This window comes from Bradyrhizobium diversitatis (assembly GCF_016031635.1).
GTDB classification, from domain to species: domain Bacteria; phylum Pseudomonadota; class Alphaproteobacteria; order Rhizobiales; family Xanthobacteraceae; genus Bradyrhizobium; species Bradyrhizobium diversitatis.
Window position 1 is genome coordinate 1 of record NZ_JACEGD010000001.1, and the last position, 57671, is coordinate 57671.

General features: G+C 61.7%; 52 protein-coding genes and 2 pseudogenes (1 of these 54 running past the window's edge). 45 read left to right on the forward strand and 9 right to left on the reverse strand.

The window, feature by feature from the left end; translation table 11 throughout:
* Positions 1-135: 135 nt before the first annotated feature.
* From H1B27_RS00005 to H1B27_RS00070, 14 genes are all read left to right on the forward strand, one after another.
* Positions 136-1899 carry a relaxase/mobilization nuclease domain-containing protein gene (locus tag H1B27_RS00005; RefSeq protein WP_197964493.1) on the forward strand — a complete coding sequence of 588 codons (1764 nt, stop codon included), beginning with the start codon at positions 136-138 and terminating at the stop codon, positions 1897-1899.
* Positions 1900-1935: 36 nt separating this feature from the next.
* Positions 1936-3924, forward strand: a complete 1989-nt coding sequence (locus tag H1B27_RS00010; RefSeq protein ID WP_197964494.1) for a conjugal transfer protein TraG — start codon at positions 1936-1938, stop codon at positions 3922-3924.
* 6 nt (positions 3925-3930) lie between these two features.
* A complete protein-coding gene (locus H1B27_RS00015) occupies positions 3931-4356 on the forward strand; it encodes a ribbon-helix-helix domain-containing protein (protein WP_197964495.1) in 426 nt (141 codons plus the stop codon).
* A 293-nt stretch (positions 4357-4649) separates the two neighbouring features.
* A complete protein-coding gene (gene trbB, locus H1B27_RS00020) occupies positions 4650-5564 on the forward strand; it encodes a P-type conjugative transfer ATPase TrbB (protein WP_197964496.1) in 915 nt (304 codons plus the stop codon).
* A gap of 52 nt (positions 5565-5616) precedes the next feature.
* Positions 5617-5889, forward strand: coding sequence for a TrbC/VirB2 family type IV secretion system protein (locus H1B27_RS00025; RefSeq protein WP_246515066.1), 273 nt, complete (start codon positions 5617-5619; stop codon positions 5887-5889).
* Positions 5889-6152: a VirB3 family type IV secretion system protein gene (locus H1B27_RS00030; RefSeq protein ID WP_197964498.1), complete on the forward strand. Its 264-nt coding sequence runs from the start codon at positions 5889-5891 to the stop codon at positions 6150-6152. The genes H1B27_RS00025 and H1B27_RS00030 overlap by 1 nt, the downstream gene beginning before the upstream one ends.
* A 10-nt stretch (positions 6153-6162) precedes the next feature.
* Positions 6163-8604 carry a conjugal transfer protein TrbE gene (gene trbE, locus H1B27_RS00035; protein ID WP_197964499.1) on the forward strand — a complete coding sequence of 814 codons (2442 nt, stop codon included), beginning with the start codon at positions 6163-6165 and terminating at the stop codon, positions 8602-8604.
* Positions 8601-9332, forward strand: coding sequence for a P-type conjugative transfer protein TrbJ (gene trbJ / locus H1B27_RS00040; protein ID WP_197964500.1), 732 nt, complete (start codon positions 8601-8603; stop codon positions 9330-9332). The genes trbE and trbJ overlap by 4 nt, the downstream gene beginning before the upstream one ends.
* Complete coding sequence (gene trbK-alt / locus H1B27_RS00045; protein WP_197964501.1) at positions 9332-9691, forward strand: putative entry exclusion protein TrbK-alt; 360 nt, start codon at positions 9332-9334, stop codon at positions 9689-9691. Before trbJ ends, trbK-alt begins: the two co-directional genes overlap by 1 nt.
* The gene (trbL, locus tag H1B27_RS00050; RefSeq protein WP_197964502.1) at positions 9688-10917 is read left to right on the forward strand and encodes a P-type conjugative transfer protein TrbL; all 1230 of its coding nucleotides are present in this window, start codon (positions 9688-9690) and stop codon (positions 10915-10917) included. Before trbK-alt ends, trbL begins: the two co-directional genes overlap by 4 nt.
* Positions 10918-11018: 101 nt before the next feature.
* Positions 11019-11702: a conjugal transfer protein TrbF gene (gene trbF, locus H1B27_RS00055; RefSeq protein ID WP_197964694.1), complete on the forward strand. Its 684-nt coding sequence runs from the start codon at positions 11019-11021 to the stop codon at positions 11700-11702.
* Positions 11699-12730, forward strand: a complete 1032-nt coding sequence (trbG, locus tag H1B27_RS00060) for a P-type conjugative transfer protein TrbG (protein ID WP_197964503.1) — start codon at positions 11699-11701, stop codon at positions 12728-12730. The genes trbF and trbG overlap by 4 nt, the downstream gene beginning before the upstream one ends.
* Positions 12727-13935 carry a TraB/TrbI/VirB10 family type IV secretion system protein gene (locus tag H1B27_RS00065; RefSeq protein WP_197964504.1) on the forward strand — a complete coding sequence of 403 codons (1209 nt, stop codon included), beginning with the start codon at positions 12727-12729 and terminating at the stop codon, positions 13933-13935. Before trbG ends, H1B27_RS00065 begins: the two co-directional genes overlap by 4 nt.
* Positions 13936-13938: 3 nt before the next feature.
* Positions 13939-14184, forward strand: coding sequence for a DUF2274 domain-containing protein (locus tag H1B27_RS00070; RefSeq protein WP_197964505.1), 246 nt, complete (start codon positions 13939-13941; stop codon positions 14182-14184).
* Here the strand turns inward: H1B27_RS00070 and H1B27_RS00075 are convergent.
* From H1B27_RS00075 to H1B27_RS00095, 5 genes and pseudogenes are all read right to left on the reverse strand, one after another.
* A complete protein-coding gene (locus H1B27_RS00075; protein WP_197964506.1) occupies positions 14151-15110 on the reverse strand; it encodes a LysR family transcriptional regulator in 960 nt (319 codons plus the stop codon). The genes H1B27_RS00070 and H1B27_RS00075 overlap by 34 nt on opposite strands.
* An 86-nt stretch (positions 15111-15196) precedes the next feature.
* On the reverse strand, positions 15197-15829 hold the full coding sequence (locus tag H1B27_RS00080; RefSeq protein ID WP_197964507.1) for an acyl-homoserine-lactone synthase: 633 nt from the start codon (positions 15827-15829) through the stop codon (positions 15197-15199).
* Positions 15830-15913: 84 nt separating this feature from the next.
* A complete protein-coding gene (locus H1B27_RS00085) occupies positions 15914-16642 on the reverse strand; it encodes a LuxR family transcriptional regulator (RefSeq protein WP_197964695.1) in 729 nt (242 codons plus the stop codon).
* 364 nt (positions 16643-17006) lie between these two features.
* Positions 17007-17222, reverse strand: a pseudogene (locus tag H1B27_RS00090) (3,4-dihydroxy-2-butanone-4-phosphate synthase); the annotation flags it as partial.
* Between the two features lie 142 nt (positions 17223-17364).
* A complete protein-coding gene (locus tag H1B27_RS00095) occupies positions 17365-17988 on the reverse strand; it encodes an Lrp/AsnC family transcriptional regulator (RefSeq protein ID WP_197964508.1) in 624 nt (207 codons plus the stop codon).
* Positions 17989-18623: 635 nt separating this feature from the next.
* On the opposite strand from H1B27_RS00095, the gene H1B27_RS00100 reads away from it, so the two are divergent.
* The 12 genes from H1B27_RS00100 (at position 18624) to H1B27_RS00155 (ending at position 29938) form a co-directional block, all read left to right on the forward strand.
* Positions 18624-18968, forward strand: a complete 345-nt coding sequence (locus H1B27_RS00100) for a VOC family protein (protein ID WP_311976902.1) — start codon at positions 18624-18626, stop codon at positions 18966-18968.
* Between the two features lie 90 nt (positions 18969-19058).
* Positions 19059-19583 carry a flavin reductase family protein gene (locus H1B27_RS00105; RefSeq protein WP_197964510.1) on the forward strand — a complete coding sequence of 175 codons (525 nt, stop codon included), beginning with the start codon at positions 19059-19061 and terminating at the stop codon, positions 19581-19583.
* Between the two features lie 114 nt (positions 19584-19697).
* On the forward strand, positions 19698-20567 hold the full coding sequence (locus tag H1B27_RS00110) for a branched-chain amino acid ABC transporter permease (protein ID WP_197964511.1): 870 nt from the start codon (positions 19698-19700) through the stop codon (positions 20565-20567).
* Positions 20551-21582, forward strand: coding sequence for a branched-chain amino acid ABC transporter permease (locus H1B27_RS00115; RefSeq protein ID WP_311976903.1), 1032 nt, complete (start codon positions 20551-20553; stop codon positions 21580-21582). Before H1B27_RS00110 ends, H1B27_RS00115 begins: the two co-directional genes overlap by 17 nt.
* Positions 21579-22304, forward strand: coding sequence for an ABC transporter ATP-binding protein (locus H1B27_RS00120; RefSeq protein WP_197964512.1), 726 nt, complete (start codon positions 21579-21581; stop codon positions 22302-22304). Before H1B27_RS00115 ends, H1B27_RS00120 begins: the two co-directional genes overlap by 4 nt.
* Positions 22297-23016, forward strand: a complete 720-nt coding sequence (locus tag H1B27_RS00125) for an ABC transporter ATP-binding protein (RefSeq protein WP_197964513.1) — start codon at positions 22297-22299, stop codon at positions 23014-23016. Before H1B27_RS00120 ends, H1B27_RS00125 begins: the two co-directional genes overlap by 8 nt.
* Positions 23017-23117: 101 nt before the next feature.
* Positions 23118-23882: an enoyl-CoA hydratase/isomerase family protein gene (locus tag H1B27_RS00130; RefSeq protein WP_197964697.1), complete on the forward strand. Its 765-nt coding sequence runs from the start codon at positions 23118-23120 to the stop codon at positions 23880-23882.
* Positions 23883-23886: 4 nt separating this feature from the next.
* Entirely contained in the window at positions 23887-24672 is a 786-nt protein-coding gene (locus H1B27_RS00135) for a creatininase family protein (RefSeq protein WP_197964514.1), read from the forward strand.
* 168 nt (positions 24673-24840) lie between these two features.
* Complete coding sequence (locus H1B27_RS00140) at positions 24841-25974, forward strand: LLM class flavin-dependent oxidoreductase (protein ID WP_197964515.1); 1134 nt, start codon at positions 24841-24843, stop codon at positions 25972-25974.
* A gap of 16 nt (positions 25975-25990) precedes the next feature.
* Positions 25991-26770, forward strand: a complete 780-nt coding sequence (locus H1B27_RS00145; protein ID WP_197964516.1) for an enoyl-CoA hydratase/isomerase family protein — start codon at positions 25991-25993, stop codon at positions 26768-26770.
* Between the two features lies 1 nt (position 26771).
* Positions 26772-28637 (forward strand): AMP-dependent synthetase/ligase, encoded by a 1866-nt coding sequence (locus H1B27_RS00150; RefSeq protein WP_197964517.1) that lies wholly within the window; start codon positions 26772-26774, stop codon positions 28635-28637.
* Positions 28638-28714: 77 nt separating this feature from the next.
* Positions 28715-29938 carry an ABC transporter substrate-binding protein gene (locus H1B27_RS00155; RefSeq protein WP_197964518.1) on the forward strand — a complete coding sequence of 408 codons (1224 nt, stop codon included), beginning with the start codon at positions 28715-28717 and terminating at the stop codon, positions 29936-29938.
* A 72-nt stretch (positions 29939-30010) separates the two neighbouring features.
* Here H1B27_RS00155 and H1B27_RS00160 read toward each other — a convergent pair whose 3' ends face one another.
* Positions 30011-30871: an AraC family transcriptional regulator gene (locus H1B27_RS00160; RefSeq protein WP_197964519.1), complete on the reverse strand. Its 861-nt coding sequence runs from the start codon at positions 30869-30871 to the stop codon at positions 30011-30013.
* 337 nt (positions 30872-31208) lie between these two features.
* Between H1B27_RS00160 and mdeB the strand changes: the two genes are divergently transcribed.
* The 9 genes and pseudogenes from mdeB to H1B27_RS00205 all read left to right on the forward strand — a co-directional run bounded on the left by mdeB (position 31209) and on the right by H1B27_RS00205 (position 44743).
* On the forward strand, positions 31209-33887 hold the full coding sequence (mdeB, locus tag H1B27_RS00165) for an alpha-ketoglutarate dehydrogenase (RefSeq protein ID WP_197964520.1): 2679 nt from the start codon (positions 31209-31211) through the stop codon (positions 33885-33887).
* A 17-nt stretch (positions 33888-33904) separates the two neighbouring features.
* Positions 33905-35185 (forward strand): 2-oxo acid dehydrogenase subunit E2, encoded by a 1281-nt coding sequence (locus tag H1B27_RS00170; RefSeq protein ID WP_197964521.1) that lies wholly within the window; start codon positions 33905-33907, stop codon positions 35183-35185.
* Positions 35186-35193: 8 nt separating this feature from the next.
* Positions 35194-36909 carry a dihydrolipoyl dehydrogenase gene (gene lpdA / locus H1B27_RS00175; protein ID WP_197964522.1) on the forward strand — a complete coding sequence of 572 codons (1716 nt, stop codon included), beginning with the start codon at positions 35194-35196 and terminating at the stop codon, positions 36907-36909.
* A gap of 17 nt (positions 36910-36926) precedes the next feature.
* Positions 36927-38060: pseudogene (locus tag H1B27_RS00180) on the forward strand (acyl-CoA carboxylase subunit beta); the annotation flags it as partial.
* Entirely contained in the window at positions 38055-38624 is a 570-nt protein-coding gene (locus tag H1B27_RS00185; protein ID WP_376708962.1) for a biotin/lipoyl-containing protein, read from the forward strand. The pseudogene H1B27_RS00180 and the gene H1B27_RS00185, both read left to right, overlap by 6 nt.
* A 110-nt stretch (positions 38625-38734) precedes the next feature.
* Positions 38735-40474, forward strand: a complete 1740-nt coding sequence (locus H1B27_RS00190) for a methylmalonyl-CoA mutase subunit beta (protein WP_246515070.1) — start codon at positions 38735-38737, stop codon at positions 40472-40474.
* Positions 40446-41579: an IS3 family transposase gene (locus tag H1B27_RS00195; protein WP_197964523.1), complete on the forward strand. Its 1134-nt coding sequence runs from the start codon at positions 40446-40448 to the stop codon at positions 41577-41579. Before H1B27_RS00190 ends, H1B27_RS00195 begins: the two co-directional genes overlap by 29 nt.
* A gap of 290 nt (positions 41580-41869) precedes the next feature.
* Positions 41870-44044 carry a methylmalonyl-CoA mutase gene (scpA, locus tag H1B27_RS00200; RefSeq protein WP_197964698.1) on the forward strand — a complete coding sequence of 725 codons (2175 nt, stop codon included), beginning with the start codon at positions 41870-41872 and terminating at the stop codon, positions 44042-44044.
* Between the two features lie 123 nt (positions 44045-44167).
* Positions 44168-44743, forward strand: coding sequence for an oxidoreductase dimerization domain-containing protein (locus H1B27_RS00205; RefSeq protein WP_311976904.1), 576 nt, complete (start codon positions 44168-44170; stop codon positions 44741-44743).
* Between the two features lie 1065 nt (positions 44744-45808).
* Here H1B27_RS00205 and H1B27_RS00210 read toward each other — a convergent pair.
* Positions 45809-46213: a MarR family winged helix-turn-helix transcriptional regulator gene (locus H1B27_RS00210; protein WP_246515020.1), complete on the reverse strand. Its 405-nt coding sequence runs from the start codon at positions 46211-46213 to the stop codon at positions 45809-45811.
* Between the two features lie 473 nt (positions 46214-46686).
* Here H1B27_RS00210 and H1B27_RS00215 point away from each other — a divergent pair, with 473 nt between their 5' ends.
* From H1B27_RS00215 to H1B27_RS00245, 7 genes are read left to right on the forward strand one after another with little or no spacing between them, the layout of a single operon-like run.
* Complete coding sequence (locus H1B27_RS00215; protein ID WP_197964525.1) at positions 46687-48948, forward strand: xanthine dehydrogenase family protein molybdopterin-binding subunit; 2262 nt, start codon at positions 46687-46689, stop codon at positions 48946-48948.
* Between the two features lie 16 nt (positions 48949-48964).
* On the forward strand, positions 48965-49402 hold the full coding sequence (locus H1B27_RS00220) for an SRPBCC family protein (protein WP_246515021.1): 438 nt from the start codon (positions 48965-48967) through the stop codon (positions 49400-49402).
* A gap of 2 nt (positions 49403-49404) precedes the next feature.
* Positions 49405-50277 (forward strand): FAD binding domain-containing protein, encoded by an 873-nt coding sequence (locus H1B27_RS00225; protein WP_197964527.1) that lies wholly within the window; start codon positions 49405-49407, stop codon positions 50275-50277.
* Positions 50274-50762 carry a (2Fe-2S)-binding protein gene (locus H1B27_RS00230; RefSeq protein ID WP_197964528.1) on the forward strand — a complete coding sequence of 163 codons (489 nt, stop codon included), beginning with the start codon at positions 50274-50276 and terminating at the stop codon, positions 50760-50762. Before H1B27_RS00225 ends, H1B27_RS00230 begins: the two co-directional genes overlap by 4 nt.
* Positions 50763-50783: 21 nt before the next feature.
* Entirely contained in the window at positions 50784-52010 is a 1227-nt protein-coding gene (locus H1B27_RS00235; protein WP_246515023.1) for an FAD-dependent monooxygenase, read from the forward strand.
* Positions 52011-52061: 51 nt separating this feature from the next.
* The gene (locus tag H1B27_RS00240; RefSeq protein ID WP_311976917.1) at positions 52062-52745 is read left to right on the forward strand and encodes an isochorismatase family protein; all 684 of its coding nucleotides are present in this window, start codon (positions 52062-52064) and stop codon (positions 52743-52745) included.
* Between the two features lies 1 nt (position 52746).
* On the forward strand, positions 52747-53568 hold the full coding sequence (locus H1B27_RS00245; protein WP_197964701.1) for an alpha/beta fold hydrolase: 822 nt from the start codon (positions 52747-52749) through the stop codon (positions 53566-53568).
* 13 nt (positions 53569-53581) lie between these two features.
* Here the strand turns inward: H1B27_RS00245 and H1B27_RS00250 are convergent, their stop codons facing one another.
* Together H1B27_RS00250 and H1B27_RS00255 are read right to left on the reverse strand one after the other, a co-directional pair.
* A complete protein-coding gene (locus H1B27_RS00250; RefSeq protein ID WP_197964529.1) occupies positions 53582-54007 on the reverse strand; it encodes a PaaI family thioesterase in 426 nt (141 codons plus the stop codon).
* A gap of 63 nt (positions 54008-54070) precedes the next feature.
* Positions 54071-54508 (reverse strand): MarR family winged helix-turn-helix transcriptional regulator, encoded by a 438-nt coding sequence (locus tag H1B27_RS00255; protein ID WP_225144454.1) that lies wholly within the window; start codon positions 54506-54508, stop codon positions 54071-54073.
* 632 nt (positions 54509-55140) lie between these two features.
* Here H1B27_RS00255 and H1B27_RS00260 point away from each other — a divergent pair.
* The 3 genes in view from H1B27_RS00260 to H1B27_RS00270 are tightly spaced (at most 49 nt apart) and all read left to right on the forward strand, a layout consistent with a single transcriptional unit that may run on beyond the window.
* Positions 55141-56193, forward strand: a complete 1053-nt coding sequence (locus H1B27_RS00260; RefSeq protein WP_197964531.1) for a 2,5-dihydroxypyridine 5,6-dioxygenase NicX family protein — start codon at positions 55141-55143, stop codon at positions 56191-56193.
* Between the two features lie 49 nt (positions 56194-56242).
* Positions 56243-57193, forward strand: coding sequence for a Bug family tripartite tricarboxylate transporter substrate binding protein (locus tag H1B27_RS00265; RefSeq protein ID WP_197964532.1), 951 nt, complete (start codon positions 56243-56245; stop codon positions 57191-57193).
* Between the two features lie 6 nt (positions 57194-57199).
* A protein-coding gene (locus H1B27_RS00270; RefSeq protein WP_246515072.1) for a tripartite tricarboxylate transporter TctB family protein crosses the window boundary here: on the forward strand, positions 57200-57671 show its 5' portion. It continues 26 nt past the right edge of the window; only the first 472 of its 498 coding nucleotides appear in the window; its start codon is at positions 57200-57202; the stop codon falls past the right edge of the window.

Here is a 57671-nt window from a genome sequence, read left to right on the forward strand (position 1 = left end):
ACCGCAAGCCATTGGCATGGCTTGGGTTCTGGCGTGCCAGTCGGTCGGGGCGCGTGCCGCGCCTTGCATTTTGATTAATGCAATCAAGGGCATTTTCGGCACCGTGTACGCTTTGGATCGTTGCGAGACCCTGCCGTGAGCGTGGGCGACAGCGATCTACGTATTCGGCCTGGACGCATCCGCACTACCCGCGCGCCGAAGCCGAAGAGCTTCATCAACCAGGTGCTGCGGGCGGCGAAGAAAGCGGGACACACCTCGGGGCACGCTGCGGCTGGCAGGTGTTCGGCGGCCTATGGGCGATCCACGTTTGGCCGCGGGCGCCTCGCCTTTAGCCGCAGCCGGTTGTTTAGCCAGACGCGGCGCGCCGTGGTGAAGGCGCGCGTGGTCCGGCACAAAGGGCGAGCCTTCCGTTCGGCGCCAATGACCGCCCACATCTCATATCTGAAGCGCGACGGCGTGACCCGGACTGGTGAGCGGGCCGAGATGTTCGATGCCGGGAGCGACCACGCCGACAGCGCGGCTTTCGCGGAACGGTGCAAGGACGACCGGCATCATTTCAGGTTCATCGTCTCGCCTGAGGATGCCAGCGACATGACCGATCTCAAGGCCTTCACCCGCGATCTCGCCAGGCAGATGGAGACCGATCTCGGCACGCGGCTCGATTGGGTGGCTGTCGATCATTGGAATACCGACAACCCTCACGTCCATCTTCTCGTTCGGGGAGTAGATGAGGAAGGGGCGGATCTCGTGATCTCCCGCGACTACATCAGCCAGGGCCTGCGCTCACGCGCCGAAGAACTGGTCGCCATTGAACTCGGTCCAAAGCCGGAGCACGAGATCCGCAATTCGCTGGAGAGGGAAGTCACGGCGGAACGATGGACGCGGCTCGATCGGGAAATCCGGCTCGTGGCAGATGAAACTGGCTCGATCGATCTTCGCCCGGAGAATCCCGGCAAGTCCGACCCCGAGATCCGGCGCCTGATGGTCGGTCGCCTTCAACACCTGGAGAAGATGGGCCTTGCCGCATCCGCCGCACCAGGGGAATGGATGGTCGGGCTCGAGGCCGAGCGCAGCTTGCGCGACCTCGGCATGCGCGGCGACATCATCAAGACCATGCACCGCGCCTTTAGCGAGCGTGGGGAAGCGCGCGGCGTTGCTGATTTCGTCATCGAGGGCGGCCAGCCGACATCTCAGCTTGTCGGACGACTGGTCGACCGGGGACTGCATGACGAACTGACCGGCGAGGCCTACGCTCTGATCGACGGAACAGACGGACGGGCGCACCATGTGCGCTTTCGAGGGCTCGAGGCTTTCGAACATGCTCCGCCGGCCGGCGGCATCGTCGAAGTCCGACGCTTCGCTCAAGCCAGCGATCCGCGGCCAACCATGGTGCTGGCGATCCGCTCCGATCTCGATCTTGCCGAGCAAGTCACCGCGAAGGGCGCGACTTGGCTCGATCACAGGCTGGTCGAACGCGACCCCATGCCGCTCGCCATAGGCGGCTTCGGCCGCGAGGCCCGCGACGCCATGGAAGCCCGAACCGAGCATCTGATCCAGGAGGGCCTGGCGCGGCGGCACGGCCAACGCATCATCCTGCAGCGCGATCTCCTGGACACGTTGCGCAGACGTGAACTGGACGAGGTGGCAGCAAAGGTCTCGGCTGACACCGGCCTGCCTCGCGTGAATGCCGTCTCCGGGGAGCACGTGGCCGGCACATATCGCCAGCGGCTGTCGCTGACCTCGGGTCGGTTTGCCGTGATCGACAACGGGCTCGGCTTCCAGCTCGTGCCCTGGTCGCGAGACCTCGAAAAGAGGTTCGGCCAACACGTCACCGGTGTCATGAAGGACGGCGGTGGCATCGAATGGAGTTTTGGTCGGAAGCGCGACCTCGGCCTCTAGTAATCTCGCCAATTCAGTTGCGGAAGGACGCTCGGAATGTCCGGAACCAAGATACTCTGGGGACAGGTGATCGTTGTCGGCCTGATCGTCTTGCTGGCCATCTGGGGAGCAACCGAGTGGACGGCGTGGCGGCTCGCCTATCAACCGGAGCTTGGGCGACCCTGGTTCGAACTGTTGGGCCTCAAGATCTATTATCCGCCGGTCTTCTTCTGGTGGTGGTTCGTCTACGATGCCTATGCGCCTCAGGTCTTTGTCGAGGGCGCCTTCATCGCGGCGTCCGGGACCTTCGTTTCGATCGCGGTGGCAATCGGCATGTCGGTGTGGCGCGCGCGTGAAGCCAAGAATGTCGAGACCTATGGTTCGGCGCGCTGGGCCGATCTTGGGGAGGTGAAGGCCGCCGGGCTTGTTGGTCCCGATGGGGTGGTGCTCGGCAAGCTCGACGGCGACTACCTTCGCCATGATGGACCGGAGCATGTGCTGTGTTTCGCGCCAACCCGGTCGGGCAAGGGTGTTGGGCTCGTTGTGCCCTCGCTGTTGGCTTGGCCAGGTTCAGCCATCGTCCACGACATCAAGGGCGAGAACTGGCAATTGACCGCTGGCTTTCGCTCGCGACATGGCCGGGTGCTGTTGTTCGACCCGACCAATCCGAAGTCTTCGGCCTATAACCCGCTGCTCGAGGTCCGGCGCGGGGAGTGGGAAGTCCGCGACGTCCAGAACGTGGCCGACGTCCTGGTCGATCCCGAAGGCTCGCTCGACAAGCGGAACCATTGGGAGAAGACCAGTCATTCGCTCCTGGTCGGCGCCATCCTCCACGTCCTCTATGCCGAGGCGGACAAGACCTTGGCGGGCGTGGCCGCCTTTCTGTCCGACCCGAAGCGGCCGATCGAGGCGGCGCTGAAGGCGATGATGACCACACCGCATCTCGGTGAACAGGGTGCTCATCCGGTGGTCGCCTCGACCGCGCGCGAACTTCTCAACAAGTCCGAGAATGAACGCTCCGGCGTCCTGTCCACGGCGATGTCGTTCCTCGGGCTCTACCGGGATCCCGTCGTGGCCCAGGTGACCCGACGCTGTGACTGGCGGATCGCCGACTTGATCGCAGATAGCCACCCTACGACGTTGTATCTTGTGGTGCCTCCCTCGGACATTTCACGGACGAAGCCGCTAATTCGTCTCGTGCTGAATCAGATTGGTCGTCGCTTAACCGAGGACCTGCACGCTGGCGACCGCCGGCATCGAGTCCTGATGATGCTTGACGAGTTCCCAGCACTCGGGCGGCTTGATTTCTTCGAGTCCGCGCTCGCCTTCATGGCGGGATACGGCATCAAGAGTTTTCTGATCGCTCAGTCGCTCAATCAGATCGAAAAGGCCTACGGGCCCAACAACGCCATCCTCGACAACTGTCACGTGCGCGTCAGCTTCGCGACCAACGACGAGAGAACGGCCAAGCGGGTGTCGGACGCGCTGGGCACGGCGACGGAAATGCGGGCGATGAAGAACTACGCGGGGCACAGGTTGAACCCCTGGCTAGGTCACCTCATGGTCTCACGCCAGGAGACGGCAAGGCCGCTGCTGACGCCCGGCGAGGTCATGCAGCTTCCACCGATGGACGAGATTGTCATGGTGGCGGGCGCGCCGCCGATCAGAGCCAAGAAAGCTCGCTACTACGAGGATCGGCGATTCACCGAGCGGGTACTGCCGCCGCCCGATCCGGCGAGCGCCGGCCGGTCATCGCGAACGGACGGATGGTCAGCGCTCGGACCGTTGAAGCTGACAGCAGGTCCAACTGACCGAGCCGCGGAGGTCAAGGAAGACACGGCGAACAGCGGGCTCCGTCGTGAGCCCGAGCTCCCCGATCACGTTGCGATCGCCAAGGAAACGACCGAACCAACGCCGGCCGAGGAATTTGCCGCCGTTCTTGACGACGACGAGGACGCGGTCCGCCAGTCCCGGCTCATACGCCAGCAGATGCGCGGTGTCGCCCGTCAGGCTGCCCTGGACCCGAATGACGGTATGGAGCTCTGAGGCGTTATGCGCGACCGGATGAACGTCTATTTTCCGCCAGAGCTGCTGAAACAGATCTCGGAGCTCGCCGATCGCAAGAAGCTTTCCCGGTCTGCGATTGTGGAAGCGGCTGTCGCCTCGTTTCTGTCGCCGGATGGTGCGGACAGGCGGGAGGCAGCGTTCACCCGTCGGCTTGATCGGCTGTCGCGCCAGATGCAGAGGTTGGAGCGCGACGTGGGCTTGACGGCCGAAACCTTGGCTCTCTTCATTCGCTTCTGGCTGACGATTACGCCGCCGCTGCCCAACGATGCGCAGGCGGCCGCGCAGGCAAAGGGCCGAGAGCGGTTTGAAGGATTTGTCGAGGCACTCGGGCGCCGGTTGCAAAAGGGGCAAAGCTTTCTCCGTGAGATCCCGGAAGATATCCGCCGTCAGGAACCGATCGACGAATCCTGACGGAACGTCCTGGATACATATGAGAATTCCTCGGGTCCTCAAACCCGCGGGTGATCATGCTGACTGGTGAGCACTAACTCGCTTTGCGATTGAGTAAGCCTCAGAGACCAGTTCTTTGTCTTTCTTTTTCTACGCTAATCTACGACGACTGAAAGCCATTGTTGCACCAAGTGCGTTGGTGCCTTTCTTAATCATCCCCATCTGAGGGCCCGTCTGTGGACGCTCTCAGTCGGTGGGGGCGGACGGTGGCAATTCATTCCATTCAATCGGAGGCGAGTTCGCGCGGTGCGCGAATGCTGCGTAGCGCGCTCGGCTCTGCGATTGCCGGCTACCTCGAAGACGAAGCGATCATCGAGGTGATGCTCAATCCCGATGGGCGGCTGTGGATCGACCGGTTGTCGAATGGCTTGATCGACACAGGCGAAACTCTGTCGGCCGCGGATGGCGAACGCATTGTTCGCCTGGTTGCGCATCATGTGGGCGCCGAGGTGCACGCCGGCGCACCACGGGTTTCAGCCGAACTGCCCGGGACAGGCGAGCGCTTTGAAGGTCTCTTGCCCCCGGTCGTTGCAGCACCGGCCTTTGCTATCCGCAAGCCCGCCGTGGCCGTGTTTACGCTCGACGACTACGTCGCCAGGCGCATCATGACCTCGGACGAGGCCAAGACCCTGCAGAACGCGGTCGCCGCCCGGAAGAACATCCTTGTCGCTGGCGGGACATCAACGGGCAAGACCACGTTGACGAACGCACTTCTGGCCGAGGTGGCGAAGACCTCCGATCGCGTCGTGCTGATCGAAGATGCGCGCGAGCTTCAGTGCAGGGCGCCCAATCTGGTTGCGCTGCGGACCAAGGATGGTGTGGCGACGCTGTCGGATCTCGTCCGCTCGTCCCTCCGACTGCGTCCTGACCGCATCCCGATCGGCGAGGTCCGAGGTGGCGAAGCACTCGATCTCCTCAAGGCCTGGGGCACCGGTCATCCCGGCGGCATCGGTACCATCCATGCTGGGACTGCGCTCGGCGCGCTGCGGCGGCTCGAGCAACTCATTCAGGAAGCCGTCATCACGGTTCCGCGCGCCCTGATCGCCGAGACCATTGACCTCGTCGCCGTGCTGGTGGGGCGCGGCGCTGACCGCCGCCTCGCTGAGCTCGCCGTCGTTTCAGGGCTGGGTGCCACCGGCGACTACAGCCTTTCAACAGCAGGAGACTGACATGCGTCAGCAATTTCGCTTTCTTCCCGGTACGTCGTTGGCCGTGTTCGCCATGGTTGTTTTGGGAGCGGCGCCGGCATGGGCAGCTGGCTCGAACATGCCGTGGGAGCAGCCGCTCAATCAGATCCTGCAATCGGTTGAAGGACCGGTCGCCAAGATCATCGCCGTTATCATCATCATCGTGACCGGGCTCACGCTCGCATTCGGGGATTCCTCCGGCGGTTTCCGCAGGCTGATCCAGATCGTGTTCGGTCTGTCGATCGCGTTTGCGGCCTCAAGCTTCTTCCTGTCGTTCTTCTCGTTCGGCGGCGGCGTGGTGATTTGATGGATGAACCTGTCACAGGCTTTGTCGTGCCCGTTCATCGCGCGCTCACCGAGCCCATCCTGATGGGTGGTGCGCCACGATCGGTTGCGATCGTCAACGGCACGCTTGCGGCAGCCCTGGGTCTGGGGCTGCGGCTCTGGATCGCGGGTCTGGTCCTCTGGCTGATCGGCCACATGGCCGCCGTCTGGGCCGCCAAGCGCGACCCCGCCTTTGTCGATGTGGTGCGCCGACATCTGCGCATCCCCGGTCATCTCAACAGCTGAGCTCTCGGTCATGATGAACCTTGCCGAATATCGCCATTCCAACGCGCGGCTCGCCGACTTCCTGCCTTGGGCAGCCCTGGTCGACGAGGGAATCATCCTGAACAAGGACGGCTCGTTCCAGCGGACGGCAAAGTTCCGGGGACCCGACCTCGACAGCGCCGTGCCGGCTGAACTCGTCGCCGTCGCCGGCCGCTTGAACAACGCCTTGCGTCGCCTGGGATCAGGCTGGGCCGTATTCGTCGAGGCGCAGCGTCATTTTGCAGGGACCTACCCGCCTAACTCCTTTCCGGATGTCGCGTCTGCGCTGGTTGACGCGGAACGCAGGGCTCAGTTTGAAGAGGCGGGCACCCACTATGAGTCGAGTTATTTCCTGACCTTCCTCTATTTGCCACCGGAGGAGGGGGCTGCCAAGGTAGAACGACTTCTCTATGAGGGCCGGGATCGCACCGTTGAAGCAGACGCACGTGAGGTTCTCCGCGGATTTATCGATCAGACCAACCGGGTGCTTCAACTCGTTGAAGGGTTCATGCCCGAATGCGTCTGGCTCGATGATCAGGACACGCTGACCTACCTGCACTCGACGATCTCGACCAAGCGTCATCGTGTTCGCGTGCCGGAAATTCCGATGTACATCGATGCGCTGTTGGCCGATCAGCCGCTGACCGGCGGGCTGGAGCCGGTGTTGGGCTCAGCCAACTTGAGGGTTCTGACGATCGTCGGCTTTCCGGGAGCGACGACGCCCGGGATTCTGGATGACCTCAATCGCCTGGCGTTTTCGTATCGATGGTCGACCCGTGCCATCATGCTCGACAAGACCGATGCCACCAAGCTGCTCACCAAGATTCGCCGGCAGTGGTTTGCCAAGCGTAAATCCATCGGCGCCATTCTCAAGGAGGTCATGACCAACGAGGCATCGACCCTGCTCGATACCGACGCCCACAACAAGGCGCTCGATGCCGACGCGGCGTTGCAGGAACTGGGGTCCGATCAGATCGGACAAGCCTTTGTCACTGCGACCATCACGGTCTGGGACCTTGATCCCAATGCCGCCGATGAAAAGCTCCGCCTCGTCGAGAAGGTCATTCAAGGCCGCGATTTCACCTGCATGATCGAGACGGTGAATGCCGTCGAAGCCTGGCTCGGTGGTTTGCCGGGCCATGTGTACGCCAATGTGCGGCAGCCACCGGTGTCGACCCTCAACCTCGCCCACATGATTCCGATGTCGGCCGTGTGGGCCGGCGAGGTGAGGGATTTGCACTTCAAGGGTCCGCCGCTCCTGTTTGGGAAGACCGAGGGATCGACCCCATTCCGATTCTCCCTCCACGTCGGCGACGTCGGCCACACGCTCGTGGTAGGGCCGACAGGTGCCGGCAAGTCGGTCCTGCTAGCTCTGATGGCGCTACAGTTCCGTCGTTACCCGAACTCGCAGGTCTTTGCGTTCGATTTCGGTGGTTCGATCCGCGCGGCCGCGCTCGCCATGGGCGGCGACTGGCATGATCTCGGCGGTGCGCTGTCTGACGGGGACGAGAACCCTGTCGCGCTGCAACCTTTGGCTTGGATCGACGATTCCGCCGAGCGCGGATGGGCCACGGAATGGATTGGCGCGATCCTGGCGCGGGAAAAGGTCGAGATCACGCCGGAGGTCAAGGATCATCTGTGGTCGGCGCTCACCTCTCTTGCTTCGGCGCCGAGGGAGGAGCGCACCCTCACGGGCCTCTCGGTCTTGCTGCAATCCAATTCCCTGAAAAGGGCCCTGCAACCCTATTGCCTGGGTGGTCCCTCTGGACGCTTGCTCGATGCAGAGTTCGAGCGCCTCGGCGAGGCGTCGGTCCAGGCATTTGAGACCGAAGGCTTGATCGGAACGAGCGCTGCCCCGGCCGTGCTGGCGTACCTCTTCCATCGTATCGGGGATCGTCTCGATGGTAGACCGACACTCCTCATTGTCGATGAAGGCTGGCTTGCCCTCGACGACGAGGACTTCGCCGGCCAGCTCCGGGAATGGCTGAAGACGCTTCGCAAGAAGAATGCGTCCGTCATATTTGCCACCCAATCGCTTTCGGATATAGACGGGTCCGTGATCGCGCCGGCGATCATCGAAAGCTGCCCAACTCGTCTGTTACTGCCAAACGAGCGGGCGATCGAACCGCAGATCACCGCCATCTACCGCCGGTTCGGACTCAACGATCGCCAAATCGAACTTCTGAGCCGGGCGACGCCAAAGCGCGACTACTACTGCCAGTCGAGCCGGGGCAACCGCATGTTCGAGCTTGGCCTTGGTGAGGTCGCGCTCGCATTCACTGCAGCCTCTTCCAAGATAGACCAGGCTGCCATAGCGCAACTCCTCGCCGAACATGGACCTGACGGCTTCGTGCCGGCCTGGCTACAGCACCGTGGCGTCGCCTGGGCCCTCGACCTGATCCCCAATCTCGTCAATCTGGAGAAATCGCTATGAGGCGTCTTGGCCTATTGGCGGCCGCTGGCGTGGTCGCGCTGACGCTCGACCTCACGGTGCCCGCGCGGGCGCAGTGGATTGTCTTCGATCCCAACAACTACGTCCAGAGCGTCCTGACTGCCGCCCGTGAGCTGCAGCAGATCAACAATCAGATCACGTCGTTGCAGAACGAGGCGCAGATGTTGATCAACCAGGCGAAGAATTTGGCGAGCTTGCCGTATTCATCGCTCCAGCAACTGCAATCGTCGATCCAACGAACACAGCAATTGCTGGCTCAGGCCCAGCGGATCGCCTACGACGTCCAGCAGATCGATCGCGCATTCTCGACCAGCTACGCGCCGGCTACAGGCAGCCAGTCCAACCAGGCGTTGGTCATAAACGCGCAGTCGAGATGGCAGAACTCGGTCGCCGCATTGCAGGACGCACTCCGCGTCCAAGCTGGCGTTGTCGGAAATATCGACACCAACCGCGTCCAGACGTCCGCATTGGTGACATCAAGCCAAGGCGCCAGTGGCGCTCTTCAGGCGACGCAAGCCGGCAACCAGATTCTCGCGCTCCAGGCACAGCAACTCGCCGATCTCACCGCTGCCGTGGCGGCACAGGGCAGGGCGCAGAGCCTTGAAGCGGCGCAGCGCGCCTCCGCCCAGGATCAGGGTCGGGAACAGCTCCGGCGTTTTTTGACGCCCGGACAAGGCTATCAATCCCAAGACGTGCGGATGTTCCATTGATGACCGACCTAAGGGCATTCAAGGCGCTGTCGCTGCTCTCGACTATTGGCGTCTTGGTCGCTACCGCCTGCACAATTCAGCTTCGTGGTGGGAACGACCCCGCGCCACAGAAGGCGGAGCAGACGACGGGCACAACCAGCGCTGAACTCGCGCGCTGCCGCAGCATCACTGCGGATGAAGCGGCAGGTTATCATCATTGCAAGGAGGTTTGGGCCGAAAGCCGGCGCCAGTTCTTTGGCAAGAAAGATGGTGTCACAGCTCCCGGCCACGGTGAATCCACCGCAGGCCTAGCGTCGGTCCCAAAGGATCAGAGCCGGATCCCGCAAGGATATCCAAAACCTGAGGCGAGCAAGCCATGACCGGTACAGGGATCATCGACCAGTTCCTGGAAACGTTCACGCGCTATATCGATAACGGCTTTGGGTTGCTAGGTGGCGATGTCGGCTATCTCGCAACGACCCTTGCAGCGATCGATATCACGCTCGCCGCGTTGTTCTGGATTTGGGGACCGGACGAGGACATCATCGCGCGCCTCGTTAAGAAGACGCTCTTCGTCGGCGTCTTTGCCTATCTGATTAGCAATTGGAATAGCCTTGCTCGGATCGTTTTCGAGAGCTTCGCCGGACTTGGGTTGAAAGCGTCCGGCACTAGCCTCTCCACGGCAGATTTCCTGCGGCCTGGCAGGATCGCTCAAGTCGGACTCGATGCCGGCCGACCGTTGCTTGATTCGATCTCCAACCTGATGGGGTACATCAGTTTCTTCGAGAACTTTGTTCAGATCGTCGTTCTCCTGTTCGCCTGGGTCGTGGTGCTGCTCGCCTTCTTCATCCTGGCGATCCAGCTCTTCGTTACCTTGATCGAATTTAAGCTGACGACGTTGGCCGGCTTCGTCCTCATTCCCTTTGGCTTGTTTGGCAAGACCGCCTTCGCGGCAGAGCGGGTTCTGGGCAATGTCATATCCTCCGGAATCAAGGTCCTGGTTCTGGCCGTGATCGTTGGTATTGGCTCGACCCTGTTCTCGCAGTTCACCTCCGGCTTTGCTGGCGGGCAGCCGACGATCGAAGACGCGATGACGTTGGTGCTTGCGGCGCTCTCTTTGCTGGGCCTCGGCATCTTCGGTCCCGGAATCGCAAACGGCCTGGTGTCCGGCGGACCACAACTCGGCGCTGGGGCGGCTGTCGGTACTGGACTCGCCGCTGGCGGAGTTGTGGCTGCCGGCGCGGGACTTGCCGCAGCTGGTGCTGGTCTCGCCGGCGGTGCCATTGCAGGCGCCGCGCGCGGCGGCGGCGCGGTCTTCAGTGGAGTGTCCGCCGCCTCCCGAACCGGAGGCCTTGCTGGCGTCGCGGAGACCGGGGGCTCGGCCGCCATGAGCCCTTTGCGCCGCGCGGCGGCTGCGCTCGGCAAAGGTGGGCATGCAGGCGAGCAGGCCGCAAGCCCTTCGGCCGAAGGGCAACCCAATTGGGCGCGGCGCATGAAACGTGCCGAGGCCATTCGGCACGGTGCATCGGCGGCCGGCCACGCGGTTCGGTCAGGCGATCACGGTGGCAGCGGTTCTTCCGTCGACTTGTCCGATGGAGAGCGCTGACACGCAGCCGCTTCGCTCTGGCCATTCGCCTCGCGGTAGCGCCTCAGACCCGCACACCGCGTGACTTGAAATCGATCACTGAATCTCAGGGGCAAATATTGATGTTTAAACGACCGTCAGTTCACTACGGACGAATGCCTGAGCCGACCACGCCTTACCAAAAGGCAGCTCAGGTTTGGGATGAACGCATTGGATCGGCGCGCGTGCAAGCGAAGAACTGGCGCCTGATGGCGTTTGGCTGCCTGTTGCTGTCCGCGGGTCTTGCGGGCGGACTTGTTTGGCTATCGAACCAAGGATCAATCACTCCCTGGGTGGTCGAGGTCGATCACCTCGGCCAAGCCCAAAGGGCTGCGCCCGCCAACTTCGACTATCAGCCCACTGATGCGCAGATCGCCTACCATCTGGCTCGGTTTATTGAAGACGTCAGAGGCTTGCCAGCGGACGGGATTGTCCTGCGCCAGAACTGGCTCCGGGCATACGATTTCACGACCGATCGTGGCGCCGCCGCGCTCAACGACTATGCGCGTAACAATGATCCCTTTGCCAAGTTGGGGAAGGCGCAGATTTCCGTCGAGGTCTCGAGCGTCATTCGGGCCTCCTCGGAGAGCTTTCGGGTCGCATGGACCCAGCGCACCTACGACAACGGCTCCTTGAGTTCGACCGAGCGTTGGACCGCAATTCTCACCGTCGTCATCGAGGCGCCGCACGACGCCGAGCGCCTGCGCAAAAATCCCCTTGGCGTCTATGTCCGCGCCATCAACTGGTCGAAGGAGTTGAGTCAGTGACCAAGACGCCGTCCGATGTTCGTTCGAAGGGTCCCATTCTGCACGTCGTGATCAATTCGGCTTTGTCTCACTTCGTGATCGCGAAACGAGCACTTCTGCCCGTTCTTATCTGTTCATCGGCCCTCGGTGGGTGCGCGACCTACATTCCGCCCGAGATCAGCTTCGACGCGGAAGTTCCTCCCTTGCCGTCGTCGCCGGTGCCGCTCGACAACAGATCGCGACCCCTACACGTTCCACCACTCTGGAAGCCGGCTCTCGGCGGCAAGTCGGGAGGAAAAGAAGAGCCTGAACCGGTGAGCCGGGTTGAGACGGCAAACAGCGCTGCCCGAGTCGAACCGCGCAAGCGGGGGTATTTCAACGCGGCGCAAATCTATGCCTACAGCCCAGGCGCGTTGTACCAGGTTTACGCTGCACCCGGACAGATCACGGACATTGCGCTCGAGGAAGGAGAACAGTTGACGGGATCAGGCCCCATCGCGGCCGGCGATACCGTCCGCTGGGTGGTTGGCGATACCGAGAGCGGGAGCGGTGATACCCGACGCGTGCATATCCTGGTCAAGCCGACGCGGGCTTCAATCGAGACGAATCTCGTCGTAAACACCGACCGTCGTACCTACCTGATCGAGCTCCGCTCCCGCGAGCGGCCCTACATGCCATCCGTTGCCTGGTACTATCCCGAAACTGTACGCGAACAATCGCGTTCAGCTGCGCTAAAGCCGGTTCTTCCAGATCCGGCGCAGCGTATCGCGCGCTATTCGATTGAAGGCGACAATCCTCCTTGGCGGCCGCTTGCCGCATATGACGATGGCCGCAAGGTCTATGTCGAATTCCCTAAGGGCATCGTGCAAGGCGAGATGCCTCCGCTCTTCGTCATTGGCCGAGACGGCAAGACCGAACTCGTCAACTATCGCGCTTACGGCAACTTGCTGATCGTCGATCGGCTCTTTGCGGCCGCCGAGCTTCGCCTCGGCGGAGAGCGCCAGCAGAAGGTCAGGATTGTCAGGACCGACGGGAGGTCCTCATCATGAACACCCTGAACGTAAATGATGAAGGGCATGCGGCTCCGGCAACACCCTCGGGCGAGCCAACCGAGCGATTTCGGCTGAGGGCTGAGCCTTCACGTGTGACGCGGCTGTCGCGGAAAGTCTTAGCTGGTGGAACTGCCTTCGCGTTGCTTGTCATCAGCGGAGCCGTGTTGTGGTCACTGCAGAGCGAGCATCCCCGATCACAGGCGGCGGACGAGCTCTATAGCACCGAGCATCACAACGTTGCCGATGGCATCACGACCCTGCCGAAGGACTACACCGGCGCTGCACGGCAATTCGTCCCGCAGCTGGGTCCGCCGCTTCCTGGCGACCTTGGCCGGCCCATCCTTGCAGCTCAAGGCCAGCTGGCACCGAGCGGCTCCGATCCGGACCAACAGCGACGAGACCAGGAAACTGAAGCTGCTCGTGTCAGCCATCTGTTCGCTTCGGCCAAGGGGCAAGATGCGCGCCCCCCTGCCACCACGGCTGTAGGGAGTGACCGCATCATGCCAGCGGGTCCTGGCAACAGCGACGATGGATTCACTCAGAATGGCCAGAACAGGAAGCTTGCCTTTGTGAACGCCTCTGTCGACCGTCGCACGGTCAGCCCTGACCGCATCACCAGGCCGGCTTCACCGTATATCGTGCAGGCTGGGACAGTTATTCCGGGCGCCCTGATCACCGGAATCCGGTCGGACCTGCCAGGCCAGATTACGGCCCAAGTAACCGAAAATGTTTTTGATACGCCGACCGGCCGATTTCTGCTTGTGCCTCAGGGAGCTCGTTTGATCGGCACATACGATAGCCAGGTCACCTTCGGCCAGTCTCGCGTCCTGCTTGTCTGGACCCGCCTCATAATGCCGAATGGCCGTTCTATCGTTCTCGAGCGACAGCCTGGCGCTGATGCTGCCGGGTATGCAGGCCTCGAAGATCAGATTGATAATCACTGGGGTGAGCTGTTCAAAGCTGCGGCACTATCGACGTTTCTGGCTGTCGGGACCGAACTGGGGGCTGGTTCGGACACCAACAGCAACGATAGCGCAATTATCCAAGCATTGCGACACGGGGCCTCGGATTCACTGAACCAGACTGGGCAGCAGGTAGTTCGGCGCAGCCTCAACATCCAGCCCACTCTGACGGTGCGACCCGGCTTCCCAGTCCGCGTTGTCGTCAATCGTGACCTCATACTTGCGCCTTACGGAGGATAAGGGATGCCAAAGCTTAAAATAGGAGCGCTACCTGACGAGAGGCCGGTGAAGGTGACTACAGAGCTTCCAGCATCGGTGCATCGGGATCTCGTCGCCTACGCAGAGGAGATGGCTCGCGAAAGCGGACAGCGGATCGATCCGGCAAAGCTGATCGCGCCCATGCTGGCCCGCTTCATGGCCACGGACCGCGGATTTGCAAAGGCAAGGCGAGCCGGTCATTCCCCGAGAGCCGGCGGGGGTGAGGGATAGCGCTCTGCCAGCAGATCAAGGAAACGCTTCAGAGCCGGATTCTCATTGTCGTCGCGCCAGTGCGCATGGAAGTCGACCCGGCTTGGTCCCGATCCGTCCTGCAACTCCCGATATACGAGGCCAGCGAAGCTTGCACCAATATCCGATTCCATTACGAGACTGAGCCCCATACCCATACTTGTCAGGCTCTTGATGATGCCACGGCTAACATCGTGGCGCTCCACCTTGGGACGGTCGTCGTGGCGTACGAGCTTCGAGATCAGAAGATCCTCGAGCTCTCGTCCTGGGTCATACTCGCTCAGGAGGATCTTCTCGTTACGCAAATCGGTCCAGTAGATGATCTCGCGTGCTGCCAGGCAATGATCCTGGGGCAGGCTAATCAGGACACGCTCACTCCATAGCAGTAGTGACCTGGTGTCCTTTGAAGGCAGACGTCCTGGACTGATGACAACATCGACGGTGCCGTTACGCAGTGCGATCATCAGACGGGAGCGAGAGCGTTCCATCGTTGCCAATTCAAGTTGCGGGAGTAACTTTTTGAGTTCAGCTATCGTAGCTCGCAGATTGCCAGTGGACATGGACGTGTAGAATCCAATGACAAGATGGCCCGTGTCGCCGCGACCACCGGATCTCCCGGTGTCAACGAGTACGTCTACCTGCTCAAGGATCAGCCGAGCAATTCGCAGAACCGCTTGGCCGGCAAGCGTAGGCCTGATTCCACCGCTTGAGCGCTCAAACAGTGAAGCGCCGATCAAATACTCAAGTTGACCAATAGAACGGCTGAGAACGTTGTGCTTGATCGAAAGCGCTTCTGCGGCCCGCCGAAAGCTGCCGCAGTCACAAGCGAAGACAGCGAGGCGAAGCTGCTGCAGGTCAATGGCTCTCGCTGCGCTCAGCCGATCGCTCCTGGTCCCGGTTTCTGTCATCTTCAAAGCTCGATAGCAAACCACAAGACGGGGGAACTCTCCGCTCGAGGCAGAGGGCCTTTATCTCACTCGGCGTGTGGGACTTCCTAGGCGGCGGCAAACATGACCGGCGTCCAGAGAACTGGCGTCGAAAGACCTCCGGCCTTGCGCAGCCCGGTTAGGATCTCGGTCGAGATCGCAAGGTAGCCCGCAACGGCCACGGTATTGCCAATCGTAGCGGGACTACCAATCCGTCGCAACGGCCAGCCGGCCCGCCGAAGGATTCTTTCCATCCGGACATCAGTGACGGTAACAATATCTGTGAGCTGCCGTGAAAGCCCGAACTCGACCATTCCGGCGAACAACTCGTATGCGGCTTGCGTGATGCCGTGATCTCCTTTGGGAGCATCGGCTGCAACATCGATTGCGAATCTGCTGCTTTCCCAGACAAGTGGCGTTGAGGGAGCAGGATGATTTTCAAGAAGGACCGGGAAAGTATCTCGAAGCATGGTCGGCCCGAGAGAGGGCAGGAGACGAACAGAGCCTTGCACGCGGCCGCTCTCGGAAACTTGCGTCAGGTAGAAGGGATGCAGTGCGTCGAAATCATCCATCTCCATATCGCCGCTGGTTTGAACGTCCCACGCCATTCGGAGCTTGAAAACACGATGCCGCAACCGATGCATTTCGACCAGAGTGCCGGAAAACTCCCCATATGCGTGTGGTGCGATCAGTTGAATCATAGTTCCTCCAAAAGTGTTCAGGAGCTCTTTTGAAGCGAAATTCTTGATTCGATTCACTACCTGTAGCTGCAGGGGGTGCAAGTCCTAATTTTGCTTTCTTTTGCTCGCAGCCGCTAGGAGCGTCGCCGCTTGCACTACAGTCCGAACACCCAGCTTTTCCTTCGCGTTCTCTAGATAGTATGCGACGGTGTTGCGCGAGATGCCGAGGATGCATCCAATCTCCCAAGCGCTTTTTCCTTGTGAGGCCCATTCCAGACATTCGAGTTCACGGGGCGACAAGAGCACCCCCGCGAATCGATGCTCACTTGTGAGTTTGCGACGAACGTGAGCATGGAAATACATGGCCATGAGCTGAAGTAAGCGTGACTGTGTATGGGTGAAAATCTCGAAGGCGTGACTGTGTTTGGCCGCCGCAAAAGTCAAAGCAGCGACGGGGCCATGACCGTCGTGAATAGGAACAGTAAAGCCGACCCGAATTCCGAACTCCGCCGCTTCATCGAGAAGCTGTTGTTGGACGGCGGATCTTCGGTTTGGTTGTATGTCAATGCCCCACTGGAACGGCTCGGCCGTCTGAAGAGCTTGAATGATGACAGGATCTACGAGCTCATACCTACTCCGGAGGTAATGAGAGGTCCATTTCTCTGGATATGTTGAAATCAGACGCGGCTTGCTCTGTACTTCGCTCGGAAGTGCCAAGTATGCGAAGCATGACAACTCAAGGCCAGTGGCAGCCACCGTCATGGCCTGCGCGAAGTCGACCGCGCTATCCGCGCTCGCAAGTAGATCGATGAAATTCTGAAATATGCGGTGCATCGCAAACAGTGTGACGGCTTCAGCCACCAGCTCTATGCTCCGGCAGCTGATCTGAACGACTGGTTCGTTGATTAGTTGAACCGGTTTCAGCAGGTTTCCTGAAACTCTTGAAATTTGCGGCCGTTACCGCGTGCCGAATATGGCTGAGGGGCGCATCGAAGTTGCACCGCCGGCGTGACCACAAAACGTTCTCTTTTCATGGCCGTAGTCCAGGAAGAGGACTGACGGGATAAGCAGACCCAACCTGGGCTCGATGTTCGTGCCCACAGATCGGCTCGGGGGAAATTGATACAATTTGGCCCCTGACAACATTGTTGATGCAGTTTAGCTCACCTTTACATCTAAATTGGACCATATCCTGGTCTATCGGGGCAAGCCGCAGGCGTCTCGTGCTTTCGCGGGCAATCGGAGCGCAGACGGTTCCCGATGTACAGCGGATGATGAAGGCCATCTGCTCAGCCGTACACCGTGAGGCGGAGACGACGAGGTCGCCTTCGCCCTCGCGATCGTCGTCGTCGGTGACCACAACGATTTCGCCGCCGGCGTACGCCTGCAGGGCCGCTTCGATCGATGTCGTCATCTCGGTCGCTCCGCTCGCTGGAGCTGACCTGTGCTGGCGTTGCGTCGTGTGCGGATTGTCAGGCTCGGAGCGCCGCTTGAGCACTGTGCCGATCTTGATTTCACCATTATTTCTAATCGGCCGGAGCCCATGACGGGGCGCCTCATAGTCTTTCCACGCTGTAGCTGGGACAATTGGTGTCGAGCCCGATCGGCGCGTTGGACGGCAAAGGACCAGCTGCGTCGTATCGGGGTCTTGAAGAGCGCTCCAGAAAACGCGAGGGGTTGGCGCAAGCCTTCACGGTGACCGGCCGATTGGTGTCGATCGGCAACACCGTCTTGTACGAAATGCGCTTGAGGGCCAGATTTGATCGAATGCTGCTGACACCGGGGATGCGGGATAGTTTGTTGACGATGAGGTCTTCGAGATCTTCGATGTCGGCCGCCATGACGCGGAGTATGTAGTCGCTCTCACCCGTCATCAGATAGCATTCCATCACCTGGGCCAGCCGGTCGATGGATCGGGTGAAACTCTCGAGTGACGTCTGGACCTGCTTTTCCAGCTTGATCTGGATGAAAGCCGTTACACCGATGCCGAGCACGGCGGGATCGAGAAGGGCGATCCGTCGATCGATCACGCCAAGTTTTTCTAGTGTTCTGACGCGAGCCAGACACGGCGACGGCGAGAGATTGACGCGTGAAGCGAGTTCGACATTGGTCAGGCTCGCATTCTGCTGGAGCTCGTTGAGGATCTTGATATCTATTCTGTCGAGAGAGGTTGTCGACATCGCGTGTCTCCCAAATCTGGCAGTCTTCTTGCGGCGCTTATCACCATCGTTTGCAGGGCGATGACAATCGCGTGGTAAACGCTAACCGCAATTCCGCTTGTGGGATTTCGACAAATCGCCGACTTGTATCTAAAAACCGTCAACCTTCGAATTGTGCATTGCGATCAGAGTGTTGGTTGCCTAATTTCGATACATTTTTTGCACATGCGATATGCAGGCCAATGTTGATCCAACGGATCAAACACGATGTAACGGCCGGCGCTTTCATCGAGTGGCTCCCCCTGTCACTTGAAGGGATGTGCAGCAAAGCTTCGGTGTCGAGCACCGCAACTCTGCGGCCCTGTTTCGTACGACCGCCTTTTGCCGTGTGTGGCCGTGGTCTAACGTCGCTGACCACGCCGCCGGCGTGGCGCGAAACAATTGGTTCGGCAGGAACGACAGCCCACCCTCCATGACCAGAAAATGGCAAAGATCGGCCGGACGCAGATCTGGATCACGCGACCCGACAAGTCGCTGCAGCATAAAATGCTGATGAAGCTTCTGTGACACGCGTTGTTCAACCAGTAATGCTGAGAGGCTCGAGCGACTATTCATCCACGATCGCACTAGGGCGGCGGACGGTTGGATTGTCGAGCGTGAAACTGAAGCAAGTCTATCTGACGGCGAACGATCCTGGGAGCCTGGCCCGGTTCTACGAAGGCTTGGGTCTGAAGGTGCGCTTCGCTGATCCCGGCAAGTGGATCCAGTTCGTGAGCGATGCGGCTGCGTTCTGCGTCGCCGACCCGATGCAGTCCGCGTCGGAACAACTCAAGGACGCGGTTCTCGTCTTCGATGTCGACAACCTCGAGGCCGCCATGGAGCGTGCCGCAGCCTTGGGCGCGCAAGTCGGCGCGGTTCGGGACATGGCCAGTCACGGCCGTGCGGTGAAGGTGCGGGATCCCGGTGGCAACGTCATCCAGTTCTATCAAGCAGCCGGATAGCTCAGGCGTTCACCGGTGCAGCGTTGCATGCCCGGACTCACAACCCGACAGAAAGGGCGCATCCATCCCATGAATCCAAGAGTCGTAGCCATGTCGTCCGCAACACCTCCGCTGCCCGAACCGAGCCCACTCGATGCCGCAGCATTCCGCGCTGCGATGCGCAACGTCCCGGGCACCGTGTCGATCGTCACGACAGGCCGGGCGCCGAACCGCCATGGTCTGACACTGACAGCGGGCTGCTCGCTGTCGACTGCTCCGCCCAGCGTGCTGGTTTGCGTCAATAGATCTGCCGGTGCGCACGACACCATTCTCAGCAGTGGATCGTTCTGTTGGAATATTCTGGGTGTCGAACATCGCGATCTGGCGCTCAAGTTTTCCGGGCAGGACGGCAGCAAGGGCGATATCCGCTTCGGCGACGGATTGTGGTGTGATCTCAAAACCGGAGCACCAAGTTTGGTCGGCGCGGTCTGCAGCTTCGATTGCTGCGTGGTGAATGCTTACAGCGACAGTAGTCACACCATCTTCACCGGAGAGGTGGTGGCTCAGGCGACGAGAGCCGGATGTGAGTCGCTCGTCTACATCGACGGATGCTTCGCCGCGCCAAAGGCAGTCTGAAACACAGGACGACGTCCGACGCCGCTACGTTTCCGCTACAGCCAAGATGGAACCGATCAGCATGCAAGGAAGACGAAGACTTTACATCGCGCATCCATCAGCGGTCGGTCGCTGATGCTGTCGCTCTGGCTCAATGTAATCGCCGGCGGGGTGCTCATCGGGCTGGTTTACGGGCTCGTCGCGCTCGGTCTCACGATCATCTTCGGCGTCATGCGCGTGGTCAATTTCGCTCATGGCGAGATGGTCGTGTTCGGGATCTACATCGGATACTGGACCGTTCGAATCTGGGACGTCCCGATCGCTTTAGCCGCCGCGATCGCCGCGGTCGTCATGTTCGTGTTCGGCTATCTGCTGGAGACGCTCGTCGTGAAGCGGTTCGTCAATCGGCCGCATCACTATCAGTTCATCGTCTTCATCGGCCTCTCACTGTTTTTCAGCGGCGTATTGCTGATGTCGTTCGGTCCGGATCCGCGACCGACGGCGTCTCAGCTGTCCTTCCAGACCGTGACCGTGGGACCGCTCACCTTGGATTGGGCCCGCATCCAGGCGGCCGCTACGGCCGGACTGCTAATCGCCGCACTGGGAGCCTATCTGAAGTACTCCGCATTCGGCCGATCGCTGCGGGGCGCCGCCAATAATCGACTGGGCGGACTGGTGGTCGGGCTGAATATCCCTCGGGTCTATGCGGTGACCTTCGGCATCGGAACGGCCTGCGCTGGCGTCGCCGGCGCATTGATCTCGCCGCTGTTCGATGCGCAGCCCTATCTCGCCGTCGACTTCACGCTGCTGGCCTTCGTGACGGTGATCGTCGGCGGTCTCGGCAGCTTCGGCGGCGCTCTTCTGGGTGGCCTGACGATCGGGGTCGCCGAAGCGATCGCGGCCTTGACGTTCACGCCGTCGATGAAAACAGCACTCCCTTACGCGCTCCTGATCATCATCCTGATTTTCCGTCCGAGGGGGTTTTTCGGTGCAAAGGACATCTGATCAAGCCAGCGACACCAAGCGTTGGGGCGCCGGCGCTCTGGTCTTCGCCGCCCTGGCCGTGGTGGGTGGCATGTCCAACGCCTACGTCATCTCGCTTCTGACGATCGTCCTGTTGTTCACCTTCATGGGACAATCGTGGAACCTGATGCTCGGGATCGGCGGGCAGCTCTCCATCGGTCACGCGCTGTTCGTTGGAATCGGTGCGTATGCGGTGGCGATCCTGAACATCAAATACGGCATCACCCCGTGGATCGGTCTGCTGCTGGGCGCGGTGATTGCGGGCTTCGTCGGCGCGGTGCTGGCGTGGCTGAGCTTCCGCTTCGAGGTTCGTGGCATCTATTTCGCACTGCTCACGATCGCAGCCGCCGAATTCGCCCGGATCATGTTCGGCGGGTGGGACTATGCCGGCGGCATGCAGGGCCTGTTCTATCAGGCGCCGAGCGGCGCGATGGACCTCGGGATGCTGCGCGGTGACGCGCGGTTCTACTACTTCGTCGCGCTCGCGCTTGCGGCCATCGGCGTCGCGGGAACGGAGCTGATCTCGCGGTCCTATTGGGGCTATGTCTGGCGGGCGATGCGGGATGACGACGAGGCCGCCCGCGCGCTGGGGGTGCGGACGTTTCGCCACAAGGTGCTGGTGGTCTCGATATCGGCCGCGACGGCCGCGGTCGGCGGCGGCGTGCTGGGCCTGGTGCAGGGCGCGATCTTTCCGGATTCGATCATGGGCATGGCGATCTCGGTCGACGTGCTGATCGGCCCCGTGGTCGGCGGATTGGGCACGGCGTTCGGCCCCCTGGTCGGCTCGATGGCCGCAATCCCGCTGCATCACGCCATGGGAGCTCTCGGCGATGCCCTGGGGCTTCCCGGACTGAACAGCGTCGCCTACGGGGCGGTGCTGATCCTGGTCGTGTGGTTTCTGCCCGACGGCATCTGGCCGTCGATGGTCCGGCTCTACGGGGCGGTCCAGCTGCCGGCGCGCGGCCGGATCCCACAACTGCGGAAGGTCGAGGAATGACCGCGCTGCTCGAAGTGAAGAACCTGACCAAGGCGTTCGTTGGATTGGTCGCGGTCAATGACGTCAGCTTCTCACTGCAGGCGGGCCGCATCACCGCCCTGATCGGACCGAACGGCGCCGGCAAGACCACTTGCTTCAATCTCGTCGCCGGGGCGCTGAGACCGACCGCCGGGCAGGTGCTGTTCGAGGGGCGTTCGCTCGAGCGCGAGCCGCCCGAAGCGGTGTGCCGCATGGGCATTGCGCGCACCTTCCAGATCGTCCGGCCGATGAAAGATATGTCGGTGCTCGAGAATGCCATGGTGGGCGCCTTCAGCTGGACGACGAACGTCAGGGAGGCGCGGGACAAGGCGCATGAGTCGCTCGAAAATGTCGGGCTCGCCGGCAAGGCGAATGCCCGGACGGATCAGTTGACGTTGCCCGATCGCAAGATGCTGGAGATGGCGAAGGCGCTCTCGACCCGCCCCAAGCTGCTGCTGCTCGACGAAGTGATGGCGGGGCTGCGTCCGACCGAAGCGGCCCGCGTTGTCGGCGTGCTGCACAGGCTCGTCGAGGGCGGACTGACGATCCTGCTGGTCGAGCACGTGATGCGGATCGTGATGGAGGTGGCGTCGACCGTGGTGGTGCTTCACCACGGCGCCAAGATCGCCGAGGGCAAGCCGTCAGAGGTGGTGGCGGATCCCGCGGTGCTGGAAAGTTATCTGGGAGCCGGCTTCCATGCCTGACGACGCGCTTCTCGCCATCGACGACCTGTGCGTGGCCTATGACGGCTCCAATGCGCTGAACGGCGTGTCGCTCCGCATCGGCAAGGGTGAACTGATCTGCGTGGTCGGCGCCAACGGCGCCGGCAAGACCTCTCTGATCCGATCAATCGCGGGGATCGTGCCGTCGTCGGGCGGTTCCGTCAGGATCAACGGAGTCGATATCTCCCGGCGACCGCCGTGGGACATCTGCGAAATGGGCATCGCTCAGGTCGCCGAGGGCCGCCAGATCTTCGGTGCGCTCTCTGTCGAGGACAATCTGCTGATCGGAGGCTCGCTGAAGCGGGCCAGGCACGACCGGGCAAACACGCTTGATTCCGTCTATCAGCTGTTCGGGCGACTTCGCGAGCGCCGCGACCAGCTCGCCGGCACGCTCTCCGGCGGCGAGCAACAGATGCTGGCGATCGGTCGGGCGATCATGTCGAGGCCAGAAATCGTGATGTTCGACGAGCCGTCGATCGGGCTTTCGCCGGCGCTGACCGACGTAATGTTCGGCGTCGTCAAATCCCTCAACGAGCAGGGCATCACGGTCCTTCTCGTCGAGCAGAATGTCGCCAAGTCGCTCGCGCTGAGCAGCCGCGGCTATGTGCTCGAGAACGGCTCCGTGGTGTTGCACGGATCGAGCCGCGATCTGCTCGAGAACCCCGATGTCCAGCGCGCCTATCTGGGATTGTGAGGTGCGCCGTCTCGGCGAGGCGTCGGGCGTTGCCGCTCTCGTCGCACCGCCGTTTGGTCCGCTCCCCGGCTGTTGCAGCCGCTCTCGCTTGGGTCTTACTTATGAACACTGCCACTTCTCTCCTGATCGAGCGTGATCAAGACCTGGTCACGATCACGATGAACCGGCCGCCGGCCAATGCGCTGAATGCGCAGCTCATCGTCGAGTTGCTGGAGGCGATCCGGCGCTTTGCCGACGACGAGAATCCGCCCGGCATCGTGCTCACCGGAGGCGGCGACCGCTTCTTCAGCGCAGGCGGCGACATCAAGGAAGTCGTCGGGATCGATGTCGCGAGGCCGCGCATCCGGTTCTTCCACGAACTCCTCGTGGCGATGGAGAACTATCCGGCCCCGATCGTCTGCGCTGTCCGCGGCTATGCGGTCGGAGGCGCCCTGGAGTTTTTGCTGCACGCGGACTACGTCGTGGCCGATGCGGCGTGCAAGATCGGGTTCCCGGAAATCAACCACGGCCTGCTGCCGGTGACCAAGGGCATGCGCCGGGCCGTTGAGAAGCTCGGCGTGCGGGCGGCACAAGAGCTGCTGTATTGGGGCGAGCTCGTCGGCGCGGAGCGCGCCGTGGCGATCGGCGCCGTCAACGAGATCGTCGCGACCGAGGAGGTCGCGTCCCGTGCGCGAGACGTGTGCGGCGCGTTGCGGCAGAAAGACCGCAAGCTGTTCCACGCCATCAAACGATCGCTCAATCTCACCGCGCAAATGAGCGATCAGACGCTCGAAGAAATGACCGTGGCCGACCTCGACGCCTATGTCACAACCGAGAGTTCAATTAACGTGCGTGCGAGGTTCTTGTCAAAGAACAGCAAGGGTTGAATCAATGGCGCGCGGATATCCCGATCAGATCTATCTGGAGCAGATGAGCCACGAGGAAGTCGCCGCGGCGCTGGCCGATGGGTGCACGACGGTGGTGATCCCGCTGGGGGCCGTCGAACAGCATGGACCGCATTTGTCTTTGGGCATGGATGCGGATCATGCCGATGCTCTGGCCGAGCGGATCGCGCGGAGCCGCGGCAACACGCTGGTGGCGCCGACCATCAGGGTCGGCTGCTCGTCTCACCATCTGCCATTCCCGGGTACGATCTCGCTACGGCCGGAGACGCTGGAAGCGATCTGTGTCGATTATTGCACAAGCCTGGCGCGGCACGGCTTCAAGCGCATCCTGATTCACTCGGGCCATATCGGCAATTTTCCGGTCCTGAAGGACATGCTCGGTCGCTTGCGCGAGGCCGTCCCCTCGGATGTTGCGATCCTGGCGTTCGTCGACTCGACGAAATGGATCGACACGTGGCGCGATGCGGTGCGCGAAGCCGGAGGAGACGTGTCGGCCGTCGGCGGCCACGCCGATATCGCCGAGACGTCGCTGATGATGGTCGTTCGGCCCGACAGCGTCAGACCGGACCGCTTCGAGGTGGGCCATCTTGGCGGCTTGTCGGAGGCTGATCTTGAGCTGATGTGGAAGAACGGCATCCGATCGGTTTCGCATAATGGCGTGATCGGAAGTCCGTTCGGCTCGAGCCACAACATCGGCGAAGCGTGCCTCACGGCGGTCGCCGAGTTGCTGATCAAGACCTTCGATAGCGAGGCCGGAGACGCCCGCCGTTGACGGTCAGCCCGTCCGCTGCACGGGCGAAGCCTTCCGCGGCGTCTGCCATGTTGCGAATACTGACAGCATAAAATTCGGAAAGCTTGACTACGCAAGGCGGCTTTCGGGCGAAAATATCGCCCCGCCTATGAAACCCTGTGCCATCTCGAAAGCTAAAAGGATTGAGACATGGCACTTACGTTTGGGTTCTGGTCCGAACAGGAAACCCAGGTCGGCCACAGTTACTCGCGCAGGCTTCACGAACTGGTCGACGAAGTCCGTCTGGCCGAGAAGGTCGGCTTCGACTGTGTCGCGCTCTCCGAGCAGCACGTGGCGCTGGGCGGGATCTCGAGCTCGGCGCCCGAAGTGGTGTTCGGCTATCTGGCCGCGGTGACGTCGCGCGTCAAGCTGCGCGCCGCGGTGACGCTGATGCCGCAGCGCATCAATCACGCCTTGCGCTCGGCCGAGCGGCTTGCGGTGACCGACATCCTGTCCAACGGCCGCATGGAATTCTACGGCGGCCGCGCCAACACCACCATCGCGATGCGGGCGTTCAACGTCGATCCGAACGAAACGCTGGCGCAGATGGAAGAAGGACTGGCGCTGCTGAAAACGGCGATGCGCCAGGACATCTTCACATTTGACGGCAAGTACTACCAGATCCCTCCGCGCCAGCTGGTTCCGAAGCCGCTGCAGAAGCCGCATCCGGTGATCGGGATCGCGGCGACCAGCGAGCGCAGTCACGTCTGGGCCGCCTCGCAGGGCTTCGCCGTGATGAGCAGCAACATCTATCAGGGCTGGGACGCTCAGCAGAAGCTGATCGACGCCTATAAAAAAAACTGGAAGCGCGACGAGGAGGGACCGCTGCAGCGTCCGCGTATCGGCATTCCGCTGTTCATCGGCATCGGGAAAACGGACGAGCAGGCCAAGGCGGATTATGCCGGCCCGCTGATGCACTATGCCAAGATCTCGACCGATGCCTATCCGCGTCTCGCGGCGATTGCCGACGACTACAAATACATGGGAGAGAGCGTGCCGTCGATGCAGCGTGCCGCCAACGACTGGGACTATCTGGTCAACGAGTCGGCCACGACGGTGTGCGGCAGCCCCGATACGGTCATTCGTCAGATCGAGAAGTTCGAGGCCATGGGGATCGACGAGGTGCTGCTGCACATGGACTCCGTCCCGCACGAAAAGATCATGGAGGCGATCGACATGGTCGGTCGCTACGTCATCCCGCATTTCAACGACAGAAACAACGTCGTGCGGCCGACCGAGGAGATCCTCGGGCAGATCCGGCTGATGCGGACCCAGAACAAGTAATGCAGCGGTGAAGTCAATGTCGCAATACGGCTACAAGTACCTGATCGTCGAACAACGCGCCACCGGCGTCGCGATCGTCACGATGAACCGCCCGGAGATCCTCAACGCGATCAACTGGGAGATGCACGAGGAGCTCGAAGACGTCTTCGTCAAGCTGGATCGCGACAGTTCTGTCAACGCGATCGTTCTCACCGGTGCAGGCCGCGGATTTTGCTCCGGAGGCGATCAGAAGTCGCTGGATAAGGGAACGCTGCCGTCCCCGACGCGCAGCGGTCGCCACCTCATTCGCAACATGCTGGAAGTCGAAGTGCCGATCGTCGCGGCCGTCAACGGTGTCGCGGTCGGCCTGGGTGCCACGCTCGCGCTGTTCTGCGACGTGATCTATGCGAGCTCGACAGCTCGTTTCGCCGACACGCACGTCAATGCCGGCGTCGTCGCGGGCGATGGCGGCGCGGTGATCTGGCCGCTGCTGATGGGGCCGGTGCGCGCGAAGCACTATCTGATGACCGGTGAATTCATCTCCGCCGAGAAGGCGGCTGCTATCGGCATGATCAACGAGGTGGTCGCGGACGGCAACGTTCTCGATGCCGCGATCGAATACGCCGAACTGCTGGCAAGCGGGCCGAAGGAATCGATCGTCTGGACCAAGTACAGCGTCAACAAGATCATCAAGCAGTACGCCCATTTGCTGCTCGACACCTCTGCCGCGCTGGAGATGTTGACCTTCAAGTCGCCCGAGCGGGCCGAGGCGGTTGCCGCCTTCGCGGCCAAGCGCAAGCGTTTCGCGGAGCGCTGAGATGAACGTCGCTGCGATTACATCCGGCGCCCAGTTGGCCGATACGACCGTCGCGCAGCTTTTGGCAGCGCGACTCGCGGAGCGGCCCGACAAGATCGCCTTGCAACAAAAGCGTCACGGCGCCTGGACCGCCATGACGTGGGGCGCCTATGCGCAGCGTGTCGTGAACCTGGCCAGCGCGCTGCGGCGTGCCGGTCTCGAGCGCGGCGATCGGGTCGCGATCATGGGCGATTCGTCCGAGGAATGGCTGATCGCCGACATGGCCACGATGTGCGCCGGCGGCGTCATGGTGGGCGTGTACTTCACCTCGTCACCCGAAGAAGTGGCTTACTGCTTCACGGATTCAGGCGCGAAGTTCGCGTTCGTCGGCGGGGAGCAGCAGCTTCGCATCGTGATCGCCTCCGGTCGGGCCGAGCTGCTCCGCGGCATCATCGTGCTCGACCCGGATTGGGCCGGCGAGGCCACGGCGTCGATCAGGTCGCTGGCCGACTTTGTCGGAGCACACCATGTCGATGCGCATGATTATCTGCAGAAGGAGAGCGCGACAGCAAAGGCGTCCGATGTCGTCAGCATCGGCTATACGTCCGGGACGACCGGAAACCCCAAGGGCGCCATGCTGACGCACCTCTCCATTCTCGCCGGCGCTCATTGCATCACGCTGTTCGGCCCCAGCATGCGCGAAGAGGAACACCGGGTGGTCGTGCATTTGCCGATGTCGCACACCGTCGCGCGCGGGCAGGCGACGACGTTGCCGCTGATCGCCGACGCCGTTCCTTATTTCGGCGAGACGACCGCGGACTTCGCCCAGACGATCAAAGAGGTGAAGCCGACCTACTACATGGCGCCGCCGCGGTTCTACCAGCGTTTTGCCACGCAAATTCTCAGCAAGGTGCATCCCCCCGGCGGTGCGGGAGATCAGAACTACGCGCTCGCCATGACGATCGCGCGCAGGGCGCTCGAAGACCGTCAGGGCGGCCACGAAGATGCCTTCGTCTCGAAACTGTTCGCGGCCTGCCGCGAGCAAGTGTTCCAGCCGCTGCTCGCGGAGGTCGGTTTCGACGAGCTGAAGGTCGCGTTCACCTCGTCGGCGGCGATGCCGTCCGAGCTGATGTCGCTGTGGCAGCTGTGGGGCTTGCAGCTCAAGGAGTGCTACGGCCAGACCGAATTGGTCGGTGCCAATCTGGTGCAGATGGCGGAGTGGCCGAAGGCCGGCAACGTCGGGGTCCCGTTGCCGGATCCGGCTTGGGAAACCGCCGTGCTCCCGGACGGCGAGATGATCGTCCGTGGACCGGGATTGTTCGCGGGCTATTGGAACAAGCCGGACGAGACGAAAGCGGCGCTCCGCGAGGGCTGGCTCTACACCGGCGACATCGTCGAAGTGTCGCCGGAAGGAATCTTCAAGCTGGTCGACCGGAAGAAGGAGATCATCAACACGTCGAACGGCAAATCGATCAGCCCAACTCAGATCGAAAACGAGCTGAGGCACAGCCCCTTCATCTCCGAGGCGGCGGTCATCGGCGAGGGGCGAAAATATCTCACCGCCCTGATCGAAGTGGATGCCACCGCCACAATGGACTGGGCGAAGTCGCGCGACGACAAGATCGCGAGTTACGCCGACCTGGCGGCCTCCGAGATCGTCAACCGGCTGGTCGAGGCGGAGATCGGCAAGGCCAACGGAAGGCTGGCGCGAGCCGAGCAGATCAAGGCGTTCCGCATTCTGCCGGAGGAGCTGTCGCTCGAGAACGGCGTGATGACGCCGACGCGGAAGAAGCGTCGCAAGCAGATCAACGAGCGCTATCAGTCGCTGATCGCGTCGCTCTACGACGAAACCGAGGAAAAGCTGATCAAGGCCGAGATGGGCCTTTGACGTCGGCGATCGGTCCCAAAACGTACGAAGCTACCAGTCGAGATAAGATTTCACTCCTTCAGCAACAGGACATCGAGATGATCAAGCGAAGCGGAATCACGCGGCGGACGATTGTCGGAAGCGGATTGGGAATTGCGGCAGGCCTGGTCTCACGGCCAGCGTTTGCGGCGAACAAGAAAGTGAAAGTCGGAGCGATCATGCCCAGCAGCGGCGTGCTGGCGTTTCCCGGTCAGGCTTGCGTGCGCGGCATCGATCTCGGCGCCAAATTCGCGCGTGAGAAGTTCGGCCTCGACATCGAGATCGTTCACGCCGATACGCAAAGCCGTCCGGAGAACGGCCGGATTGCCGCGGAGAGCCTGATCCGGCAGGGCTGCACCGTGCTGATCGGCGCGTGGGATTCCGGCGCCACCATTTCGGCGCTGCAGGCCTGCGAGGCCGCTAAGGTGCCGATGGTGGTCCACATCGCGAGCGCCACCCAGGTGACTTCGCAGGGCTTCACCCAAGTGTTCCGCTATTACCCCACGTCGCTGACCATCGTGCGGCAATCGCTGACCGAGCTGAAGTCCGTGCTTGGCACGCTGAAGGATCCGCCGAGCAGCGCCGTCGTTCTCCATCTCAACAACACGATGGGGCAGTCGACGGCGGCCAGCATCGATCAGGCGTGGAAGGAAGTGGGTGTTCCGCTCAAGATCGCGCAGTATGTTGCCTATGACGAGAAGGCCAAGGATCTGTCGGTAGAGGTCGCCAAGGCGAAAGCGTCGGGTGCCGATGCTTTGATCTCGGTCACGCGCGTCAACGACGCGATCATGATCGCGCGCGAATGCATCAAGCAGGGCTGGGATCCCAAGATGGTGTTTTCACCCAACTCCAACGGCGTGTCGGACAAGGCGTATCACGACGCACTCGGAAAGTATGGTGACGGTCCGGTTCTGTCGGCGTTGTGGCTCAATCCCAAGGGCGCCGAGACCGACAAGATCATGAAGATGTTCGCGGCCGAATACCCGAACGACTGGTTCGATGCCAATGCGGGCTGCGCGTTCGAGGCGGTGCAGATCGTCGCAGACGCCGTGACGCGGGCGGCGTCGCCGGAATCGCCGGCGATTCACGGCGCGCTCAAGACGACCGACATGAAGCCTTTCCTGATGTACGGCGACAACACCAAGTTCGACGAGACCGGCCAGAACATCCACTGTTCGATGGTGATGCTGCAGGGTTTGAAAGGCAGGCCGCGGGTGGTGGCTCCAAAGGCCATCGCGGAAGCGTCGCTCGAGTATCCGCTTGCGCCTTACAGCAAACGCTGACGTCGTTCCGTGCGGCCCCGCGAAGGCGTCGTGGGGCCGCGGTCGTCAAATGCCGAGGCAGGGACGTGCGAGCTAGGGCAAACTGTCCGAATTGATCAGGCGCGACCGCTCGGCAAGGAAGCGGCGGGGGCTCTGTCCCATCGTCTTCTTGAACATCGTGATGAACGCGCTGGGCGTTTCGTAGCCCAGTTCCAGCGACACGGCCTGGACCGAACTGCCCGCCGTGAGGCGTTGCATGGCGATCAGAATGTGGAGACGCTGGCGCCAGCGCCCGAAGGTCATCCCTGTTTCCTTGGCGATGAAGCGTGCGAACGTACTCTCGCTCATCGCGTAGCGCGAGGCGACTTCGTCCATCGTGCTGCGGTCGCCCGGATTATTCAACAAGGAGGTCGCGAGGTGTTGAAGACGGGCGTCGGGGGAGATCGGCAGATACATTTCATCCGTCGTCGGCATCTGCACGAGTTCGTCGAGCAAAACCCGGCCGAGACGGCTGGTCGGTCCTTCCAGCGGATAGAGCGGTGGGAACACCGAGAGGCGGTGGATCAATTCGCGCACCAGCGACGTGATCATCAGCGTGCAGCAGGTCCGCGGCAGCATGCTGACCTGCGGATCGATGAACACGGTGTAGAGTTTGCCGAAATCGGCCACGCAATTGCTGTGCTGCACGCCGGCCGGGATCCATACCGCGCCTTGCGGAGGCACGATCCACAAGCCGCCAGGCGCCCGGCACATCACCGAGCCATGAGATGCGACGACCAATTGGCCTTTGCGGTGTGAGTGCAGCGGCAGGTCGTCGTTGTCTTTGCTGGTTTCGAGACAGAATGAAGTGACGGGACGATCGAACTGGTCCGGATCGACCGGATCATAGTTGATCCGAAGATCGGGCAGATCCATTCGCGCAAAATCGCGATCGAACTCGGTCTCGGGCGGCATTTCAATCCTGCCAATTCGTCAAGTCAGTCAAGCCTTGATGCAGATCCTGCTGCTAACCGAGGTTAGCTGTTTTGAAAGGTCAGGTCACTAGTCGCGGCGAGCCGTCGAGTTCGCTGATCTGCGACAAGATGCCCGCTACTGCGGCGTGAGCGCCAAGCGCCTGTCAGGCGGCCCACGGCTCGATCACTTGCCTGATTAAACCAACAGCAGAGAATGCTGCGATGCGAACCTCGGCGTCCCTCCGGAGCCGGGCAATCCGTCGGAACGCGGCCGTATTCAGCAGCACGTGCCACAGCACCCGATGCTACCAAGCGCGGGCTTTCTGGGAGCCCGTCGCATGACCGCACACATCGATCCGCCACGCAAGGCCGTCAACGCCGATCAGGACGCGGTCGAGACCGCCGATTGGCTCGCATCGCTTGGATCGCTCCATCGCAGCGCCGGTGCCGAGCGCGTGCGATACATCCTGGCTGCGCTCGATCGGCGTGCGAAGGAGCTCGGCGTTCTGCCGGACTCTCCGCCGTTTTCGCCCTATCGCAATTCGATTCCGCTCGAGCAGCAGAAGCCCTACCCCGGCGACATCGCGATCGAGACCCGCCTGACGGCGATCATTCGCTGGAACGCGCTCGCGATGGTGGTCCGTGCCAACAAGGCCTATGGGGAACTTGGCGGGCACGTCGCCAGCTACGCCTCGGCCGCTGAGATTTTCGAGGTCGGTTTCAATCATTTCTTTCGCGCGTCAAGCTCCGAGTCGGAGGGGGACTTGGTGTACTTCCAGCCGCATTCGTCCCCCGGAGTCTATGCACGAGCGCATCTCGAAGGCCGGCTGTCGGACGAAAATCTGAAGCTGTATCGCCAGGAACTGAGCGGCCCCGGTCTGTCGTCCTATCCGCATCCCTGGCTGATGCCGGAGTTCTGGCAGGTGCCGTCGGCGTCGATGGGCCTCGGCCCGATCAGCGCAATCTACCAGGCGCGGTTCATGAAGTATCTGCAGCATCGCGGCCTGGTGCAGACGGCCGGTCGCCACGTCTGGGGTGTGTTCGGCGACGGCGAGATGGACGAGCCGGAATCGATCGCCGGGCTCGCCCTGGCGGCGCGGGAAAATCTCGACAACCTCACCTTCGTCGTCAATTGCAACCTGCAGCGCCTGGACGGGCCGGTCCGCGGCAACGGGCAGGTGATTCAGGAACTCGAATCTCTCTTCCAGGGCGCCGGCTGGAACGTCATCAAGGTGCTGTGGGGATCGGACTGGGACGATATCTTCGCGCGCGACAGCAAGCATGCGCTGCTGCGCAAATTCGCCGACACCGTCGATGGCAAATATCAGACGCTCGGCGCCAAGGATGGGGCCTACAACCTCGCCAACTTCTTCAGCGAGGACCCCGAGGTCCGGGCGCTGGTTGCGCACATGTCGGACGCGGATATCGACGGCCTGAAGCGCGGCGGCCACGACTTCAAGAAGCTGTTCGCGGCCTTTGCCGCCGCTAAGGACATGAAGGGTCGGCCGACCGTCATTCTGGCGAAGACCAAGAAGGGGTACGGCATGGGCGGCGCCGGCGAGTCGCGCATGACGTCGCACCAGGCCAAGAAGCTCGACGTCCACGCGCTGTATGCGTTCCGCGACCGGTTCGCTCTGCCGCTCAGCAACGAGCAAGTCGAGAATCTGGAATTCTTCAGGCCTGCGGAAGACAGCGCGGAAATTCAGTATCTGCGCGCCCGTCGCGCGGCACTCGGCGGCTACATGCCGGCGCGGCGACGCGCTTCGGCGGCGCTGCCGGTGCCGCCGCTGCAATCCTACGCGGAGTTCGCGCTGCGCGGCGACGGCAAGGAGACGTCGACCACGATGGCGATCGTGCGGCTGTTCACCAATTTGCTCAAGGACAAGACGCTCGGCCCGCGCATCGTTCCGATCGTCGCCGACGAAGCCCGCACCTTCGGAATGGCGAACCTGTTCAGGCAGGTCGGCATCTACTCGCCGGCGGGGCAGCTCTACGAGCCGGAAGATGCCGGCTCGATGCTGTACTACAAGGAAGCGATCGACGGTCAATTGCTGGAGGAAGGGATCACCGAGGCGGGGGCGATTTCGTCCTGGACCGCGGCGGCGACCTCCTACAGCATCCATAACTTCCCGTTGCTGCCGTTCTATATCTACTATTCGATGTTCGGCTTTCAGCGGGTCGGCGATCTGATCTGGGCGGCGGCGGACCAGCGCGCGCGTGGTTTTCTGATCGGGGCGACGGCCGGCCGGACGACGCTCGGCGGCGAAGGCTTGCAGCATCAGGACGGGTCCAGCCATCTGATGGCGGCGACCGTTCCGAACTGCCGGGCCTACGATCCGGCATTCTCCTACGAGGTGGCCGTCATCGTCGATCACGGCATGCGGTCGATGCTCGAGCAGGGCAACGACGAGTTCTATTACCTCACGGCGATGAACGAGAACTATGCGCAGCCCTCGATGCCCGACGATGCGCGCGACGGCATCATCAAGGGTCTCTATCGGGTGCTGCCGAGCGCTGACGGGCCGGCGAAGATCAGGCTGGTCGGCTCGGGCGCCATTCTTCCGGAGGCGCTCGCCGCCGCGGCGATGCTGCAAAGCGAATGGAAAGTGCCCAGTGAAGTCTGGTCGGCAACGAGCTTTTCCGAGCTGGCGCGGGAGGCGCGTGAGGTGGAGCGAACCAATCGGCTCTCGCCGCTGTCGCCCCCGGTCGAGAGCCACGTCGCACGATGCCTCGGCGGCAAGGTGCCGATCGTCGCGGCATCGGATTATGTCCGGGCGTATCCGCAACTGATCGGTTCTTACATCGAGGCGCCCTATACGGTGCTGGGCACCGACGGCTTCGGGCGCAGCGATACACGCGCCGCGCTGAGATCTTTCTTCGAGGTCGATCGCAAGCAGATCGTCGTTGCGGCGCTGTCGGCGCTGGCAAAATTGGGTGAAGTGGCGCGTGAGCAGGTCGCCGAGGCCATCGCCAGCTACGAATTGCCGACCGGCGTTGCATCGCCTTGGTCTCGCTGACAGAGGGCGGAGCGCGCATGTCTCATTCAATTGAAGTCGTTCTGCCGGATATTGGGGACTACAAGGATGTTCCGGTAGTCGAAATCAATGTGTCGGTCGGCGACGAGGTCACGATCGACATGCCGTTGCTGTCGATCGAGTCCGACAAGGCGACGATGGAGGTCCCATCCCCGGCCGCAGGCACGGTGGCCAAACTGATGATCGACGTCGGGGCGCGGGTTTCTCAAGGTTCGGTCCTGATGATCCTCGAAGGTCGCGGTGAATCCACCGCGCCGCCGCCGGCGGCTGCGTCGGCGCCACAGGTGGAGCGACGGTTCTCGCAGCAGGAGGCGCTGTCACAGCCGGCGCCCGCCGCTCGAGTCGATGGCTCGCGAGCACGGGCACAGCAGCCGCAGCCCAGCGGGGCTGCGCATGCGTCGCCGTCGGTCCGCGCCTTGGCGCGTGAGCTCGGCGTGGCGCTGGACTCTGTCATGCCCACCGGCCCCAAGGGCCGGATTCTGCGCGAGGATGTGGCGGCCTTCGTCAACGGACTGGTGCGATCGGGACCGGCGATGGCGCCTGCGTCGGACGCGCCGGTCGATTGGCCCAGGGTGGATTTCGGGAGGTACGGCGCGGTCGAGCGCCTGCCGCTGACGCGGATCCAGAAGCTGACCGGCGCGAACCTCTCGCGCAACTGGAACGTCATTCCCCATGTGACGAATTTCGACAAAGCGGATGTGACCGACGCCGAAGCCTTTCGTCAGCTCGCCAATGCCGAGGCCGCGAAGGACACGGCGAAGCTCACCATGGTGTCGCTGCTGATCAAGGCCACGGCCTTGGCGCTGCAGAAATACCCGCGCTTCAATTCGTCGCTCGATGGCGATGAGCTGATCCTCAAGCACTACGTCCACATCGGCTTCGCCGTCGACACGCCGAAAGGTCTGGTCGTGCCGGTGATCCGGGACTGCGATAAGAAGGGCCTTCGGCAGATCGCCGCGGAGATGCGCTCGCTCGCCGACAAGGCGCTCGCGGGGCAGCTTGCGTCGGGCGACATGCAGGGCGGCTGTTTCTCGGTGTCGTCTCTGGGAGGCGTCGGCGGTCAGGGATTTACGCCCGTCATCAACGCGCCCGAGGTGGCAATCCTCGGAGCCGGTCGTGCCGCCACCGAGGCAGTCTGGAATGGACGCGAATTCGAACCGCGGCTCGTCCTTCTCCTGAGTCTGTCGTGGGATCACCGGGTCGTCGACGGCGTGGCCGGGGCCCGGTTCCTGGGCTTCGTCGCGTCGGTTCTCTCCGATCTGCGGCGCTTCGCATTGTGAGGACGCAGATGCGGACAGAGGAGATCCGGGTCCCCGACATCGGGGATTTCCGAGACGTCGAAGTCGTCGAGGTCCACGTCAGGGCGGGCGACGTCGTCGGGCGAGAGCAGGCGTTGATCACCGTGGAATCCGACAAGGCGACGCTGGAGATTCCGTCGCCGATCGCAGGGGTGATCACGAGCATTTCGCTGCGCGTTGGAGACAAGGTGTCTCAAGGCTCCATGATTGGCACGGCGTCGGCGTCGGAGGAAGCGGGCGCGCAAGGCGAGACGGTCTCGGCGGATCAGGCCGATGCTGGCCAGCGCGCAACAGATCATACACGCTACGATCTTGTCGTGATCGGAGGCGGGCCGGGCGGCTATTCAGCAGCGTTTCGGGCCGCAGATACTGGACTGAGGACCGCGATCGTCGAACGCTACGGCACCTTGGGCGGAGTTTGCCTGAATGTCGGATGTATCCCGTCGAAGGCGCTGCTTCATGTTGCGGCCGTCAGAGAGGAAGCCGAGCGGATCGCCGACATGGGCATTCGCTTCGGCGCGCCGCAGATCGATCTGCAGGCGCTGCGTACCTTCAAGGACGGCACCGTCACGAGGCTGACGGATGGGCTGAACCAGATGGCGGCGGCGCGCCGCGTCACGGTGATCCGCGGCACCGCGAAATTCGTCTCCGCCACGCGGCTCGAGGTTGCCGGCGAAGGGGCAAGCTCGCAGCAGATCGATTTCGGACAATGTATCATCGCGACGGGCTCGCGCGCGGTGCAGTTGGCGGTGCTTCCCAAGGACGGGCGGATCGTGACCTCGACCGGCGCGCTCTCGCTGCGAAGCATTCCGGGCCGCATGCTCGTGATCGGAGCGGGGATCATCGGGCTGGAGATGGCGACCGTTTACAGCGCGCTCGGGGCCAAGATCGATCTTGTCGAAAGGCTTTCCGATATCCTGGCGGGCGTGGATGCCGATGCGGTGAAGATCTGGCGTTCGCGCAACGCGCATCGCTTCGAGCATATCGACCTTGACAGCAGCGTATCGACTGCCGCGGTGACGCCCGACGGCGTAACGGTTGCTATCACGGGCGCGTCAGTTGAGACACGATCCTACGATCTCGTGCTGCAATCGGCGGGCCGCGTTCCCAACAGCGGCGAACTCGGCCTCGAACGGATCGGCGTTGCAATCGATCCGAACGGCTTCATTCAGGTCGACGAGCAGATGAGAACGACGGCGCGCAACGTCTTCGCCATCGGCGACGTCGTCGGCGGTTCGATGTTGGCCCACAAGGCCGTTCACGAGGGGCACGTCGCCGCGGAAGTAGCTGCCGGGAAGCCGGCGGCCTTTACGGCGAAGATCGTCCCCAATGTCGCCTACACCGATCCTGAGATCGCCTGGGTCGGCAAGTCCGTGCGTGATGTCGCCGAATCCGGCGGGAAGATCCGTTCGGCAAAATTCCCATGGGCCGCGTCCGGCCGGGCCATCGCGTCGGGCGCGTCCTATGGCTTGACGAAGCTGTTGTTCGACGTCGAAACCGGTCGCATCGTCGGGGGCGTGATCGTCGGACCGCATGCCGGCGATATGATCGGGGAAATCTGTCTCGCGATCGAAATGGGGGCTGACGCGATCGATATCGGCAAAACCATTCACCCCCATCCGACCCTCGGCGAAACGATCGGCATGGCTGCCGAAGTCCATGAGGGCATTTGCACCGACCTGCCTCCAATCGCCAGAAACCGGTAGATCAGTTGGCCCAATCAATGTCCGTTATCGAAGCCCTTGAACAACGTCGCGCCGGTGCCAAACTCGGCGGCGGCGAGAAGCGCATCGACGCGCAGCATGCGCGCGGCCGCCTCACCGCGCGGGAGCGGATCGACCTGCTGCTCGACAAGCATTCGTTCGAGGAGATGGACATGTTCGTCCAGCACCGCTCGACCGAATTCGGGATGGAGAACACCAAAATTCCGGGAGACGGCGTGGTCACCGGCTGGGGCACCGTCAACGGCCGCAAGGTGTTCGTGTTCGCCAAGGATTTCACCGTGTTCGGGGGCTCGCTGTCCGAGACCCACGCGGCCAAGATCACCAAGCTGCAGGACATGGCGCTGAAGGCGCGGGCGCCGATCATCGGCCTGTACGACGCCGGCGGGGCGCGCATCCAGGAGGGCGTCGCGGCGCTCGCCGGCTACTCCTACGTGTTCCGCCGCGTGGTGCAGGCCTCCGGCGTGATCCCGCAGATCTCCGTCATCATGGGCCCCTGAGAGATCGCGGAAGCCTTCGCCAAGAACATCGTCATCGGCTTCGGCCGCATTGCGGGGCGCACCGTCGGCTTCGTCGCCAACCAGCCGATGGTGCTGGCGGGCGTGCTCGACTCCGACGCCTCGCGCAAGGCGGCGCGCTTCGTGCGGTTCTGCGACTCGTTCAACATCCCGATCGTCACCTTCGTCGACGTCCCGGGCTTCCTGCCGGGCACGAGCCAAGAATATGGCGGCCTGATCAAGCACGGCGCGAAGCTGCTGTTCGCCTATTCGCAGTGCGCCGTACCGCTCGTCACCGTCATCACCCGCAAGGCCTATGGCGGCGCCTTCGACGTCATGGCCTCCAAGGAAATCGGCGCCGACATGAACTACGCCTGGCCGACCGCCCAGATCGCGGTGATGGGCGCCAAGGGTGCGGTCGAGATCATCTTCCGCAGCGATATCGGCGACCCCGACAAGATCGCCGCCCGCAGCAAGGAATACGAGGACCGCTTCCTGTCGCCGTTCGTCGCCGCCGAGCGAGGCTACATCGACGACGTCATCATGCCGCATGCAACGAGGCGCCGCATCGCGCGGGCGCTGGCCATGCTGGGTGACAAGAAGATGGAAGTTCCGGCCAAGAAGCACGACAACATGCCGTTCTCCGGGCAGCTCGGCGGCCGCATCGTGCAGCGCGAGCGCCGCCGCGCGGTCTGGCTCGATCGCCAGGAGATCCCGCTCGAGGTTGCCCGCGAAGGCGACGCGATCGCGATCCGTTTCGTCGATGCCGACGGCAAGGTCGGCAAGGCGCATCTGCTGCAGTCCGCGTGGAAGCCGGGCGATCCGGTTTGGCAGGGCACCATCGACGACCACCTCGTCGCGGTGCAGGTGCGGCCGATTGCCAACGGCATCCGCCTCGCGCATCAGGGCGTCGAAGTCCCGGTCTATGTCTGGACCGAAGCGGAAGCGACCTCGGCGCGGCTGATGCCGGTGACGACGGCCGCCGATACCGGCAAGAAGCTGCTGTGTCCGATGCCCGGGCTGATCGTCTCGATCGCGGTAACGGAGGGGCAGGAGGTCAAGGCCGGCGAGGCGCTCGCGGTCGTCGAAGCCATGAAGATGCAGAACGTGCTGCGCGCTGAGCAAGACGGCGCCGTGAAGAAGATCCACGCCAGTGCCGGTGCGACGCTCGCGATCGACGCGCTGATTTTGGAGTTTTCCTGAACACCGCAAGAGGCGACCTGAGATGGGCAGCCTGTCTGCAGGAATTCCGGTTACTTCTAGGCAGAAGTCATGTTGGGCAGCTCGGCGTCACTTGGGATTAGGTGGACTTGATGAAAACCGAACGGTTGGCATTGGCATCGGGCTTTGCGCCTGCTTCACGCCAGGACTGGCACAAGCTCGTTGATGGCGTGCTAAAGGGAGCGCCGTTCGAAAAGCTGATTGGTAGGACGTACGACGACTTGAGAATCGAGCCGATTTATCTCCGCGCGAAAGACATTGCACTAGTCGACGGGCGGGCACCCGCGGCGCCTTGGCAGATCATGCAGCGCATCGATCATCCAGACGCGGTGACGGCCAATAGGCAGGCCGTTCACGATCTGGAGAATGGGGCGACGGGCCTGGCGCTCGTCTTTGCCGGCGCCAACTGCAGCCGCGGGTTCGGTCTCGATCAAACGGCAGGTGCCGTCGCCAAAGCTTTAAAGGACGTCCACCTTGATGCCGGCATCGGGATTGAACTCCAAATTGGTACAGACGGGCGTAAGACCGCGATCCATGTTGCGGAATATGTGAAGTCGGTCGGTCTCGATCCTGCCGTCTGCGACATTCGATTTGGGCTCGATCCGCTGGGCGCGTGCGCCCTAAGCGGACGCAGTCCATACACTTGGGAAGAAATCGCACGGAACGTTGCCAGCACGATCAAAGGGCTTGTAACGCTGGGGTTCAAGGGGCCGTTTGCCGCGAGCGACGGGCGTATCGTTCATGACGCCGGCGGCTCAGAAGTGCAGGAGCTTGCCTTTGTGCTCGCCTGCGGCGTGGCATATCTGCACGCTATGGAGGCGGCGCGCATTCCGCTGGATCAAGCGCGAAGTATGATCTATGCGCGACTCACTGCTGACGCCGACCAGTTTTTGACTATGGCTAAATTCCGCGCGTTGCGACTCCTCTGGGCGCGCATCGAGTCGGCGTGCGGTGTGGCGCCGGGGCCGCTGTTCATTGCGGCTGACACGTCCTGGCGCATGTTGACCCGGCGCGATCCCTACGTGAACATGTTGCGCGCTACCTTGGCGACATTCTCTGCGGGAATCGCCGGTGCCAATGCGATCACAGTCCTGCCGCACACGTTGGCGCTCGGCCTTCCAGACTCGTTTGCCCGGCGCGTGGCCCGCAACACGCAGCTTCTGCTGCTGGAGGAAAGCAATCTTGCCAAGGTTAGCGATCCTGCCGCAGGTGCTGGCGGCATTGAGGCGCTAACAACGGAGCTTTGCGACGCGGCCTGGAGGAGTTTTCAAGAGACTGAAAATGCGGGCGGCATTTTTGCCGCTCTACAGCAAGGAACGCTTCAGGCGAAGATCACAGCTACACGCACAGCGCGCCGTGCAAATCTCGCGAAACGCAGCGACCCGCTGACCGGAGTGAGCGAGTTCGCAAACCTTGGCGAAGGCGCAGCGGCGGTACTAAGCGTAAGACCGATGGCTCTTCCGCCTAGCTTTGATCAGAAATTCGTATTCGACGCACTGCCGCCGATCCGGCTTGCGGAACCCTTCGAATCGCTCCGCGATAAGTCCGATGCGATATTGAAGCTACTCGGCGCGCGGCCGCGAGTGTTTCTTGCTAATCTCGGCACACCGACCGACTTTACGGCCCGCGCGACATTCGCCAAGAGCTTCTTCGAAGCGGGAGGAATTGAGGCTATCGACGGCGCCGGCTTCGCCGACCCAGCCGAGCTTGCCCTCGCATTCACGGGCTCTGGTGCCGAACTTGCTGAACTTCCTCCGAATGAGTGGACACCTGTAGTAGGCTCGTTGAGCCTGGAGGTGTTGAATGGAACGTGCACGTCGGTCGTTTACTGAAGAGTACAAGCGCGAGGCGGCGGGATTGGTGGTTTCGAGCGGCCGCTCGATCGGGTCGGTAGCCAAGGAGCTCGGCCTGCGCGACTCAGTGCTGCGGCGCTGGGTTGATAAGCTCCGGCGCGAGCCGGCATCGGCGGCGTGGCGCCACACCACGCAGGCGACGCCGATGCCGGCGGACCAGGCTTCTGAACTCGCCTTGCTGCGCCAGGAGAACGAGCGGCGCGATCTTTGCCGGAACCCGGACATGAGCTTTCGCTTCATCGAGGGCCATCGCGACACCTATCCGGTGCGGCTGATGTGCGCCGTGCTCGAGGTCTCGCCGGCCGGCTACTACGCTTGGCGCGACCGCCCCGTGAGCGAGCGGGCAAAATCCCATGCCGCGCTGCTGGCCGAGATACGGCAGGTCCATCAGGACAGCAGCGGCCGCTACGGCAGTCCCCGCGTCCATGCCGCCCTGCACAGGCAGGGACGCAGCGCCAGCCGCGGCCGGATCGAGCGGACGATGCGCCGGCATGGCATCCGCGCCATCACCGCAAAGCCACGCCGTGTGCGCACCACCGACAGCCGTCACGACCTGCCGATCGCACCTAACCTGGTCGCGCGCGACTTCACGGCGGAAGCCCCGAACCAGGTCTGGCTCGGCGACATCACCTACATCCCGACCGCCGAGGGATGGCTTTATCTGGCCGCCGTCATGGATCTGTTCAGCCGAAAGATCGTCGGCTGGGCCATGCGCGATCACATGCAGGTCGAGCTCGCCTCCGCAGCCCTGACGATGGCAATCCAGGAGCGGCGGCCGCAGGCCGGATTGATCTGCCACACCGACCGGGGTGTGCAGTACGCTTCGCACGCTTATCGCAGCACCCTTATGGAGGCCGGCATTACGGCATCAATGAGCCGCAGGGCCGATTGCTACGACAACGCCCCGATGGAAAGTTTCTTCCATACCCTGAAGACCGAGCTCGTCCATCATCGCAACTACAAGACCCGCGCCGAAGCCCAGCGCGATATCTTCACCTTCATCGAAGGATTCTATAACCGGACAAGGCTCCATTCCGCACTCGGATATATCCCCCCGATCGAGATGGAGCTAAAAGCCGCTTAACCCGTCCACTTTATCGGGGGAAGATCATGCCTGCCTTTGCTCCAGCGATAAGATCTATGCGGAGCGCGCCGAAATCTCCGCCCACGCGCTTCAGCAAGCCGGAGCTAGGCACATCTATTTGGCGGGACTTCCCTCTCAATCCGAGGCCGCGTTTCGGCGGGCTGGCACCTGCAGCTTTATTCACGTCAGTTGCGACGCCTTGGCAACGCTAAATGCCGCTTACAACCGGATCCAAAAGCCGAAGGTTTCCGGATAATCGACAATTGAACGCGAACACTCAGATGTCATCCATTAGCGTTATCCCGAATTTTGCAAGTATTGCTTTCGAAAGGTGCTCGGTCGCCGCTTCTTCTGCTTCCGTCGATCCGTGGGTGATTCCGGAGGGCATTCCGGTCAAGTCAGCATACGGAGAAGCAGATATCGCCGGGCTCGATTTCCTTGAGACCTGGCCAGGCATCGCGCCGTTCCTGCGCGGTCCCTACCCGACCATGTATGTCAACCAGCCCTGGACGGTCAGGCAATATGCCGGCTTCTCCACGGCGGAGGATTCCAACGCGTTCTACCGCCGCAACCTCGCCGCCGGGCAGAAGGGTCTCTCGGTCGCCTTCGACCTCGCCACCCATCGCGGCTATGACTCAGATCATCCGCGCGTCGGCGGCGACGTCGGCATGGCCGGCGTTGCCATCGATTCCATCTACGACATGCGCACGCTGTTCGCAGGCATCCCGCTCGACCAGATGAGCGTGTCCATGACCATGAACGGCGCGGTGCTGCCGATCCTCGCGCTCTACGTCGCCGCCGCCGAGGAACAGGGCGTGCCGCCGGAAAAGCTCTCAGGCACCATTCAGAACGACATTCTGAAAGAGTTCATGGTGCGAAACACCTACATCTATCCGCCTGCGCCCTCGATGCGGATCATCTCGGACATCTTCGCCTACACCTCGCAGAAGATGCCGAAGTACAATTCGATCTTGATCTCCGGCTATCATATGCAGGAGGCCGGCGCGACGCAGGACCTGGAGCTTGCCTACACGCTCGCCGACGGCGTCGAATATTTGCGAGCCGGCCTTGCCGCCGGCTTGGACGTGGATCGCTTCGCGCCGCGGCTGTCGTTCTTCTGGGCGATCGGCATGAACTTCTTCATGGAGGTCGCCAAGCTGCGCGCCGCGCGCCTGCTCTGGGCGAAGCTGCTCAAGCCGTTTAATCCGAAGGACCCGCGCTCGCTCTCGCTGCGCACGCATTCGCAGACCTCGGGCTGGTCGCTGACCGCGCAGGACGTCTTCAACAACGTCATGCGCACGACCGTGGAGGCGATGGCGGCCACGCAAGGCCACACCCAGTCGCTGCACACCAACGCGCTCGACGAAGCGCTGGCGCTGCCGACCGATTTCTCGGCGCACATCGCTCGCAACACTCAGCTTTTCCTGCAGCAGGAGAGCGGCACCACCCGCATCATCGACCCTTGGGGCGGCTCGTATTATGTCGAGCGACTTACCCGCGACCTCGCCGCCAAGGCCTGGGGTCACATCCAGGAGATCGATGAGCTCGGCGGGATGGCCAAGGCGATCGAGGCCGGCGTGCCCAAGCTGCGTATGGAGGAAGCCTCGGCCAAGACGCAAGCCCGCATCGATGCCGGCAAGCAGGCGGTGATCGGCGTCAACAAGTACAAGCCGACCGACGAGACGCCGATCGAGATCCTGAAGGTCGACAACACCAATGTCCGACGGCTGCAGATCGACAAGCTAGCGCGGCTGAAGAGCGAGCGCGACCAGAAGGACGTGGATGCCGCGCTCGCGGCGCTGACGCGCTCGGCCGGCGAAGGCAACGGCAACCTTCTGGCGCTCGCGATCGACGCGGCGCGCGCCAAGGCAACCGTCGGCGAGATTTCCGACGCGATGGAGAAGGTGTTCGGCCGGCACCGCGCCGAGATCAAGTCCATCACCGGCGTCTACAAGCGGGAGGCGTCCAGCATGGGCAACCAGGTCGAGAAGGTGCAAGGGCTGATCGATGCCTTCGAGGAAGCGGAAGGGCGCCGTCCGCGCATCCTGGTCGCCAAGATCGGCCAGGACGGCCACGACCGCGGCCAGAAGGTGATCGCCTCCGCCTTCGCCGACATAGGATTCGACGTCGACATCGGGCCGCTGTTTGCGACCGCGGACGAAGCCGCGCGTCAGGCCGTCGAGAACGACATGCACATCCTCGGCGTCTCCTCCCTCGCCGCCGCCCACCTCACCGCCGTGCCGGAGTTGAAGGCCGCGCTGAAGAAGCAGGGCCGCGACGACATCATGATCATTGTCGGTGGCGTGGTGCCGCCGCAGGATTACGATGCGGTCTACGCGGCCGGCGCGGAAGCGATCTTCCCGCCCGGGACGGTGATCGCCGATGCCGCGGATCAGCTGATCCAGAAGCTCAATGCTCGGCTCGGGCACAGTGAGGCGGAAAATAGTAAGCGCCACGGCAGATAGTAACGGCGTATCGGTCCAGATTGAAAGCTCAAAGCCGGTGCGTCGAACTTACGAATTGATCCTGCAGTCCGCAGGCAGAGTGCCGAACAGCGCATATCTGGGTTTGGAGAAGATTGGTGTAAGATGCGACGCAAAGGTTTCGTTGCAGTCAATAGGCAAATGCGGACGAATTTGCCTCATATTTTCGCGATCGGGGATGTCGCGGGTAACCCGATGCTAGCCCATAAGGCGGTTCACAAGGGGCATGTCGCGGCAGAAGCGGCTGCCGGGCTCAAGAGCTTCTTTGACGCGAAGATCGTCCCGAACGTCGCCTACACTGATCCTGAGGTGGCCTGGGTTGGCGTCATGGAACATGAGGCGGCCTCCTCAGGCAGGCACATTAGATCCGCGAAGTTTCCGTGGGCTGCCTCGGGCAGAGCGATCGCCTCGGGCGCGTCTTATGGCATGACCAAGCTGATCATCGACCAAGAGACGCACCGCATCATCGGCGGTGTGATCGTTGGCCCGCACGCTGGCGATATGATCGGAGAAATCTGTCTGGCGATCGAGATGGGCGCCGAAGCGATTGATCTCAGCAAGCCCATTCATCCGCATCCGACGTTCGGAGAGACAATAGGCCTGGCTGCCGAAGTGTATGAAGGTGTTTGTACGGATGTATTGCCGGGTCCGAAGAGGTCGACCAAGCGCGCGAGCCACTAGAAATCCAAAACCGGAGCCGGCATCAGATGTCTCGCTGCCGGTCGTTCATATGGGGCCGGAATATGGCGGGAAAGTCTCGGAGGGACGTCAAGGTATCTTTGAGCGTTCAAGAGGAGGAATTTGCCGCTGCATGTCGAGACTTCGTTCTGGAGAGAAAACCTGATCTGGCGGCGTCCATCGTCATTGTGGACAACCAACTCAGGATTGCGAACGATCCGTATGTTCGGGGCGCATTTGTAGAACTCGGTCTTGCCAGATTGGTGCGAGTTCTACATCTCGCAATCGAAGGCAAGGCGATTGCGCTCAAGAGAGTGCCAAGGCTCCTGTTCGACCTGTCGAGCTTCAGAAGAAAGATGCTCCGGGCGCTAAGAAAAAATTGTACAGGACAGCCGGTTGGGAAATAGCTACGCGCGGTACGGTTCTAAATTGCGCTCGCGATATTGTGCTATCGAAATCTTACGACCATCAAATGCCGGAAAAGGCGTCTAGGGGTGTCGACTTCAGCACAAAATGCCGCTTGATGTGTACGATAGGGGTGCTGCTGGAGGTCGGTTGTTGGGTTGTTTCAATCGAATTCCAGGTTCGGCGTATACGAGAGATTTCTTATCTTTCGTTTCCTCCCTCTACTCGGCCCGGCGGCAATCGCCGGGCTTTTTTCTCGAGTCTGACTACAAGTGTTGCCTTGGGAGCAAGGCGTATCAGCATTGTAAAATCTTCTTCTAGATCTCGGCAAGCGTCCGAAATTCATCTCGGCTCAAGAACGCGAAAGTCTCGCTAAATCTCGCCGGCTGCCTCGATGGTGGGCCTGCTATCGCCTACCCTCCTTAGTCAGGTCGATCTAGCGCCCACCGCCAGAAGGCCTTTGGAGTTCTGATGAGGCTGAATATCGAGGCGATTGAGAACACCGGCGATTGGTGGAGTCGTGATGAATCGGCTGGGCTCAACCGGCCTCGCAGCTCGCCCAAGGGGGCAAAAGCCAAAACAGAATCAAAACCGCGGGAAACTGGGGCAGCAGGTCAGCCAAAGTCTCAGTTGTCGAATATCCTTGATGTGAATGCTTCGCGCTCAGCGGTGGATGATCTTCTTCAGAATGTCCGTCAGTGTACGATACTCCTCATGAGTCAAAGGGGCAAACGTCTCGCTTGAAATCTCTCCAACCGTGGCGATCGCCGCGTCGGCGATCTGTCTGCCTTTATCCGTCAAGTCGATTTCTCGCCGACGCGGATCCAAGGGGTCTTGGTAGCTTTTAATCAAGCCGCGTGCTTTGAGGCGGGTAATCACGCCGGTTATTGTGGCAGAGTCATAGTAGACTAGACGACCCAGGTGATTTTGCGAGCAGGGGCCAACCTCCCGCAGCTTAGCGAGCGTCGAAAACTGTGGCCCGGTAAGCCCTTCGATCATCTTCGCTGTGAAGATCGAGGTATGAGTGCGCAGCGCAACGCGTAGGAGGAAGCCTGGCGCGTCGTCCAAGGTGTACGACTCCACGGCTTGCTTCCGCTTCTCCGCGGAGCGGGCCTTTGTTTTTGGTTGCAAGGCTTGCGTCCCTTTGCGCTAGGTGGCTTTGGCTGATCTCGATGACGTGGTCTTGCGGGCGCCGTCAGCCTCCGCGCCGGGCGCTTGTCTACATTTCCTGCAGCCCAAAATCCATCCTCGCGCCTGACCCGCAGGGCCGCTCAGTGCGGTTTCCAGCGGCTCCGGGCCGAAATCGGGTCATTCCAAGGGTAAACGCGCTTTGCATGAGTTCAAGCTCGTAGACGAGAATTGTGCGGCTGCGAACGCGAGGCCGTAAGCCAGCTTCTGCTTCCGGTCGGCCTCTGCACGACAAATCGTAGTAGCGCACAAGCGCAGCGCTTGCATACGAGTGATAAATGTCATAACGATCGTGCTGCTCTCTCCACGACGGTCGAAACGGGGAACGGCTTTGAGGTAGTCCAGGCAGACGAATGTCCAACCCAACTGACAGCATGAGCTCCGTTCGCCCCGATCTGATCGAGAAGGTCACGGGCCGGGCCGAATACATTACAGACCTGGTGGTTCCAGGCATGCTGCACGGATTTGTCGTTCGCTCGCCCGTCGTCCATGCCCGAATCGTCTCCATTGATACGACCGCAGCTCGCTTGATCGAGGGCGTTGTGGATGTGCTTGTCGGCGCGGACGTCGCTTCGTTCGGCCGCTGGGGCGTAGTCCTCAAGGACCGCCCAATCATCGCGATCGATCGCGTTCGATATGTGGGCGAACCGGTCGCGGTCGTAATTGCCGAGACCGTCGAGATTGCCGAGAACGCCGCCGAACTGGTGGATGTCGAATATGAGGAACTACCGCGCGCCACGACAATCCGGGAGGCGCTGGCGGACGGCGCACCGCTGATTCACGAGCGACATGAAAATCTCGAGGACTTTTACTTCAAGGGCGGCGCCAGGCCGACCCAGAACAGCAACGTTTTCCATACGTACCGAAGCAGCGTGGGGGATGTCGATGCTGCCGAGGCCATCGCGGCTCATGTGCACGAAGATAGCTTCACCTTCCCGGCCATTTCTCATTTTGCGATGGAGCCGCATACCGTCATTGCCGATTTCCAGGGAGATGCCCTGACAATCTGGGCAGGTGCGCAGACGCCGACGGCAGTCCAGAAGGTGCTCTCCCGATTGTTCGGGCTGCAATTGGCCAAGATTCGCGTGGTGGTCCCCTTCGTTGGCGGTGGCTTTGGTGGAAAAGCGTCGGTGAAGATCGAGCCGCTGGTCGCGGCAGCATCCTGGAAGGTGCGGCGACCGGTTCGCGTAGCCCAATCCATCTCGGACTCCATGCTGACCTGCCGGCGGCTCGGCGCCGAGATCACAATCCGAACTGCTGTGGATGCCAAGGGGCGAATCCTCGCCAAAACTGCCAAGCTGCTGCTCGACGGTGGCGCCTATTCCGATACGGGCTCGGCCGTCGCGACCAAATCGGCAAATCGGATCATGGGTCCGTATGTCATGCCGAACCTCCGCCTTGAGGCGTCGGCGGTCTACACCAACACCGTGCCTGGTGCTGCCTTCCGGTCGATCGGTGGGCCGCAAGCCGTGTGGGCGAAAGAGTCCCACATGGACAATGTCGCAGCGGCCATCGGCATGGATCCCGTCGAGTTCCGACTTATCAACATGGCGGGTCGTGGCGAACGCACACGGCCTGACCTGCGGCCGCTCGACATGGATATGAGCGAGCTGGTGGGGCGTGTAACCCAGTCGCCTGTGTTCGAAACGCAGGGGTCAAACAGACGAGCGCGGGGCCTTGCCGTTGCGGCGACGGATCCGGCAAATACGCCGATTGCAAATGCGATCGTTCGTCTCAAGATCGACGGGTCGGTTTCGGTGTCTGTCTCCAGCATTGAGGTCGGCCAGGGCGCGCATGCGACCATGGCGCGGGTCGCGGCGCAGACACTGCAGCAACGATTCTCCGCTGTCACGACCCTGCGCACGGATACGGACATCGCGCCTTACGACTGGGGCACAGGTGCAAGCCGTTCCACCGTGGTGGTCGGCCTGTCGGTCGAAAGTGCGGCGCTCGACGCCGCCGATCAGATTTTCGACATGGTCGCCGACGTCTGGGAGTTGCCGAAGGACAGCCTGACTCTCGTCGAAGGCGGCGTATCGACAGGATCGGAAGTTCTCACATTCCATCAGATTTTCCATCGCGCGCTGGGAGTCGATTCCGGAGAGGTGGTCGGCCGTGGCGGGATCACGCCGCGCTCGAAGAAGGGCGCTCTGGCTGAATCGCCGCTGTTCTGGGAAACCTCCGCAGGGCTCGCCGAGATCGTTGTCGATGAAGACACCGGCCAGATCCACGTCCCGCGATACGCCAGCGCCGCCGATGTCGGCCGCGTGATCAATCGAGTCGCCGCCGAAGGGCAGGATGAAGGCGCCGCCGCCATGGGCTTCGGGCACGCGCTCTTCGAAGAGCTGGAATTCGACGACGGCCAGCCAGTGAATGCGACGCCGATCGACTATACGATTCCGCGGATCACGGACGTTCCGCCGGTGTTCGACACCATCCTGGTCGAAAACGGAGACGGACCAGGTCCAGGCGGCGCCAAGGGCATGGGCGAGGGCGCGATCCTGCCTGTCGCCCCCGCGATCGCCAATGCCTTGTTCTCAACTTATGGGATCAGGATCACTGATCTCCCGATGACACCAGAAAAAGTGTGGCGCGCCCTGCAAAAGAGGAAGTGAGCTCATGGAATTCAATATGTCGATGGTGGTGCCAGCGAGCCCGGCAGAATTGTGGAAGACGTTGCTAGACGTGCCCAGCATCTCGTCCTGCATACCTGGCTGCGAAAACGTCAAGGAGATTGAACGGCTCGCGACCTACAAGGCGACCGTCAAACAGAAAATCGGTCCGTTCAAAGTCGAGGTGCCCGCCGATATCGTGGTCGAGGCGATAACCGAACCTTCGAATGTGCGCATTCGCGCTACCGGTCGCGACAAGTTCACCGGCACGCGATTGACCGCCATTCTCGACGTCAATGTGACGCCCGAAGGATCCGACTCCACCTTGGCGGTCGATGCGAAGGTCGACATCCAGGGGCGTCTCGCCACAATGGGGCTCGGTGTCATCAAGCGTCGTGTTGATCAGAATTTCGAGGAATTCGAGATCAAGCTCAAGGGTCTGGTTGGCGCCGCCTGATCATGCTTACGTCGCCCTTCACATTTGAGAAGCCCACGACCATTGCCGATGCCATCGAGGCGGTCGGCGATTCCGGCGAGAGCATGTTCTACTCTGGCGGCACCGAGCTGCTACTCGCGATGAAAATGCGCGTCATTCACACTGAAAGGCTTGTCGACATCAAGGGAATTCCCGGCCTCGATCGCATCGTGTTGACCGACGCGAACGAAATCGAAATCGGTTCGCGCTGCACGCACAAGAGGATCGCCGCAGATCCCGTCATCCGCGAGCACGCGCCTGCATTGTCGACACTCTGCGATAATGTCGCAAACGTTCGAGTGCGCAGTGTCGGAACGATCGGCGGCAATCTGTGCTTCGGGGAGCCCCACGCGGATCCACCGACCATGCTCGCCGCTTTGAATGCGCGGCTGGTATTGCAGGGTCAAACTGGTGTCCGTTTCGTCCATGCAGACGAATTCATTCGGAGCGAGCTCGAAACGGTGAGAGAGCCGGACGAGCTTCTGACGATGATCGTGTTTCCGCGTCCGACCGGGCCGGTGACCTATCGGCGTTTCAAGCATGGTGAACGGCCCTCGGTAAATGTCGCTATGGCCTGGTCGATGGAGGCTACCAGCAGCACTATCAAGACCGCGCGCGTGCGGGTCGGGGCGCTTGGTTCGCGTCCGCAGCCGTTGAAAGCCGTCGAAGATGCGCTCAAAGGCCGATCTATTGCCGATGTGCGTCCGGCCATCGAGGCTGTGCTCGCAGAAGCGCTGGATGAGCTCGATATCAACGACGATCGTCACGGAGGGGCTGACTATAAGCGTCATCTCGCAGGCGTGTTGCTTCTGAGAAACGCCGAAGAGGCCATGACCCGTGGGAAGAGGTCGCGGTGACGCACATGCTACCCATTTCCTTCTCGCTGAACGGCCAGACTGTGTCGATGGAGGTTGCCGCCCATACGCTTCTGATCGATCTCGTCCGGGGCCGCCTCGGTCTGAAAGGCACGAAACGCTCCTGCGACATGGAAGTTTGCGGTGCCTGCACCATGCTGCTCGATGGCGATCCGATCTCGAGCTGCACCACGCTTGCCGTTGATGTCGATCAGCGCGAGGTCACGACCATCGAGGGTGTGACGCCTCCCGACGGCCTGTCGCGCGTTCAGAAAGCGTTCGTGCTGCATGGCGGCCTTCAATGCGGCTTCTGCACACCCGGTTTTATCATGGCTGTCACCGCACTTCTGAAGGCGAACCCACACCCGACCGACGACGAAATTCGCCATTACTTGCACGGCAACCTCTGTCGATGCACCGGATACGTCAAGATCTTCGAGGCTGTGAAGAGCCTTGCAATCGAACATGTCTCCGAAGATGCGGCCTAACCTAGAGCAACTACGAGAATATTGTCTGGAGAAATCATGATTACTGAACATGTCAGTAGGTCGAGCGTCCTTATCGCCGGCGCCGGCATTGGCGGGCTCGCCATCGCACTGTCGTTGCTCCGCCGAGGCATCGATTGCGACGTCTTCGAGCAGGCTTCGGAGCTACGTGAGGTTGGCGCCGGCCTGTGGATCTCGATGAACGGAGTGCGCGTTCTGCAGGATCTCGCACTGACGCAACAAATCGAGCAGAATTGCATCGCCGCGGAGCGCAGGGATATTCGGCTGTGGAGCAATGGTGGCAGTTGGCCGCTCTACAATCGAAGCTCTGATCCTGCGGGAAATCAGCCATATTTGCTGCTCCGCGCGCATTTGCTGAAGATACTCGTTGAAGGCGTTCGCAGGCTCAAGCCAAGTGCGATCCATCTCAATGCACACGTTGTCGGATTTGGTCAGGATGACGAGGGCGTTCGGGCGAAACTGGCCGATGGAATTGAGGTCAAAGGGCGTGCTCTCATCGGCGCCGATGGCGCTCATTCGAAGGTACGCCAGGGTCTTATCGGCAATATCGAAAGCCAGTACACGAATGCCATCGCATGGCGCGGCCTGGTGCCGGTCGATCGACTTGCGCCGCACCAGCGCGAGCACGTCGTATCGACCTGGATCGGGCCGACCGCGCATGTCACCGCCTATCCGGTCCGTTGGCAGGATACCGAGCTGATGACCTTCTCCGGTCAGGTCGACCGTGCGGATTGGCTGCTGGAGTCCTGGTCCGAGAAGGGGGCAGTCGAGGAATGTCTGAAGGACTTCGTGGGCTGGCATTCCGATATCATCGAACTGGTCAAGAACGTCGACACGCTCAACAAATGGGGGCTGTTCGTGCGGCCTTCGTTGGATACATGGTCGAATGGGCGCGTCACGCTGCTCGGCGATGCCTGCCATTCGATGTTGCCTTATCTCGGCCAGGGCGTGAACATGGCCCTGGAGGATGCTGCGGTTCTCGCGCGTTGCCTCGACGATCAGCCCAATGACCTCGCCGCCGCTTTCCAGACCTATCAGGATCTTCGGCTGGATCGGACGACCAAGGTGGCGAAATCCGCTGCCGGAATGCTGCCGGTCTTCCACAATCAAGCCCTGACCACGCCGGAGACGGCGGGCGACTACATCAAAACCCAATGGGCTCCGCAAGCAACGGCCGCGCGTTACGATTGGATCTACCAATATGACGCGACTACCGTGCCGCTTCACTGACACGACAGCAGCAGGAGCGCAGCCGTGACCGCAAAGCAGCCCTGGGACGACGTGATTCCATTGGAGGAGCGCAAGACCTACGCCATGGCGGGGCTCGGTGGCGCGGCCGGATTTGGCAACCGGCCTGCGCTTCTGGCAATCGACGTTCAGTATCGTTCGATGGGCGATCGGCCAATGCCGATCCGCGAAGCCATCGAGCAATATCCCACCAGTTGCGGCGAAGCCGGATGGCACGCCGTTGCGCATATCGCCGAACTCATCGGGCTGTTTCGGGAGAAGAAATGGCCAGTCATCTTCCCGCATGTTGCGCGGAAGGTGGGTCATGACCACGGTACATTTTCGGCAAAGATTCCCGGGATCATGCGGATTCCGCCCGAAGGCTATGACTTTGTTCGCGAAGCTGCTCCGGAGCCAGGCGAGCTGCTGCTGCCGAAGACGCAAGCGAGCGCATTTTTCGGCACACCGCTCGCGACCTATCTGATCGGCGGCGGTATCGACTCGCTGGTGGTGACCGGCTGCACGACCAGTGGCTGCGTGCGAGCTTCCGTCGTCGACGCTTGTGCCTTGAACTTCAAATCGATGGTGCCGAGCGATGCGGTTTATGACCGCTCGCCGACGTCGCACGCCGTCAATCTGTTCGATATCGCCAGCAAATATGCCGATGTGGCGCCGACACAGGCGGTTGTGGAACGGCTGCGCACGCTGCCGGAAGCGGCAGCCCGGCGGACAGACTGAGATGATTGGTAACGCTGCGGCCCGGCTTCTCTATGGTGCCAATGTGCGCGCCAATGGCATGCGGCAACATTATCTGCGGTTTGGCGGAAAGGGTCCAGCCATTGTCATCGTGCCGGGCATTTCGACGACCGCGGCACAGTGGGCCTTTGTCGCGGAACGCCTGTGCGATGATCGCGACGTTTATGTGCTCGATGTTCGCGGTCGCGGCCTGTCGGAGAGTGGACCGCATCTCAATTATTCTCTCGATGCATGTGCGGCCGATTTGGTTGCATTCGCCGAAGCACTCGGCCTCCATCGCTATACGATTCTCGGCCATTCCATGGGAGCCCGGATCGGTATACGGGCTGCGCGCTGGCGGGCCTCGTCGATCGAGCAACTGATCCTGGTGGACCCGCCGGTTTCCGGCCCCGGACGCCGCAGCTATCCGATTCCCATCGAACCGCTCCTCAAGCTGCTCCATAGCGCGCAACGAGGCGAAGCGGACATGGCGCTACGCGGACCCGAGGCTCCAAAATGGCCGGAGAAGCATATCCGGACCAGGGCGGAATGGCTGCACACGTGCGACGAGCGCGCCCTGATCGAGGCTCACAAGGGCTTCCACAACGACGACATTCATTTCGATCTCGCCAATCTTACCGTGTCGGCCGCGCTCGTCATTGCCGGAAGAGGCGGGGTCATCCGGCCGGAAGATGAGAAGGAGATCCGCAGACTGCTTCCATCTATCGAGATCAGATGGCTGGAGAATGTGGGTCATCAGATGCAGATCGATGATACCGAGGGCTTCCTGTCGATCATCCGCGCGCTCCTGGAGTGCCGTTTCTAGGCTGCCGCGGGCACTATGCTTGAGCTGAGCGCTCCTGGTCAGCAATCAGAAAGACCATTCGGCCGGCTGCCAGCGCTTTGTTGTAAGGATTGAGCACCGACGCATCGACTGTTGCCAAGGTGCGTCCGTAGTGAAGGACGTTTGCTTCGACGGTCAACGCAGCGTCGAAGGCTGGCCGCAGAAAATCCACGCGCATGTCGACCGTCTGGGCAGGACGCCCCAGCAGGGTCGCCACCGCGTAGGAACCCGCAGTATCCAACAGCGTCGCGAGAATGCCACCGTGAGCGAACCGCTGGTCCGGGTTCGAAATGAACTCCTCCCGCCACGGGGCCGCCAATGCGATCTGGCCGGCCGCTGCGGACACGACCGAGAGGTTCATCCAAGCTGCCATGTGATTGCGGGAAAGCCGTGCCTGGAGCTGATCCAGGGATAGCTGCATCTGTCTGTCGGTCGCCAAGGAACGGGCCTGTTGTTTCTGTTCGAGGAAGGATGGCCGCAACGGCTATCTGCGGATCACTTTTTTCAGCAACGTCGTCAGCGCCGCGTGCTCCGCAGGGGAAAGAGGCGAAAACGTTTCCCGTGAGATTTCCCTGATCGTCGCGATCGCGTCGGCTGCCACCGCCCGGCCTAAGTCAGTCAGGTCGATCGCCACGCGGCGGCGATCGAGGGGATCGACGATGCTTTCGATGAAGCCCCGGGCCTTCAATCGATTGATCACCCCGGTGATGGTCGCGGAATCATAGTGAATGAGGCGGCCGAGGTGGTTTTGCGAGCAAGGTCCAACCTCGAGCAGTTTCGCGAGAGTGGAGAACTGCGGCGCGGTCAGGCCCTCGATCATCTTTGCCGTGAGGAACGCAGTATGCGTTTTCAATGCCACGCGTAGCAAAAAGCCCGGCTGGTCGTCGAGCACGTAACGCTCGGGCTCGTCGGCAGCAGTCACGGGTTGGATCATTATTTGAGCAGTCTGTGTCACGCGGTGTCGTCAGTCTTGAGCGGCCTTGCGCCCTATGAAGAGAGAGCGTCAGCCAAAACCAGTATCGACGAGGGCTCGGGATGAAGCCTTCGCAGCCTTCCGTAAGTCTCGTGGGAGCCATAGTGGCTGCAGGGGGTAAGCCACGGCAGCGCCATTATGGGTCAGCGCATGCCCGCCGGCACGAACCAAGCACATCGGCTGACAGCCAGTGCTTTCACGACGATACACCGTGAATGCACTTGCTTGCAAGTTGTGCGCTTGCGAACAAGTTTTACGCTTGCATACGAGTGATTGTCAAAATATCGTCCGACATAATGTCTGGAGAGGTAACGCAATTGGCACCCTTGGGAGGCCCAGCGCCCGCTGTTCGCAAGCTCGCCCGGATGGACACATCGCCGTCCGTCGGTGGCTGGGGTGTCGTGGCGTGCCTTGTGCCCGAAGATCGGCGCATCCGGCTGTTGCAGCGATCTTGTTCCCGGGGGACGGGCTTCGGCAGATCGCCGAGCCAGCCGACTCCGCAGGGGCGCATGCGTCACGTGCGCTGCGTCGCGTAGCGCCCGCCAGGCGAGCACGTCACCAGCAATAAGTAGGAGAGATGAATGGCGAAGACCATAGTCGATGTCGAGATGCTCGATGTGTTCAAGGCGGAGCTTGAACTTTGCAAAGTGAAGAAGGGGGAAGTGGTCGCGGTCCTGAGTGGCGGCGACGATCACCCGGAATATGCGCAGACCTTCATGCTTGCGGCGCAGAGCCTCGGCGCGACAACGTTTCATGTGAACGTGCCGAAATATGGCCAGCAGAAGATTGCGGGCGTTCAGGGGCGCCACGCGCTGACCGGAAATCAGCCCGCAATCGACACGCTGAAGCGGGCCGATCTCGTGATTGACTTGCTCGGTCTCCTGTTCTCCGCCGAGCAGGCCGAAATCCAGGCCGCCGGGGCTCGGATCCTGCGCGTCATGGAGCCGTTCCATATCTTGAAGCAGATGTTCCCGACGGAAGATCTCCGCAGGCGGACGGAACTGTCGCGGACCATGCTGCAATCGGCCGAGACTATGCGGATCACGTCACCCGGCGGCACCGACGTGACTTACGGCCTGAGCCAATATCCCGTGATCTCGGAATACGGTTACACCGACGAGCCCGGCCGCTGGGATCATTGGCCTTCGGGCTTTGCGTTCACGCAGGCGACCGATGGCGAGGTCAACGGAACCGTCGTCTTGATGCCGGGCGATATCCTCTGTGCTTTCAAGCGTTACGTTCAGTCACCCGTCACGCTAAAAATCGAGAAAGGTTACATCGTCGATATCCAGGGCGAGGGGCCCGACGCGCTGCTCATCAAGAAATATATCGACAGCTTCGGCGATCCCCGTGGCTGGGCGATCTCTCACATTGGCTGGGGATCGAACGAGCGGGCCAAGTGGCATCATATCGCCTCGACGTCACAGCTCGCGTCCGAGCACATCATGAATGCGCTGTCCTTCTACGGCAATGTGTTGTTCTCGACCGGGCCGAATACCGAGCTTGGCGGCACGAACGATACACCTTGCCATCTCGATATCCCGCTCCAGGGCTGCAGTCTCTGGCTGGATGACATCCACGTTCTGGACCACGGCGAATTTGCACTTCCGGAGCTGAGGGCGCCTGGCCGATAGCTTCCGAACGTCACTTCCAAACCATTCAACAGGATCAATTACGATGCGGATGTTACTCGCGACGACGATTGCAGCCGGGCTTTCCTGGGCCGGAGCGCCGGCATTGGCTTCGGACGACCCGTTTCCCACGAAGCCGATTACCCTGAGTGTCAATTATGGTGCAGGGGGCGGGTCCGATGCGATTGCCCGCGCCCTTGGTCGCGCTCTCGAAAAGTCGCTGAAGCAGCCGGTGGCCATCGAGAATACCGCCGGCGGCGCCGGTACGCGCGGCGTCACCGCCGTCGTAACGGCGCAGCCCGACGGCTATCAAATCGGCGTCGCGACCAATAGCCCGATGACGATCGCCGTTCACACGGTCAAGGGACTGCCTTGGGGAGATCCGAGCACCTACGACATTCTCGGCGGTATCGGCATCGTTTATAACACCATCTGCGTGCAGGCGGACTCGCCACTTCAGACGTTGGACGACGTGGTGAAGTTCGCAAAGGAAAATCCCGGCAAGCTCAAGGTCGCCAGCATCGCCGGCGGCATCAATCAATACACCTGGGATGCCTTTGCCAAAAAGGCGAACATCAATATCAGGTTTGTCCCCTATAGCGGCGATGCCGAAGGCGTCGCTTCGTTTCTCGGCAAGAACACGGAGCTTGCGGCGCTCACCTGGCCCGGACTCAAGGCCCAGATCGAGGTCGGAAAGGCGAGGCCGCTGGCCGTGTTCGGTCCACGACGCATGGAGTCGAACCCGGATGTCCCAACCTTCAAGGAGCTGGGCTACGATGTGGTCACTACCAGCGACTATGTCGTCTATGCGCCGAAAGGAATCCCGGAGTCGCGACGCGTCGTCCTGATCGAAGCCATCAAGCAGAGCATATCGGACCCCGAATTTAGACGCGTGCTGACCACTCAGAACATTCAGGTGAAGTTCACCGATGGCGAGGAGATGACCCGTCAGTTCACGGAGGTCTTCCGCGGCACCGCGCCAACTGCTCAGAGCGGAAAGTAGCTGGTGATGGTCGAAGCGGCAATCGGCGTCGATGTACCGTCAGCACCGAAAATAGTGCGGTCGGCATCGCTGATCCTGACAGCCTTGGGGCTGTTCTATCTCCATCAAGCGTCGATGATGCCGCTAGGGGACCCGCCAGGAACGGGCATCGGCGCCGTTCCGCTTATGGTGGGCACTTGCTGGGTGGCCTTCGGTCTCTATGTGACCATACGCAATCAGAGCGGATTGGTCGATAGCGGGCCATGGCCGAAGGGGCGGGCCGCCCTGCGTGCCCTCTATGCACTTCTCCTGTGCGTCGTTTACATCGTCGGGCTCCCTTTCCTTGGCATCTTTATCACCACCGGGGTCTTCCTCGTCCTCATGGCGCGCCTTGCTGGTGCGCCATCGACGAGCGCGCTCGTTGTCGCGGTCATGACGCCTATCGCGTTCTGGGTGATCTTCTCGTTGGGTCTGAAGGTATCGCTTCCATACGGGTCTC

What these genes read in the sequence shown, in the direction of transcription:
- H1B27_RS00010 (WP_197964494.1), top strand. Translation starts at nt 1,936, where the DNA reads ATGTCCGGAACCAAGATACTCTGGGGACAGGTGATCGTTGTCGGCCTG.
- H1B27_RS00015 (WP_197964495.1), top strand. Translation starts at nt 3,931, where the DNA reads ATGCGCGACCGGATGAACGTCTATTTTCCGCCAGAGCTGCTGAAACAG.
- trbB (WP_197964496.1), top strand. Translation starts at nt 4,650, where the DNA reads ATGCTGCGTAGCGCGCTCGGCTCTGCGATTGCCGGCTACCTCGAAGAC.
- H1B27_RS00025 (WP_246515066.1), top strand. Translation starts at nt 5,617, where the DNA reads ATGGTTGTTTTGGGAGCGGCGCCGGCATGGGCAGCTGGCTCGAACATG.
- H1B27_RS00030 (WP_197964498.1), top strand. Translation starts at nt 5,889, where the DNA reads ATGGATGAACCTGTCACAGGCTTTGTCGTGCCCGTTCATCGCGCGCTC.
- trbE (WP_197964499.1), top strand. Translation starts at nt 6,163, where the DNA reads ATGATGAACCTTGCCGAATATCGCCATTCCAACGCGCGGCTCGCCGAC.
- trbJ (WP_197964500.1), top strand. Translation starts at nt 8,601, where the DNA reads ATGAGGCGTCTTGGCCTATTGGCGGCCGCTGGCGTGGTCGCGCTGACG.
- trbK-alt (WP_197964501.1), top strand. Translation starts at nt 9,332, where the DNA reads ATGACCGACCTAAGGGCATTCAAGGCGCTGTCGCTGCTCTCGACTATT.
- trbL (WP_197964502.1), top strand. Translation starts at nt 9,688, where the DNA reads ATGACCGGTACAGGGATCATCGACCAGTTCCTGGAAACGTTCACGCGC.
- trbF (WP_197964694.1), top strand. Translation starts at nt 11,019, where the DNA reads ATGTTTAAACGACCGTCAGTTCACTACGGACGAATGCCTGAGCCGACC.
- H1B27_RS00065 (WP_197964504.1), top strand. Translation starts at nt 12,727, where the DNA reads ATGAACACCCTGAACGTAAATGATGAAGGGCATGCGGCTCCGGCAACA.
- H1B27_RS00070 (WP_197964505.1), top strand. Translation starts at nt 13,939, where the DNA reads ATGCCAAAGCTTAAAATAGGAGCGCTACCTGACGAGAGGCCGGTGAAG.
- H1B27_RS00075 (WP_197964506.1), bottom strand. Translation starts at nt 15,110, where the DNA reads ATGACAGAAACCGGGACCAGGAGCGATCGGCTGAGCGCAGCGAGAGCC.
- H1B27_RS00080 (WP_197964507.1), bottom strand. Translation starts at nt 15,829, where the DNA reads ATGATTCAACTGATCGCACCACACGCATATGGGGAGTTTTCCGGCACT.
- H1B27_RS00085 (WP_197964695.1), bottom strand. Translation starts at nt 16,642, where the DNA reads ATGCACCGCATATTTCAGAATTTCATCGATCTACTTGCGAGCGCGGAT.
- H1B27_RS00095 (WP_197964508.1), bottom strand. Translation starts at nt 17,988, where the DNA reads ATGTCGACAACCTCTCTCGACAGAATAGATATCAAGATCCTCAACGAG.
- H1B27_RS00105 (WP_197964510.1), top strand. Translation starts at nt 19,059, where the DNA reads ATGTCGTCCGCAACACCTCCGCTGCCCGAACCGAGCCCACTCGATGCC.
- H1B27_RS00110 (WP_197964511.1), top strand. Translation starts at nt 19,698, where the DNA reads ATGCTGTCGCTCTGGCTCAATGTAATCGCCGGCGGGGTGCTCATCGGG.
- H1B27_RS00120 (WP_197964512.1), top strand. Translation starts at nt 21,579, where the DNA reads ATGACCGCGCTGCTCGAAGTGAAGAACCTGACCAAGGCGTTCGTTGGA.
- H1B27_RS00125 (WP_197964513.1), top strand. Translation starts at nt 22,297, where the DNA reads ATGCCTGACGACGCGCTTCTCGCCATCGACGACCTGTGCGTGGCCTAT.
- H1B27_RS00130 (WP_197964697.1), top strand. Translation starts at nt 23,118, where the DNA reads ATGAACACTGCCACTTCTCTCCTGATCGAGCGTGATCAAGACCTGGTC.
- H1B27_RS00135 (WP_197964514.1), top strand. Translation starts at nt 23,887, where the DNA reads ATGGCGCGCGGATATCCCGATCAGATCTATCTGGAGCAGATGAGCCAC.
- H1B27_RS00140 (WP_197964515.1), top strand. Translation starts at nt 24,841, where the DNA reads ATGGCACTTACGTTTGGGTTCTGGTCCGAACAGGAAACCCAGGTCGGC.
- H1B27_RS00145 (WP_197964516.1), top strand. Translation starts at nt 25,991, where the DNA reads ATGTCGCAATACGGCTACAAGTACCTGATCGTCGAACAACGCGCCACC.
- H1B27_RS00150 (WP_197964517.1), top strand. Translation starts at nt 26,772, where the DNA reads ATGAACGTCGCTGCGATTACATCCGGCGCCCAGTTGGCCGATACGACC.
- H1B27_RS00155 (WP_197964518.1), top strand. Translation starts at nt 28,715, where the DNA reads ATGATCAAGCGAAGCGGAATCACGCGGCGGACGATTGTCGGAAGCGGA.
- H1B27_RS00160 (WP_197964519.1), bottom strand. Translation starts at nt 30,871, where the DNA reads ATGCCGCCCGAGACCGAGTTCGATCGCGATTTTGCGCGAATGGATCTG.
- mdeB (WP_197964520.1), top strand. Translation starts at nt 31,209, where the DNA reads ATGACCGCACACATCGATCCGCCACGCAAGGCCGTCAACGCCGATCAG.
- H1B27_RS00170 (WP_197964521.1), top strand. Translation starts at nt 33,905, where the DNA reads ATGTCTCATTCAATTGAAGTCGTTCTGCCGGATATTGGGGACTACAAG.
- lpdA (WP_197964522.1), top strand. Translation starts at nt 35,194, where the DNA reads ATGCGGACAGAGGAGATCCGGGTCCCCGACATCGGGGATTTCCGAGAC.
- H1B27_RS00185 (WP_376708962.1), top strand. Translation starts at nt 38,055, where the DNA reads ATGCCGTTCTCCGGGCAGCTCGGCGGCCGCATCGTGCAGCGCGAGCGC.
- H1B27_RS00190 (WP_246515070.1), top strand. Translation starts at nt 38,735, where the DNA reads ATGAAAACCGAACGGTTGGCATTGGCATCGGGCTTTGCGCCTGCTTCA.
- H1B27_RS00195 (WP_197964523.1), top strand. Translation starts at nt 40,446, where the DNA reads ATGGAACGTGCACGTCGGTCGTTTACTGAAGAGTACAAGCGCGAGGCG.
- H1B27_RS00205 (WP_311976904.1), top strand. Translation starts at nt 44,168, where the DNA reads ATGCGACGCAAAGGTTTCGTTGCAGTCAATAGGCAAATGCGGACGAAT.
- H1B27_RS00215 (WP_197964525.1), top strand. Translation starts at nt 46,687, where the DNA reads ATGTCCAACCCAACTGACAGCATGAGCTCCGTTCGCCCCGATCTGATC.
- H1B27_RS00220 (WP_246515021.1), top strand. Translation starts at nt 48,965, where the DNA reads ATGTCGATGGTGGTGCCAGCGAGCCCGGCAGAATTGTGGAAGACGTTG.
- H1B27_RS00225 (WP_197964527.1), top strand. Translation starts at nt 49,405, where the DNA reads ATGCTTACGTCGCCCTTCACATTTGAGAAGCCCACGACCATTGCCGAT.
- H1B27_RS00245 (WP_197964701.1), top strand. Translation starts at nt 52,747, where the DNA reads ATGATTGGTAACGCTGCGGCCCGGCTTCTCTATGGTGCCAATGTGCGC.
- H1B27_RS00250 (WP_197964529.1), bottom strand. Translation starts at nt 54,007, where the DNA reads ATGCAGCTATCCCTGGATCAGCTCCAGGCACGGCTTTCCCGCAATCAC.
- H1B27_RS00260 (WP_197964531.1), top strand. Translation starts at nt 55,141, where the DNA reads ATGGCGAAGACCATAGTCGATGTCGAGATGCTCGATGTGTTCAAGGCG.
- H1B27_RS00265 (WP_197964532.1), top strand. Translation starts at nt 56,243, where the DNA reads ATGTTACTCGCGACGACGATTGCAGCCGGGCTTTCCTGGGCCGGAGCG.